Here is a 56,519-nt window from a genome sequence, read left to right on the forward strand (position 1 = left end):
CGAAGCGGTCTGGCTGCATACCGAGGCTGCGCGGATCGCTGGCCCTGCGTTGATGGCAGACGACCTTGCCGCCGCCGTTTCTGCCGCCTACGCGCGCTTCCTGTGAGCGAACCTGAAACGATTATCCGCGTAGCTGCGCGCGGCGACGGCGTGACCGCGAACGGTCGGCATGTGCCGTTTGCCGCACCGGGCGACATTGTATTGCCCGATGGTTCGGTGCAGCCGGGGCCGCATCACGCCAACCCGCCGTGCCGCCATTTCGGACGCTGCGGCGGATGCCAGTTGCAACACCTCGACGAAGAGGCGCTCGCCGATTTCGTCCGCGACCGCGTGCTTCACGCCGCGCGCGGGCAGGGTATCGAACCGCAAGTGCTCGCCCCGGTGCATCTCTCGCCGCCCCGCAGCCGCCGCAGGGCCAGCCTGTTGGCAATTAACGGCGGCGGCAAGCCGCTGATCGGGTTTCGCGAAGGTGGATCGCACAAGGTCGTCGGCCTTGCCGAATGCCATGTGCTGCACCCTGAATTGTTCGCGTTGCTTGAACCGCTCCGCACGCTGCTGACAACGCTGGGTAAACGCTACGCGGTCGAAATAGAGCTGACCCTGGCCGACCAGGGGATCGATTGCGGCTTGAAGAACTTCGCGATGGAAGGGCTCGAAGCGACCGAAGCGACGCTCGGCTTCGCGCGCGAATACGGGCTGGCGCGGCTGTCAGTCGATTTGGGCTTCGGCGCGGAGAGTGTTTGGGAACCCGAGCCGGTTACCGTGACACTGGGCGAAGTGCCAATTGCGCTGCCCTCGGGCGCATTCCTGCAGGCCACCGCCGATGGCGAAGCGGCGCTGTCCTCCGCCGCGCGCGAGTGGCTCGGCGCGTGCAGCCATGCGGCCGACTTGTTCTCCGGTCTCGGGACATTTGCATTCGGCATCGGCACGCAGGTTTCCGCGTACGAGGCCGCGCGCGACGCGCATCTGGCATGCCGCGCGGCGGCGAGCAGGGCGCGTAGGCCCGTAACGGCGATCCACCGCGACCTGTTCCGCAACCCGCTGAGGCCTGACGAACTGGCGAGCTTCGACGGCGTCCTGCTCGATCCGCCACGGGCCGGTGCGCGCGAGCAAGTGGCACAGATCGCCGCAAGCGAGGTCGGTCGTGTGGCCTACATCAGCTGCAATCCTGCGAGCTGGGCGAAGGATGCCGCGAAATTGGTCGAAGCGGGGTTCAGGCTGGCCGAACTGCGCCCCGTCGGCCAGTTCCGGTGGTCGACGCACGTCGAACTGGCCAGCCTGTTCCTGCGCTAGCCTTTGAGCGCGGCGATGATCTGTTGGTCGAGGAATTCGCGCGCGCGCGGCTCGACCCATGCGTGGGTGGCCCGATCGCAGCGGGCAATGCGCGGATCGTCGCGATCCCAGCTTTCGGCAAAGGCCTGCGCGGTGCGGTCGGAAGTCGCAAGGAGGATTTGCACCGGGCCGTCGTACTCGGCCAGACCAGCGGCCATTTCTCCCGCCAGCGTGGTAGGCGCCGACTTGGCCTTGCTCGCCTGGCGGAGCCCCTTGGCCAGTTTTCCGAGGTTCACACCGCCTGTAACAAGCCGCAATATTTCCTTGGGATCCTTGAGTTTTTCCATATAGCGCGCGCGAACCGCGGATGGGGGAGGCGTGTCGTCCGCATCATCGATGGTCCACGGATTGGAGAGGATCAGCGCATCGCACCCCGCGCCGCTTGCCAGCATCAGCGCGCTGGCCGCATCGCAATTGCCGAAGCCCACCACCCGATCGACCGTCGGGGCGATGGCCTTGAATGCCGCCAGCGCCGCTTCGATATCGCGCTTGCTGCGCCGGAAGCCGCGATTTTCGCCGCCACTGTCACCCACACCGCGCCGGTCGAAACGGAACACGGGAAAGCCCGCTGCGGCTATCCGCGCGGCCAGTGCCGCCTGCCCGCTGAATGCACCCGAGCGGACTTCGTTGCCACCGGTCACGAGCAGTAGCCCGGTGGTGCCCTTGGCTGCATCGAGCGTGCCCGCGAGCATCGAATCGACGCACTCGAAGGTCATGTGCAGCCGGGTCATTGTTCGTCACCCATGCCGATGGCGAGGATCGCCGCAAGGGCGTCGGCTTGCTCGGGATCTTCGTCGGGCTCGGCGCGCAACCACAGGCCGGGCCCGCCGAGATCGGACTGCGCGATGGCCGCGAGTTGGCTTGATGGTTCGGCCGTTTCGAGCTCGCGAAACATCGCTGCGCCGAGCTTCCACCCGGCCAGTTCGATGCCCTGTTCGCGACCGATCGCCTGCAGGTCCTCGGTTTTCTCAGGCCTTCCCGCTTCCTTCGAAGCGATTGTCCGCGCACGCAGCATCGCTCGCAACGCCTGTCTGCCGCCTGTCGGTGCCCATGCCCATCCGGGCAAATCTGCCGGAGCGAGGACCGCGCCCGCGCGCGCCGTCAGGAGATGGGTTGCTTTGAAATGCTTTGCCGCCGCTGCTGTCGCCTTGCGCCAATCGGCAACGGTCTGGCTATCGAGCTGCGCGGTGCTCTCGTTGCAACCCGGCAGGTCGGGCAGGATCGTATCGATCTCCGACATGTCGAGGCGGCGCATGACTTCGGCGGTCTGGCGGCGCAGCTTGTTCGCTTCGTCGAACCATGCGGGCAGGACCAGCAGCCGCCGCTCGCGCCCGCGATCGAACGCCATCGCCATTTCGGTGTGCTCGCTGTCGCCCTCGAGCGGGCAAGGCCAGCTGACGAGAGTGAACGGTGTCACGCTTCGCCGGCTTTGGCCTCGGCAAAGGCGAGCAGCCCGCCGTAGGTTTCGAGCATTTCGCCATCGACATCGTCGTCGTCGATCATGATATCGAGCCGGTCCTCCATCTCGGTGAGGAGGCCTGCAACAGCCATCGAATCGAGCTCGGGCAAATGGCCGAACAGGCCGCTGTCGGCGTCGAATTCGGCGACTTGGGCAGCATCGAGCCCCAGGACATCGGCAAGGATCGAACGCAGCTGCGTATCGATCGCGCTGCGAACCTGTGCCGGATTGTGCTCGTCAGACATTCAGAATTGCCCCTTAACCAAACGCGCGCCGCCCTAGCTTTGGCGGACACCCGGCGCAAGTTCGAGAACCTTTCGCTTGGCAAAGGGCAACCATGCCTTGGGCTGGGCGGGGTCGAGGCAATCGAGCATGAAGCGCGGGCGGACCGCTTCCATCCAATCCGCCTTGTAGCGGTCGTTACCGGTTCCGAAATCGATCCAGTCGACCCTGTCGAGGTCGATCGCGCGTTCAAACAATGCCGCGCTTAGCGTGGTCCCGGCGGATAGTGGCTTCATGCTTTCGAGGTGCGCCAGCTTATGAATGTAGGCGACGCCGTTTTCGACGGTCCAGAATTGGGCCGCAACCGGTTGTCCTTCGTGGCGCGCGATGCCGAGCCGGATGCGGCCTGCAGCACCTTCATCTTCGGCGAAGCGGCGCAGCAAGGCCGGATCGCCTTCCTCGGGCTTCCAGCTTTCGGCGTAGATGTCTTCATAGGCGTGCCAGGCGTCGGGATCGAACCGGTCGAGGATTTCGACCTCGACCTTCTTGGCCTTGCGCTTGAGGGTTGTCCGCATCTTGCCCGGACGAGCGGCCCAATATTCGGCAAAGCTGCGCCCGCCGACTTCGAGCACGTGGTTGTGATCGCACTGGGTCCGTGAAACGGACCACCGAGCAGCGCGGAAGGCGGTTTCGAGCCGGGTGGCCGATCCGTCTTCGTCGGGAACCGGCCATAGCGTCACGCGGTGGCTGCGCGTCTTGAGGTCGCGGGCGATTTCGGCGAGCAGGCGCTCTCCGTCAGGGCTATCGGCGGCCAGCTGGCGCCAAGTGAACGAATACCAGTTGCGCAGCGGTTCGAGCCGCCCGTTCGCCTCGGTCAGCGCGAGCGCGGCCATGTCGCTGCCATCCTGCGCCAGCGCGACAAGCGGGCGCTTCCCTGCATTGGCCAGCAACGCGAACCATTCGGGCCGGTCGAAGGGGCCCACTTGGTTTGCGCGTGTCCCTTGCAAGACGTTAACCGTGTCGTGATAGCTGGCAGCGATCACAGCGTTTGTTCCCCTTGGAGTACTCATGCCTTCTGCGCTCGATTCGCGACCCCGGCCGCTCGATCACCTCGCTGAGCGCGGTGAAGCGAATGCGTCGGCGCTGGTCTTGCGCGACCGCGTGCTTAACCATCAGGACTTAAGAACCCGTGTCGGCCAGTTGGCTGCATGGTTGCTCGAGCACGCCAGCAAGGGCGACCGGGTGGCGAGCTGGGCCGCCAAGGGCGAAGCAACCTGCCTCTTGCCGCTGGCCTGTGCGCGGGCCGGGATCGTCCACGTGCCGATCAATCCGCTGCTAAAGCGAATGCAGGTCGCGCATATCCTTTCCGACAGCGGCGCGGTGATGCTGATCGCCAACAATGCGCGGCTGAAGGGACTCGAGCATGGCGACGTTCCTTCGGGATGCGCGGTCGGTGCTGAAGAAGATCTATGGGCGCAGGTCGATGAATGCGAACCGCTCGGCCCGTCGGACCACGATCCGGAGGAATTGGCGGCGATCCTCTACACATCCGGTTCGACCGGGCGACCCAAGGGCGTGATGCTGAGCCACACCAACATGTGGCTCGGTGCGGTCAGCGTCGCGAGCTATCTCGGGATCGAACCTGACGATGTAGTGCTGGCGGTGCAGCCGCTCAGCTTCGATTACGGCCAGAACCAGCTGCTTTCGACATGGTACGCTGGAGGCAGCGTGGTGCCGCTCGATTACCTCCTTCCGCGCGACGTGACCAAGGCCTGCGCGAAGCATGGCGTGACCACGCTGGCGTGCGTACCGCCGCTGTGGGTCCAGCTGACCGAGATCGAGTGGCCCCAAGAGGCAGTCGCGTCGATGCGGCGGCTGACCAACACCGGCGGTGCCTTGACGGTCGGCCTGGTGAAGGATCTGCGCCGCATCTTCCCGGATGCGCGCCTGTTCCCGATGTACGGGCTGACCGAAGCGTTTCGTTCAACCTATCTCGATCCTTCGCTTGTCGACAGTCATCCGACATCGATCGGCAAGGCGATCCCGTTTGCGGAAATCCTTGTGATCGATGACCAGGGCAACGTTGCTGCACCGGATGAGGAAGGCGAACTGGTCCACTGTGGCCCGCTGGTCGCGCACGGTTACTGGCAGGATGCCGAACGCACCGCGGAACGCTTTAAACCAGCTCCTGCAGCCTCGACCTATGGCGGCACGGCTGTGTGGTCGGGCGACCGGGTCAGGCGCGATGCACAAGGGCTGCTCCATTTTGTCGGGCGGCGCGATTCGATGATCAAGAGCGCGGGCAACCGCATCAGTCCGCAGGAAGTCGAAGACGCGGCGATCGCGACCGGGCTGGTTGTCGAGGCGGTGGCGGTGGGTAAACCCGATCCCAAGCTCGGCCATGCGGTGTGCCTCGCGGTGCGTCCGGCGGAAGGGTATTCCGAAGAGGCGTTGAAGAAGGCGTTGGCGCAGGCATTGCCGAATTTCATGCAGCCGCGGTTCTATCGTGCTTATGATGCAATTCCACGCAACCCGAATGGCAAGCTCGATCGCAATGCCATCACGCAGGAGTTCGCCCGGTGAAGCCGCTTGGACCGATCCCTGACGGTTACACAGCGATCGATGGCGAACTGGCCGTTGGCGGTATTGCCGCGAGCGAACTCGTCGATGAAGCAGGTGGCACCCCGCTGTTCGTTTATTCGCGCGAACTGCTCGATCGCCGCATGGCCGAACTGCGCTCCGCAATGCCCGAGCGACTTGCGATCCACTACGCGGTGAAGGCGAACCCGTTCGGGCCGGTGCTCGAACATATGGCCGGGCTGGTCGACGGGTTCGACATTGCGTCGGGCGGCGAGCTGGCGATGGTAACCAAAGCCGGGATCGATCCGACGCTGGTCAGTTTTGCCGGCCCAGGCAAGCGAGACGAGGAGCTTGAAGCGGCGATCTCCGCCGGGGTAACGCTCAACTGCGAGTCCGAAAGCGAAGCGCACCGCGCAATCGCCATTGCCGAGCGCTTGGGTGTGACGCCGCGTCTGGCGATCCGGGTCAATCCCGACTTCGAACTACGCGGATCGGGCATGAAGATGGGTGGCGGTGCCAAGCCGTTCGGCCTTGACGCCGAGCGCGTTCCTGCGTTGGCAAAGGAAATCATCGCTGCCGGAGCCGACTGGCGCGGCCTGCACATCTTCACCGGCAGCCAGGCACTGGACGCTGAAGCGATTGCCGAAACGCAGGGCAACGTGCTCGACCTTGCAGCAAAGCTCGCGAAGGAAATCGGCGCTGCACTGCCCAAGCTCAACATGGGCGGCGGCCTCGGGATTCCCTATTTTGCCAACGATGTGCCGGTCGACCTTGATCTCGTGGGTGAACGTTTGGCGGCGCGTTTTGCCGAACTACCTGATTCGCTTGTGGAAACCCGACTATGTATCGAGCTTGGCCGGTTCCTTGTCGGCGAGGCGGGGGTCTATTTGTGCCGGGTAGTCGACCGTAAGGTCAGTCACGGCGAGACTTACCTGATCACCGACGGCGGACTGCATCACCAGCTCGCCGCATCGGGCAACTTCGGGACAGTCGTGCGACGAAATTACCCCGTTGCGATCGCCAGCCACTTCGATGCCGAGGGCAGCGAAGAAGTGCACGTTGTCGGGTGCCTTTGCACCCCGCTCGACCGGCTGGCCGACAAGGCGATGTTGCCCCGCGCCGAAGTGGGCGATCTGGTGGCGGTATTCTGTGCCGGTGCATACGGCGCGAGCGCGAGCCCGGCGATGTTCCTCGGGCAAGGTCCGGCGCGCGAAATCCTCGTTTAACCATTGCTTTAAGGCTGTCCCGCGTTGGGACTGCCATCAACGAGGCAACTTCTGCCTAACGGTATATTCACCAATTTCCGCGACATGACAGCTTGATACCGCAGGTGCGGGGGATCCGGGTCGCGCCCGGCCACCGCGCGCACGCCTGCGGACTGCTCAAGGATGTACATCGATGTCGAAGTCTCGAATGCCCGCAATCCTTGCCAGCTGCGCTGTCGCGTCGCTGGCCCTGGCCGGTTGTGCCACGACCAACGCAGGCCAGCTTCCACCCGCTTCGTTCGTCGCGATGCAGGAAGGGCCGGGCGAGGATTACGTGATCGGGCCGCTCGACGAATTGACGATCAATGTCTGGCGCAATCCCGAGCTCAGCGCGCAAAACATCCAGGTCCGTCCCGATGGCCGGATCACCACTCCGCTGGTCAACGACATGCCGGCGGTGGGCAAGACCCCGGCAATGCTGGCGCAGGACATTCGCCTGCAACTGTCGCAATACGTCCAGGACCCGCTGGTCAGTGTGATCGTCACGAAGTTCGCGGGCACATTCAGCCAGCAGATCCGCGTGATCGGCGCGACCGAGAAGCCGGCCAGCATTCCCTATCGCGCGAACATGACAGTGCTCGACGCGATGATCGCGGTCGGCGGCCTCAGTGAATACGCGGCGGGCAACAAGGCCAAGCTGGTCCGGTTCGACAAGCAGACCGGCAAACAGCGCGAATACAAGCTGCACCTGGGTGACCTGCTCAAGAAGGGCGACACCAAGGCCAACGTGATGCTCCAGCCGGGCGATGTGATCATCATCCCCGAAAGCATGTTCTGACGAAGGGTCGGCAAGCCAGATGAACGAAGTCTTCGAAGAACTCCGGGCAGCGGCCTACTCCGCCTGGCACCGCAAGTGGCTGGTGCTGGCGGTAGCGTGGGGCGTGTGCGTGCTGGGCTGGATGGCCGTGGCGATGGTGCCCAACAAGTACGAATCTAGCGCGCGGATCTACGTCCAGCTCGACGACGTTCTGACCGACCAGCTCAACATCGCCAACGGCGGCAAGGACCAGATTGCCCGTGTCCGGCAGACCTTGGCAAGCGCGGTGAACCTCGAAAAGGTCATTCGCGGGACAGGGCTGGGTAACGGCATCGTCTCGCAGGAGCAGATGGACCGGGCGGTCAAGTCGCTGGCTCAAGACGTCAAGATCGTTAGCCAGGAAGACAACCTGTTCACGATATCCGCCGATGTGGGCAAAGGCAGCCTGTCGGATGCCGACAACGCAAAGCTCAGTCGCGACGTCGTCCAGAAGCTGATCGACATCTTCCGCGAAGAAAATATCGCCGGCAACCGCGGCGAAGTGGCCGACACGTTGGTGTTCCTCGACCAGCAGCTCGACCAGCGCAAGAACGATCTCGATGCAGCCGAGCAGAAGCTTTCCAAGTTCGAGGCCGAACACCCTGAACTGATCGGTGGAAGCACGGCGATTTCGGGGCGCATCGCCGCCACGCAAGACCAGTTGCGCGGGGTCGACGCGGATCTCGCCGCAGCGCAGAGTTCGCTTGCCGCGATCACTGGCCAGCTCGCCTCGACGCCGCGAACTCTCGCGATCGGGGCCGACGGTAGCGGCAGCGCACTGGCACAGGCGCAAGGACAGCTTGCCGCGATGCAGGCGCGCGGCCTGACCGACAGTCATCCCGACGTGATCGCGATGAAGAAGCAGATCGCGCTGCTCCAGCGCGCGGGCGGCGGCGCTGCGGGCGGGATACCGAACCCGGCCTATTCATCGCTGGTTGCGACCAAGGCCGAGCGCGAAGCGAACGTCCAGGCGCTCTTGTCGCGAAAGGTCGCTTTGCAATCCGACCTCTCGAAGTCGCTGGCAGATCAGTCGACCGAGCCGACGGTTTCGGCCGAGGCCAACCGGATCAGCCGCGATTACGACGTGCTCAAGAAGCAATACGATAGCCTCTTGCAGGACCGCGAGGAAATGCGCCTGCGCGGCCAGGTCGAAAGCGAACGAGCGAGCTTCAAGTTCGACGTGGTCGATCCGCCTACAATGCCGCTCAAGCCCGCTTCGCCAAACCGTCCGCTGCTGCTCTTCGGCGTGCTGATCGTCGGGTTGGGCGCAGGCGTCGGTGCCGCATTCGCGCTCGGCCAGCTTCGGTCGACCTTTGCCACCGCAAACGGGCTCGAACGCGGGTTGGACCTGCCTGTGATCGGGACGATTTCCGAGAGTTTGAGCGAGGGCGCAAAGCTATTGAACGCCAAGCGGATGAAGCTCTTTTACGCCGGGAGCGGATCGCTGTTCGGCCTGTTCTTGGTGCTGCTGACGGTCGAATTCGTCCAGCGCGGCATGGTGGCGTGAGGAGATTGCGATGACCGACCAGAGCAATATCCCTGTCCCCGGTGAAGGCGAGGAAGAGCGGGCAAGCTCGTTGTTCGAGCGTGCCAGCGGTGCGTTCGGCTTTGACGCGTTCCGACCGTCCCCGGTTCCCGGCAAGCTGGCAGAACCACCGATGAAGCGCGCGCGCATGGTCAAGAAGGCCGAAGCAGCCCAGGAAGCGCCTTATGCCGCACCGGTCGAAGACAGCTTCGAAGCAGTGACGACGAATGTTCCTGCCACGGTGCCGTCGGCACCGGTAGTGATCGAAGGGCCTGCCTCGGCGGTCAAATTCGCGGGCGAGAAGCATCCGGTCGATCGCAAGCGGCTCAAGGAACGCGGCATGATCGTGCCCGACGGCAAGGTAAGTTCGCTGCTCGAGGAATTCCGCATCGTGAAGCGCCAGCTGATCGCCTCTGCCGACCAAATCGGTACTGCGCGCTCGCGCCGCATCCTGGTGTGCTCACCGCTTCCGGGCGAAGGCAAGACCTTCACGTCGGTCAACCTCGCGATCGCGATGGCGAGCGAGCGCGACGGCGAAGTGCTGCTGGTCGATGCCGATTTTGCCAAGCCGTCGGTGCTTTCGACGCTCGGCCTGCCCAAGGGACCTGGCCTTCTCGACGCACTTTCCGATCCGTCGCTCAAGGTCGAGGACCTGGTGATCGGGACTGATATTCCGGGCTTGTGGATTCTTCCCGCGGGCAATCAGACCGACGCAGACAGCGAATGGCTGGCGAGCGCCCGCACGGCCGAAGTGCTCGACCGGCTGACCGCCGGCGCGCCGCACCGAATGGTGATCTTCGACAGTCCGCCTGCGCTCGCCGCGTCACCTGCCGCCGATCTTGCCAAACACGTCGGGCAAGCACTCCTCGTCGCCCGTGCGGACCAGACCGGCCGCAGTGCGCTTGAGGATGCGGTCCAGCTGCTCGGCGCGTGCCCGGACATCAAGCTCCTGCTCAATGCTGCCACTTTCAGCCCGAGCGGTCGGCGCTTCGGGACATATTACGGGTACGAAGGGTAAGCCGATGAAACGCAACGCCCTCTATCTAGCGAGTGCGATCAGCGCAGTGGCTTTTGCCGCGCCGGCGATCGCGCAATCCGCGCCCGAAACGCGTGAACATCGCGCCGGGCCCGTGCAGATTGCGCCCTACATTGAAGCGAGCCAGGTGATCTCCAGCCAGATTTCGCCGGGCAACGAGACCGTCACTTATACGCAAGTGGCTGCCGGCGTCGATGCGACGGTTACCGGACGCAACAACGGCGGTTCGGCGTCGATCCGTTACGAACGCACCTTCGGCTACGACAATCAGGTGTCAGATAGCTCGACGCTCAGCGGCGTCGTGCGCGGTTATGGCTCGATCGTTCCGCAGGCAGTAACCTTCGAAGCGGGCGGCCTTGCCGCACGGACGCGGATCAACGGTAACGGCACTTCCTCGCTGGCCATCAGCGGGAGCAATGTCGCCGAAAGCAAGGTCTACGCGGCCTACGCTGGGCCGAACGTCCACGCCCAGCTCGGCGACGCACAGGTCAATGCCAACTATCGCCTCGGTTACGCGCGGGTCGACGCGCCGAACGCTACGCCGGTTGCGCCTGGCGCGCAGCCGACCCAGGTGTTCGAGGACAGTTGGGCGCAAAGTGCCAACCTCCATGTCGGAACCCGTCCGGGCGAACCGCTTCCGGTCGGTGTCGGCGCTGGCGTAGGCTACAACCGCGAAGATATTTCCAACCTCGACCAGCGGCTGGAGGATTTCCACACGCGCGGCGACGTGACCGTGCCGGTTTCGCCGAACGTCGCGCTGGTCGGCGGCGCAGGGTACGAGAAGGTCCAGGTGTCGAGCCGCGATGCGCTGCGCGACGCCAATGGCAACCCGGTGGTCGATTCCGCCGGCCGGTTCGTGACCGACAAAAGCGCACCACGCCAGATCGCCTACGATACCTCGGGCCTGATCTGGGACGTGGGCGTGATGTGGCGTCCGTCGCCGCGCACGTCGCTGGAAGCGCACGTCGGTCGCCGCTACGATTCGACCACTTACTACAGCAGCTTTGCGTGGGCACCGAGCCGTCGCAGCGCACTCAATATTGCCGCGTATGACGGGATCACCGGGTTCGGCGGCCAGTTGACGACTGCGCTGGCGGCGCTGCCGACCGACTTCACCGCCAATCGCAATGCGGTGACTGGTGACCTCACCGGATGCGTTGCCAGCCTCCAGGGCGGCAGCTGCCTCACCGGTGCGCTCGGTTCGATCCGTTCGGCGGTGTTCCGCGGACGCGGGATCGCCGCGACCTACGCCGAGCAGGTGGGCCGCATGAGCGCCGGCGTGGGTGCGGGCTATGATCGTCGCACCTTCATTGCTGCACCGGGGACTGTCCTGGCTGTGGCCAATGGCGTGATCGACGAGAGCTATTGGGCATCGGCTTTTGCATCGGGCCAGATCGACCGTCGGTCGAGCTTTGCAGTCAACGCGCACGTGAACTGGCTCAAGAGCGGCTTCGCCAACGGCGGCGACGCCACGATTTACGGCGCTTCCGCAGCGTACCGCCGATACCTGTTGCAAGGACTTTCGGCGAACGCCGGGGTCGCGCTCGACCGCATCGACAGCGACGTTGTCGGCGAAAGTATTAGCAACGCGGCGGCCCGCCTCGGCCTGCGCTACGATTTCTGATTCACGGGGGACGAAGAGCGATGTTCGACGACTTTTACAAGCTGACGGCGCGACCGTTCCAGCTGACGCCCGATCCGGATTTCTATTTCGAGAGTGCGACGCACCGCAAGGCGCTGTCGTATCTCGGCTACGGGATGGCTCAGGGGGAAGGCTTCATCGTCATCACCGGCGAGGTCGGCGCGGGTAAATCCACGCTGGTCGCGCACCTGATGAAGAAGATCGACCCGGCGCAGATGACCGTCGGCCAGATCGTCACCAGCAATCTCGACGGCGAGGAAATGGTCCACGTTGCTGCGCAGGCCTTCGGGATCGAGGTTGACGGCCACGACAAGGCCGCAGCGCTGGGGGCGATCGAGAATTTCCTGCATGAGGAAGCGCGCGCGGGACGTCGTTGCCTGCTGATCGTGGACGAATCGCAAAACCTCAGCGTGGAAGCGCTCGAGGAGCTGCGGATGCTGTCGAATTTCCAGCTCGGCTCGCACCCGTTGTTGCAGACGCTGCTGCTCGGCCAGCCCGAGTTCAAGCAGGTCCTCGCCCAGCACAGCGAACTCGAGCAGCTGCGCCAGCGGGTGATCGCCGCGCACCACCTCGAAGCGATGGGTGCTGCCGAAATCCAGCCGTATATCGAGCACCGTCTCGAATGCGTCGGCTGGGAAGGCAACCCGGCGTTCGATCAGCGGGTGTTCGCTGAGCTTCACGAAGCAACCGGCGGTATCCCGCGTCGGGTGAACCAGGTGATGACCCGGTTGATGCTGCTCGGCGCGGTCGAACAGCGTACCCGGATCGATTCGGCGATGCTCTCTGCGGTGCTCAAGGAAATGGAGCACGATTCGACCTTCCCCGAAGCGATGCCCAAGCCGCTGCCGAAAATCGACGTGGCGCCGACGCCCGGCCCGATCAAGCACGCGGTCTATCCCTCGGCCGCGCCCAAGCCGAGGGTCGAAGAGCTGCTGGCAACTCGCGACGGACAGATCGCCCAGCTGCAGCAGGCGATTGCAGAACTTAGCGACGCGCGGACCAACGGTCCGAGCATCCCGACCGATTGGTTCGACCGGGTGGCAGAGCTCGAGCGCCGCATTTCCGAGCAGGACAAGGCAGTGCGCGAAGTGCTGTCGATGCTGATCGAATGGTTCGAGGAAGAGATGGAGCGCAAGGCGGCGTGACGCAAATGGGATCCATGGCCCGGCTGACGATCCCCCGCCGGCGCATAGCCAACGGGCTGTCGGTCGATGTCGAGGATTGGTTCCAGGTCGGTGCGTTCGAGAACGTGATCGAACGCGATTCGTGGGAGGCACTGCCCAACCGCGTGTCCGACAACGTCTTGCGCATCCTTGACCTGTTTGCCGAGGCCAACGTTAAGGCGACGTTCTTCACGCTTGGATGGGTGGCGCGTCGCAATGCCGGATTGATGCGCCGGATCGTCAATGCGGGCCACGAGATGGCGAGCCACGGATGGGATCACGCACGCGTCTTCACTCTGGGTCCGAAGGCATTCGCGGAAGATCTCGAACGCGCGCGGATGACGCTGGAAGATGCGACCGGGGTGCAGGTGATCGGTTACCGCGCGCCGAGCTTCTCGATCGACCAGCGTACGCCGTGGGCGTACGATGTTCTGGCCGAACAGGGCTACGCCTACTCCTCGTCGGTCGCGCCGATCGTCCACGATCATTACGGCTGGCGTAACGCTCCGCGTTTTGCCTTCCAGCCGCTGGCGCATAGCCCATTGATCGAGATCCCGGTGACCACCGCTATCCTTGGCGGGAAGCGGGTCGCTGCCGGTGGCGGCGGGTTCTTCCGCGTACTCCCATATGCGTTCAGCCGCTGGGCGATCCGGCAGGTCAATCGGGCCGAGCGACGCCCTGCCGTATTCTATTTCCACCCGTGGGAGATCGATCCCGACCAGCCTCGGGTGCCCGATGCGCCGCTGCGCTCGCGTTTCCGCCACTACACAAACCTCGACAAGATGGCCGGCAAGCTGACCGAACTCATCCATGACTTCGACTGGTGCCGGATGGATCAGGTCGCCCATCGCGAAGCGATCCGCGCCGAGCGGCTCGCGGCGTGAACGCGCCGTTTCCCCTGTGCCGCGAAGCGCTGTCGCTGGTCGATCTCGCCGATCCCGGTGAGGTAGGCCGGATCGAAGCCTTCGTGGCGGAAATGGGCGGTAGCCTGTTTCATCGTCCCGCATGGATTCGCGCGGTGGAGCAGGGCACCGGGCAACGCGCGCACGGCATTGTGGCCGAACGAGGCGGCGCGATCACCGGCTGGCTGCCGCTGACCGAAGTGCATTCTCTCTTGTTTCCTCGGGCGCTGGTCTCGAGCGGGTTTGGAGTTGGCGGCGGACCGCTCGCAGCAAATGAATTGACCAAGCTTCGGCTGTGCGAAGCTGCAGCCGAACTGGCGCAGCGCCTGGCGTGTGCTTCTGTCGAACTCAGGAGCGGCACCGCGCCTGATGACTGGATCGTGCGCTCCGACAGCCACGCCAATTTCAGCGGCGAGCTGGTCGATGACGACGATGCCCAACTGCTCGCAATCCCGCGAAAGCAGCGTGCGGAAGTGCGCAAGGGCCTGCAGCACGATTTCGGCGTAAGTGTCGGCGGCGATCGCTATCATCGCTCAGCGCAATACGCACTCTACGCGGAAAGCGTCCGCAACCTAGGTACGCCGGTGTTCCCCAGGTCGCTGTTCGACGCGATGCTCGATGCATTCGGCGACGATGCCGACATCCTGCTGGTGAGCGACCACGGCGCGCCGCAAGCTGCCGTGCTGACCTTCTATCATTGCGGCGTTGCGATGCCCTATTGGGGCGGCGGCAACTGGCTTGCCCGCGCAACCCGCGCCAACGAACGGATGTATTACGAGCTGATGCTCCATGCGCGCCGCAAGGGCTGCTCCCGGTTCGACTTCGGTCGCTCGAAGCTCGGCAGCGGTGCGTTCGCCTACAAGAAAAACTGGGGCTTCGAGCCCGAGCCGCTGGCCTATGCGACTTGGACCGCGCCCGATCTGCAGGCGCGGGACGTCGACCCCACCAGCGATGCCTATTCGGCGAAGATCGCGCTGTGGAAGAAGCTTCCGCTGGCCATTTCGAACCGGATCGGACCGGTTATTGCGCGCGGGCTTGCCTGATGGGCGAGACGCTCTTCCTTGCCCATCGCATCCCGTTCCCGCCCGACCGGGGGGACAAGATTCGTTCGCATCATTTGCTGAAAGGATTGGCAGCGATTGGACCGGTCCATGTCGGCACGCTGGGAGAGACCGAGGCCGATTTTGCCGCCGAACCGGCGCTGGCGGAAATTGCGGCCAGCTATTGCCTTGCGCAGCGCCAGTTGAACCTGCCGTTTGCCGGGCTCAAGGCGCTGGCGCGCAACGTGCCGGTCAGCCTCGCTGCTTTCGACAGCCCGACGCTGGGCGATTGGGTCAGCCACACACTCGCTACCCGACCGATAGATTGCGTGTTCGTGTTCTCGGGGCAGATGGGCCAGTATGTCCCGGCAGACTACTCGGGCCGCCTGATCGTCGACCTGTGCGATGTCGATAGCGCCAAGTTTGCCGCCTACGCTGCTGGCGGTAATGGCCCCCGCGCATGGATCGATGCGCGCGAAGCGCGGCTGCTGGCCGAAGAGGAGCGCAAGCTGGCGCACCGGGCCGATGCAACCCTGTTGATTACCGATGAGGAAGCGCAATTGCTTCGCCGTCGCATCGGCGCGACACCGGCCAATGTCCTGACCCTGCCAAACGGGATTGATACCGCGCTCTACGATCCGCTGGCCGTTGTGCCGCATCCGGCGCTGGTCGACGGGCCGGGGCCACACATCGTGTTCACCGGTCAGATGGACTACCAGCCCAACGTTGCTGCGGCTCTGCGAACGATCGATCGGCTCCTCCCGTCGATCCGTCGTGAGTTGCCCGGGGCGACATTCCATGTCGTGGGCCGTGCTCCTGTGGCCGAACTGGTCGAGCGGGATGGCGATCAAGGGGTCCGGGTCTGGGGCGAAGTGCCCGACGTTCGCCCGTTCCTCGCTGCTGCCGACCTCGTTGTCGCGCCGCTGGCGATCGCGCGCGGGGTACAGAACAAGGTGCTCGAAGCGATGGCGATGGCCCGCCCGGTGCTGGTCACGCCTGAGGCTGCGACCGGCATAGACACAACAGACGGCGAACACTTGGCAGTTGAAAGCGACGATGCGGCATTGGCTTCGCGCGCCTGTGCAATCCTGCAGGACGGCCCGCGCGCATTGGCGATGGGGGCCGCAGCGCGCCGCTTCGTTGTCGAACAAAAGGGCTGGGATACCGCGCTGGCACAGTTGCCCGAACTGGTAGGCCGTTCCGCAACGGAACCGACCCGTGATGCCGCCTGAGGCCATCTTTCGCCGGATGCCGCGCGTCGGACTTCCCGATATCGCGCAAGCGTGGCGCACGCCGCTGGCCAACCTTTTGCTCGCGTGGCTGGCGCTGATCGCGCTCACCGCGCGCGACTGGGCCGCGATGGCGCACCAGTGGTGGAACATCTCGACCTACAACCATGTGCTGTTCGTACCGCCGATCATCGTGTGGGTGGTGTGGCAGCGAAAGGGCGACCTGGCGAAGCTCACGCCCGGCGCGTGGTGGCCGGGCCTTTTTGCGCTCGGCGGTGCGCTGTTCGGTTGGTTGATCGGCACGCTCGCCGGTTTCGATATCGTGAGCCAGCTGGGTGCGGTGCTGGCGCTGATTGCCGCAGCGCTGACAATCCTCGGACCGCGTGCGTCTATGGGGCTGGCATTCCCACTCGCCTACATGGTGTTCCTCGTCCCGTTCGGTGACGAGCTGATCCCGACGCTGCAGATGGTCACCGCCAAGGTAGTGATCTGGCTGGTCCACCTCACCGGGATGCAGGCGCAAATCGAAGGTGTGTTCATCGATACGCCCGCCGGATTGTTCGAAGTCGCCGAAGCATGCTCGGGGGTCATGTTCCTCATTGCAATGCTCGCGCTGGCAGTTCTGGTAGCGAATACCTGTTTCGTGTCGTGGAAGCGGCGGGCCGGGTTCATCGCGGTCGCGCTGGTCTTGCCGATTGTCGCAAACGGCGTGCGCGCGTGGGGAACGATTGCGATTGCCCAGTGGCAGGGCATCGAATTTGCCGCCGGGTTCGATCATATCTTCTACGGATGGATCTTCTTCGCCGTGATCGTCGCCGCGCTGCTGGGCGGCGCGTGGCGCTGGTTCGACCGCGAACCCGACGATCCTGGGATCGACGCTGGAAAGATCAACGCCTCGGTGTTGCTGGGTAAGCTCGCTCTTCTGCGTATCGACCGCCGGGTGGCAGTGATCGCCGTGTTCGCGCTCGCGCTCGGCTTTGGGGGGTGGGCGCTGGCTTCGGAGCGGGGCAAGGCTTCCCTTCCGGCTTCACTGCCTGCTCCGGTCGCAGTCGGCTGGCAACAGGTGCAGGGCGAGCGGCCTGACTGGGCTCCGCGCGCCGCTGGTGCCGATCGGCGTGTGCAAGCCCACTATCACGACGTCCGAGGGCGCGGGGTCGACGTGTCGCTGGCGGTTTACGCCGAACAAGGGCCTGACCACGATGCCGCGGCCGAGGGCGAAGGCGCCTTGCCGCCCGACACCGACTGGCGTTGGCTCGAACCGGGCGCTTCGTCACCTGGCTGGAAGGCGGAATGGCTGTACAACAAGGGTGTGCGCCGATTGGCGCGGACGACCTATCGCATCGGCGATCTCTCGACCGGGAGCGCCCTGCGTTTCAAGCTGGCGACGATGATCGACAGGCTGTTGTTGCGAGACCGACCGGCGATGGTTCTGATCGTATCGGCGGAAGGTCCCGAGGCGAATTCCACGCTTGACGATTTTGACACCGCCCTCGGCAATTCCGCGCAAGTGATGGACCGCGCAGCGGGCCTCAGGTAAGCGCCGCATCATGTGCGGGATCGCGGGTATCTTCCATTGCGGCACACCCAAGCCGGTCGATCCGGCGCGGGTAGAGCGGATGTGCGATGCGTTGGTCCATCGCGGCCCCGATGGCAGCGGCGTGTGGACCGCACCGGGCGTCGGACTGGGCCATCGGCGGCTCTCGATCATCGACCTCGAAGGCTCCCCGCAGCCGATGCTTTCGGCAGACGGGCGCGCGGTGATCGTTTTCAACGGCGAAATCTACAATTACCGCGAATTGCGCCGCGAGCTCGCAGCGAGCGGAGCAGTCTTCCGCACCGATGGCGACACCGAAGTGATCCTCGCCGCATACCAGAAATGGGGCGTCGATTGCCTTTCGCGCCTCAACGGCATGTTCGCCTTCGCGCTTTACGATCTTGGCCGGCACGCGCTGTTCCTCGCGCGCGACCGCTTCGGCGTGAAGCCGCTGTTCACTGCAATGCTGAGCGATGGCAGCCTCGCGTTCGCGTCGGAGCTCAAGGGGCTGCTGGCGCACCCGCTGCTGCGCCGCAAGGTCGATCCGCTGGCGATCGAGGACTACCTTGCGTGGGGCTATGTGCCCGATCACCGTTCGATGCTGCAAGGTGTCGAGAAGCTTCCTGCCGGGCACTACCGGGTGTTGCGCCACGACGCACCGCCTGACCCGCCGGTGCAGTGGTGGGATATCTCGTTCGCAGACCGCGCACGGGGCAAGGCAGCAGATCTCGAGGCGGAATTGCTGTTCCACTTGCGCGAAGCGGTTTCGAGCCGGATGGTGGCCGACGTTCCGCTGGGAGCGTTCCTGTCCGGAGGGGTGGATAGCTCGAGCGTCGTCGCGCTGATGGCCGAAACCAGCGCTTCTCCGGTGCAGACCTGCTCGATCGGTTTCGATGTCGCCGCGCTCGACGAAACTTCTTATGCCAGGACGATTGCCGAGCGCTTCGCGACCGACCATCGCGAGCGGATCGTCGATCCAGATGATTTCGCTGCCATCGGAACGCTCGCGGCAATGTTCGACGAGCCGTTCGCCGATGCTTCGGCGTTGCCGACCTGGCGCGTGTGCCAGCTGGCGCGCGAGACTGTCACTGTCGCGTTGTCGGGCGATGGGGCGGACGAAGCGTTTGCCGGCTACCGCCGCCAGATGTTCCAGGCCCGCGAAGAGCAGGCGCGGATGGTGCTTCCCCAAAGCTTGCGTAGGCCGGTCTTCGGATTGCTCGGGCGGCTTTGGCCCAAGGCGGACTGGGCTCCGCGACCCCTGCGCGCGAAGACGACCTTCCAGTCGCTCGCCGCAAGCGGGGAAGAGGGCTACGCACGCGCGCTTTCGGTGATCCCGGCAGATTTGCGGCATACGCTTTATTCAGCCGACTTGCGCCGTGAGTTGGGCGAATACCGCGCCGAGCAGCCGCTGATCGATCTCATGCGGCGGGCTCCGGCCCAAACAGGACTCGACCGGGCGCAATATGCAGACCTCAAGTTCTGGTTACCCGGAGATATCCTGACCAAGGTCGACCGCACGAGCATGGCTGTGAGCCTCGAGGCGCGTGAGCCGCTGCTCGATCACCGGTTGGTCGAATTTGCCGCGCGCCTGCCGCAGGCGCTGCGGATCAGGGGCGGGCAGGGCAAGTGGCTGCTCAAGCACTCGATGGAGCGCTACCTGCCGAGCGAAGTGCTCTATCGGCCCAAACAGGGCTTTGTGACTCCCATCGCGCAGTGGCTGCGCGGGCCGCTTGCGGCGGAGGCAAGGGCGATCGGGCGCAGCGCCGCGCTTGCGCGCACCGGATGGTTCGACGGCGACCGGATAGCCGACCTTGCAGAAGCGCATATCGGCGGTCGAAGCGATCACGGGAGGGTTCTGTGGCAGCTTCTCATGCTGGACAAATCGCTGGAAAAGCTCGGGTTAGGCTGTTGAAACCCTGTGGATAACCTCAATCGGCGCGGTGTTACCCGAAAGCCACTTTTTCGCAGGGCGGCCTAAATACCTCTTAACAGGGAATTGTTTTTTATAGTTAATAATTCGTTTGCGTAATTTCCTCCGGTTCGCTTACACTGCTTGCGATCGCAAGGCTTTGGACCTTTCGCGAGGGGGACGCATGGACAGTTACGAGGACAGGGTCGGGCGGGTCGATTCCGCCTTTCCACTGACAGGTAACCAGGGCGAATATCTCGCCGACCCCAGTTCAGAATGCGCGGTTCCCGAAGGGCTCCTGCGGCTCAAGGAACTCGAATGCCTTTATCAGGCCGAAAGCGAGACCTTGTGGACTTACATGGCCCCGGTCGGCCGCCCCAGCTTCACGTCCCCGATGCTCGGCGATTTCGAGAACTGGCAGAAATACATCAGCCAGGATTTCGGCCCCGGCAAGGTGCCGCTCAAGTTCCTCGTGCTCGGCAGCCGATCGCCGGGCGTGTTCTGTTTCGGCGGTGACTTGGCGCTGTTCCAGCGCCTGATCCGCGACGAGGACCGCGACGGGTTGGTGCGATACGGGCACCGCTGTTGCGCAATCCTCCATCGCAACCTCCACGCACTCGAAATCCCGATGCTGACTATTGGGCTCGTCGAAGGCGCGGCGCTCGGCGGCGGGTTCGAGGCGCTGCTCAGTTTCGACTATATCATCGCCGATCGTGATGCGACCTTCGGCTTGCCCGAAGTGCTATTTGGCCTGTTTCCGGGGATGGGCGCACACGCGTTGCTTTCGCGCAAGCTTGGTACCGCGATGGCGGAACGGATTATCCAGTCGAACGAGACTTATTCCGCCCAGCAGATGTACGAACTTGGCATTGTTCATCATTTGGCCGAACCGGGCGAAGGACTTGCTGCCGCGCAGGAATTTATCAAGCGCTCGACGCGCCGCCATGCCGGGCTGGTCGCCGAGCGCAAGGCGATGCGGATGGCATCACCGCTTGCACTCGACGAACTCAATCGCATCACCGAGCTGTGGGCCGATGCGGCCCTGCAACTGCGCGAGCAGGACCTGAAGGTGATGAACCGCTTGGCGGCCGCGCAAACGCGGCTCGCGCAGGCGGCCTGATCGCTAGAGCGTATCGACAAGCACCAGTTCAGCGCCGTCGATCGCTTCGACTTCGATCTCGTTTTCGCCTGTAATCGCCGCTCCGTCGCGAGCCGACAACAGTGCGCCGTTTACTCGCACGTTGCCATCCACCGGCACGAGGTACTGATGGCGAGCGGGATCGGCGGTGTAGGTCGCGGTCTGGCCCGCCTCGAGCGTCGCAGCCATGACCTTGGCGTCCGCCCTAATCGGTAGGGCATCGTCGACATCGGGTGCGCCGCTTGCCAGCACGACCCATTCGCCGCTTCGGTCATGGCGTGGAAACGCGCGCGTGCCCCAGCTCGGTTGCTCGCCTGCGCGGTCGGGCAAGATCCACAGCTGGAACAGCGTCGTATCCTCGTCTTCGAGGTTGTATTCTGCGTGGGTAATTCCGGTCCCGGCACTCATCACCTGCACGTCGCCAGCGACGGTGCGGCCCTCGTTCCCGAGCGAATCCCGGTGCGAGATTGCGCCCGAGTGGACGAATGTGACGATTTCCATGTTGCTATGAGGGTGCGGCGGGAAGCCGCTCTTGGCGGCGATCCGGTCGTCGTTCCATACGCGCAGCCGCCCCCAGCCCATGCGATCGGGGTCGTGGTAGTCGGAAAACGAAAAGTGGTAACAGGTATCGAGCCACCCGTGATTGCGATGCGCAAGGGCAGCATGAGGCCTGATATCGATCATGTCGGTAATCCACCTCGGCGGGGCTATCTGTCCGCCGGAATGCCAGCGATGTGGTAGCGGTGGTTCAGCGTTTCAAGCCGAGGTCAGTCGCTGCCCACTGCGACGTAGCGCCGCTCGCCGCTTTCCGGATGGAACCAGACTTCCAGCCATTGGCCGGTTTCTTCGTCGCGGAACTTCTCTCCCGTGCGTTGCCACCCCGGTCCGGGGCGGGGATCGGAACGGCCCCGGCGGTAGCGTTGCTCGAACACCAGGCCAATCAACAGCAGGCATCCCAAAACGATCAGTGCAGTCCCGCTTCCCAACGGCCGCAGCAACAACCCGCCGACCACCATCAGTCCGGCAAACCCCAAACCGACGTTGCGGGCTGTGGGGCTCATGCGCGTGCGAGTCGTACGGCGGTGCCGTAGGCGACCACTTCGTTCATCGACTGGCCGATTTCGCCCGAATCGAAACGCATCATCACCACGGCATCGGCACCCATCGCGGTCGCGTTCTGCACCAGGCGGTCGATCGCGTGGCGTCGCGTATCTTCGACCAGCGAAGTGTATTCGTGGATTTCGCCGCCGACGATGGAGCGCAGCCCGGCCATTACATTGCCACCAAGCCCGCGGCTGCGAACGACAACGCCAAATACCTGGCCGAGACATTCGGTCGTGCGGAATCCCGGAACGGCTTCGGTTGTGGTAACGATCATCGATGCGCTCCAATGCTTGTTTGGGAGCGAATTTCTGCGCCGATTGCGGAGCTTTGTCAAAGCCGCCCGGTATCGCCCCGCTCAGGCCTTTCCGTGTCCATGCGCGAGGTATTCCGCGCTCTGCATTTCCTCCAACCGGCTGACAGTGCGCTGGAACTCGAAGCTCCCGGTGCCCTTGGGGTAGAGCTCCGCGGGCTCTGCGGCCGCGGCAGCAAACAGGATCACGTTATTTTCGTAGAGCGCATCGGCCAGCTTGGTGAAGCGTAGCGCCTGGTCGCGGTTGTCCGGTCCGATCACCGGGATGCCGACCACGATTACGGTGTGGTAGGCGTGGGCAATCGCGAGGTAATCCGCCGCTCCTCGGTTTTCTCCGCACAACCGCTTGAAGCTGAACACCGCGACGCCCTTGAAGCTCTTGGGCACGTGCAGCGATCGCCCCCCGCCGAGGTCGAGCTCGGCGCTGGGCACGTGGGCGGCATCTTCGGGCTTGTAGTCGGTCAGGCGGAAAAACGCTTCACGCACTTGTGCGGTTGCCGCCTCGCCCAGCGGCGTGTGCCAGGTGTCGATCCCGCCGAGGCGATCGAGACGGTAGTCGACCGGGCCATCGAGTTCGATCACGTCCATTTCGGCCTCGACAAGGTCGATGAAGGGCAGGAACAGCGAGCGGTTGAGTCCGTCCTTGTAAAGATCGCGGGGAGGGCGGTTACTGGTGGTGACGACCGTGACCCCTTCGTCGCGGATCAGCGCGGTGAACAGTCGGCTCATGATCGCGGCATCGGCGGTGTTGGTGACGACCATTTCGTCGAACGCAAGGCAGCGAATGTCACGCGCCAGGGCGGCAGCGACCGGAGCGATCGGATCGCCAATCTCCTTCGCCCGCTCGGCCCGGATCATCCCGTCGACTTCGAGCATGAAGGCGTGAAAATGGACCCGGCGCTTGGCTTCGATCGCCAGCGTTTCGACGAACAGGTCCATCAGCATCGACTTGCCCCGGCCTACGCCGCCCCACATGTAGAGCCCGCGGATCGGGTTTGCCTTCTTGCCGAACAATCTCCCGACCAGGCCGCCGCCGTCAGGAGAGCCGGACTCGAGCCTGGTCTGCAGCGATTGGAGCGCTTCGGCTGCTGCACGCTGGTCGGGGTCGGGGCGCAATTCCGCAGCAGCGATCAGCGCCTCGTAGCGCGCAATCAGGCCGCTCATCTTGCGGAGCGCGGCTTCATTTTGCGAACGATGCCCGAGAACGAGGCAACCGCATCATCCTCTTGCACGACATCGCCGCGAACGAACACCAGACTGCCGGTTTCGCGCACGATCTCGCACACCGCATCGAGCGGCCGCTTTGGGTCTCCGCCTCCGACGAATTGGGTCGACAACTCGATCGTCACCGAAGGTCCGGCGTTGCCCGTTCCGATCGTATGCATCGTGGTGAACAGCGAAATGTCGATCAGCGAAAGCGTCACTGCGCCGTGGATGATCCCCTGCAGGTTCTCATGTCGCCGCTCGGGAAACATTCGCAACCGGCTGCGCCCGTCGTCGTCTACCCGGGTGATGAGCTTGCCCATCACCGCACCGTTGAAGATCGTCGGGTCTTTCAGGTTCCAGTGCCGCCAGCCCGGGTTTTCCGGATCGGGACTGTGATCGAATACGTCGTCGCGATGGGACACAGGCGTCAGATTTGCCGTTCGGCCTGCATTTTCTTGATTTCGGCAATCGCCCGGGCAGGGGAGAGGCCTTTCGGGCAAACGTTCGAGCAGTTCATGATCGTGTGGCAACGATAGAGGCGGAACGGATCCTCGAGATCGTCGAGCCGTTCGCCAGTCATCTCGTCGCGGCTGTCGGCCAGCCAGCGATACGCCTGGAGGAGAATCGCCGGGCCGAGGAACTTGTCCGCATTCCACCAATAGCTGGGGCAGCTGGTCGAGCAGCAGGCACACAGGATGCATTCGTAGAGCCCGTCGAGCTTGTCGCGCTGCTCGGGGCTTTGCAGCCGTTCCTTGCCGCTCGGGGTCGGGCTGACGGTCTGCAGCCACGGGCGGATCGAGGCATATTGGGCGTAGAAGTGAGTGAAATCGGGCACCAGGTCCTTCACCACTTCCATGTGCGGCAACGGAGTGATGCGGATTTCACCCTTGAGGTCTTCGATCGCGGTGGTGCAGGCGAGCCCGTTGCGCCCGTTGAGGTTCATCGCGCATGACCCGCAAATCCCCTCGCGACACGAACGGCGGAAGGTCAGCGTCGGATCGATCTCGTTCTTGATCTTGAGCAGTGCGTCGAGAACCATCGGCCCGCAGTTGTCGAGGTCGATCTCGAACGTATCGTAGCGCGGATTGTCGCCACTATCGGGGTCGTAGCGGTAAACTTTGAACTTCTTGACCCTGCTTGCCCCCTCGGCGGTGTGCTTGTGGCCCTTGCCGGAAATCTTCGAATTCTTGGGGAGGGTGAAGGTCGCCATCGCTTCCGATCCTGCTGCTTGCTTGCGGGGCCTATCTATAGGGTTCTGCGCCAAGGGCAAGCGGCGAGCCGCCGCCGTCGCTCCCAAAGCCTTGACAGGAGCCGCAAGCGAACATCATTCTCCCGCTGTCGGGCAAGCAGGGGGTGAGGGCTGCCGATGTCGATGCGCGAATTCTACGAGAAGCACATTCTTTCGCGGTTGATTACGTGTGCTTGCGCGCAACCGGGGATCATGGACTTGCGCGAACAAGTCGTTCCGCTGGCTGACGGCGACGTGCTGGAAATCGGTTGCGGCGGCGGGCTCAACCAGAAGTTCTACGATCACAGCAAGATCACCCGGTTTGCCGGGATTGATCCGAATCCGGCGCTCCTCGAGGGCGCACGGTCGAGGGTGAAGGCGCAAGGTTGGGATGCGCTGATCCGCGAAGGGGTGGGTGAAGCGATACCGTTTCCCGATTCATCATTCGATACAGTGGTTTGCACTTATACCCTATGCTCGGTCAACGATCAGGCACAGGTCATTTCGGAGATGCGCCGCGTGCTCAAGCCGGGCGGCAAACTGCTGTTTCTCGAACATGGTTCGGCACCCGATCCGGGGCCGCGCAAGTGGCAAGCGCGGATCGAACCGATCTGGCGGCCGATGATGGGCAACTGTCACCTGACGCGCCAGGTCGGCGCCGCCTTGCGTGGGGGCGGGCTGTCGGTCGAGCCGCTTGGTCAAGGCTACCTCGAGCGCGCGCCAAAATTCGCCGGGTGGATGGAATGGGGTGTGGCGCGAAAGTCGGGCGCTTGACGTCGCGCTGTCGCGACTGAGCGACAATGCAAAAGGCCCCGAACCTCGCGGGGAGGTCCGGGGCCTGATCTTTTGCCGGTTGGCGTCGGGCTATTCTCCGAACGTGCGTTGCCACCAGCCGCGCCGCGTCGCGCCGTCCGCTTCCTCGGGCGTAGCTGCTTCGGGGGCAGTTTCCGCCTTCTCGGCAATGTCGCCATCCTGGTCATTGGCGGCAGCTTCTTCCGCCTTTGGCTCGGCCTTCTTGCGGCGGGTCCGCTTGGGCTTGGCCGGTGCGGCTTCCTCAGTTTCGGCGTCAGGCTCAGGCGCGGCTGCGTCGGCCTTTTTGCGACGGGGCTTGCGCTTGGGCTTTTCCGCCGGAGCCACGTCCGTGTCTTCGGTTGATTCAGCGGCGGCTTCGGTCGTTTCAGCGGCGGCTTGTTCAACGTCGGCCTTGGGCTCCGCCTTCTTGCGGCGGGGCTTGCGCTTGGGTTTTTCCGTAGCCTCCGGCTCGACAGGCTCCGAGTTGGCGCTTTCCGTCGGCTCTTCTTCAGGCTGGTCTGTGGATTCGGGAGCGCTGTCGTCACCCTCGGTTTCGGGTGTCGCTTCGTCTGCGCCCTGGCCCTCTTCGCGACCGCCACGTCCACGGCGGCGACGGCCGCCACGGCGGCGGCGTTTCTTCGGTCGATCCTCATCGTCGCCGACTGACTGGTCGGCATCAGCATCCGAGCTGTCTTCGTCCGCTTCGTCCGAGGCGTCGTCGGAGGTTTGCGCATCGCCTTCGGAGCCTGCGCGTTTGCGACCGCGTCCACCACGGCGACGCCGGCGCTTCTTACGCGGACGATCGTCCTCGTCGGTCTCGTCGTCAGCGTCGAGTTCGTCGTCTTCGATGACAGTCGAATCGTCTTCCTCTTCGTCGACAATCGGTTCGAATTGCGGCGCTGCAGACGGGCGCGGGCCCGAGCTGCCCACACGCATCTTTGCGCCTTCGTCTTCACCCTCTGGAATGACTTCGACCGATACCCCGTAGCGGGCTTCGATCTCGGCGAGGTCCGCACGTTTGGCGTTGAGCAGGTAGATTGCTGCTTCGGTCGAGGCATAAAGGCTTATGATCGTGCCCTTGCCCTTGGCCGCCTCGTCCTCGATCAGGCGGAGTGCCGAGAGGCCCGCGCTCGACGCGGTGCGGACCAGGCCGGTCCCGTCACAGTGCGGGCATTCGCGGGTTGTCGCCTCGAGTACGCCGGTGCGTAGGCGCTGGCGGCTCATCTCCATCAGGCCGAAACCCGATATACGGCCAACCTGGATACGCGCCCGGTCATTCTTGAGCGCTTCCTTCATTGCGCGCTCGACCTTGCGGATGTTTCCGCTGCGCTCCATGTCGATGAAGTCAATCACCACCAAGCCAGCCATGTCGCGCAAGCGCAGCTGACGGGCGATTTCCTTGGCCGCTTCGAGGTTGGTCGACAGCGCGGTCGCTTCGATGCCGTGTTCCTTGGTCGAGCGACCTGAGTTGATGTCGATCGAAACCAGCGCTTCGGTCGGGTTGATCACCAGGTAGCCACCGCTCTTGAGCTGCACTTCCGGCTCGTACATCGCCCGCAGCTGGTCTTCCGCGCCGTAGCGCTGGAATAGCGGGACCGGGTCCGAATAAGCCTTCACCCGCCGTGCGTGGCTGGGCATCAGCAGCTTCATGAACTCCTTGGCGGAGCGATAGCCTTCCTCGCCCTCGACCACGACTTCCTCGATCTCGCGGTTATAGATGTCGCGGATTGCGCGCTTGATGAGGTCCGAATCCGAATGGATCATCTTCGGCGCGGAACTGGAGAGCGTCTTTTCTCGGATCTCATCCCACAGGCGGGCGAGGTAGTCGAAGTCGCGCTTGATCTCGGTCTTGGTCCGGCTGAGACCGGCCGTCCGCACGATCAGCCCCATCGTTTTGGGTAGCGAGAGGTCTGAAACGATCGTTTTCAAGCGCTTGCGGTCGCTTGCCGAGTTGATCTTGCGCGAAATGCCGCCGCCATGGCTCGAATTGGGCATCAGCACGCAATAACGGCCCGCGAGGCTGAGATAGGTCGTCAGCGCGGCGCCCTTGTTGCCACGTTCTTCCTTCACGACCTGGACAAGAAGCACCTGGCGGCGCTGGATGACGTCCTGGATCTTGTAGCGACGGCGAAGCGCAAGGCGTTTGGCGCGCACTTCGTCGACTTCCTTGGCACGGGCGCGCTTCGCACCGTTCCCGCGACCCTGCCGTCGGCCGCGTCCACGGCCGCGACCACGCGAGGAGGTTTCTTCGTCTTCGTCATCGCCATTGTCTTCGTCGTCGTCCGACTCGTCCGACTCGTCGTCGCCCTGGAGTTGGCCTTCCTCGATCGTCGCGACGTCGTCCTTTTCGGAGGTGTCGATTTCTTCGACTCCGTCCTCGGCGATTTCCTCGACCAGCGATTCGCCGGTTTCATCGTCGGCGTCGTATTCGTCGCCGGGAGCATTGCCTTCTTCTTCATCCTGCGCGCGCAGGGCGGCTTCTTCCTCTGCGGCGGCGGCTTCTTCGGCAAGCAGGCGCTCGCGGTCTTCTTTGGGGATCTGGTAGTAGTCAGGGTGGATTTCGCTGAATGCGAGGAACCCGTGCCGATTGCCGCCGAAATCGACGAATGCCGCCTGCAGCGATGGTTCTACCCGAGTGACCTTGGCAAGGTAGATATTGCCCTTGATCTGTTTGTGATCGGACGATTCGAAATCAAATTCTTCGATCCGATTGCCATTGAGCACCGCCACCCGGGTTTCTTCCGGATGGCGCGCGTCGATTAGCATGCGCGTTGCCATTATGAATTCTCCGAACGCGACCGGGCGGGGCATGGCAGACTTGCCATGCGCGGCTGCGGATGCGCGTTGTTGTGGGATCGCCGCTGGGGACAATTCGTCCGGCGGCGGATACGAAACCGGTCACGTGCCGCGTGGCAGCGCGCCGGAATGATGTGTCTGCAATGTCTGATCTGCACGATTGGTGTGCGGCCCGGCCCGCGGCCATCGCGCCGTCGCCCGAGGGCGATATCGGCGAATGCGGGGAAGGCATAATCATCTACTGCGTCAACCTGGTTGGTTACCGGACAATGTGCCCGATGGTAGGCCCGGACCTGCAATTCGCCAGCAGCCTGAATCTCCATCCAAAGCCTGCTGCGCGGATCGCGTGGTCCGATCGCGCAAACTGCTAGCATCGAGGGATTAACGGAGCAACCATATTGCGCTCGCACGCACGATGCCCTTTATCGGACCAACGATGTCGCTCCGCGTTCAGCTGTGGATGATCTTCCTGGCCCCCGTCGTGCTGATGGCGGGGCTCTATGCGTTCGGTCTTACGCTTCCGGTTCCGGCGCTGGGCCGCGGCTACGTTGTAAGGCTTGTGCTGCCGCCGCCCGGGGAGCCGGCCGACTTGCCCAAGGTCTACGGACCGAGCGACAAATCGCGTCCGCTGGTGGTGATCGATGCCGGACATGGCGGGTTCGATCCCGGTGCGACCGGTGGGGGCATCGAGGAAAAGGCGATCACGCTCGGGCTCGCCAAGGCGCTGCGCGACGAACTTGTGCGTGAAGGCGGAATCCGGGTGGCACTGACCCGCAGCGACGACCGGTTTCTCGTGCTCGAAGAGCGTTTCGCGATCGCCCGTGCGCTCGGCGCGCAACTGTTCCTGTCGATCCACGCGGATAGCGCCGGCAACCTCGACAATGTTTCGGGCGCGAGCATCTACACGCTGTCAAACAAAGCCTCTAGCGAGGCCGCGGCCCGGTTCGCGACGCGTGAAAACAGTGCCGACGTGGTAAACGGCGTGCCGCTAACCGGCCAGCAGGACGGGGTCAGCACGATCCTGGTCGAGCTGGCGCAGCGCCAGACCCAGGCCGACAGCAACGAGTTTGCAAACCTGATCCTGCGCGAAGGCAAGGGAATCCTGAAATTCCATTCGCAACCCAAACGATCGGCGGCGCTGGCGGTCCTGCGGTCGCCAGATGTTCCTTCGGTGCTCTACGAAGCCGGGTTCGTCACTAACCCGCAGGACGCTCACGAGCTGCTTTCGAACGAAGGGCGAGAACGCTTTGCGAAAGTCATGGCAAAGGCGATCCGGATCTATTTCGCGCGTCAGTCCGGGGAGGCGGGATGATTGGTTCTGGCATAGCCGGAACCAGATGCTAAGACCCACACGAAATGGCCGAAACCTCGACCCTCGAGCACATCCGATACCGTATCCGCCGCGACGCACAGGGCGTTGCCGCCTGGTTCATGCGCAACTGGCGCGAGCGCCGCCTGTTTCGCTGGCTCAGCGTTTTGGCCGGGGCAGGGCTTCTCGCCTTTCTGGCCATGTGGATCGCGCTGACTCGCAATCTGCCCGACGCAAGTTCGCTGCTCGACTACCAGCCTCCGCTGCCGACCGTAGTGCGCGGGATCGACGGGCAGATCGTTCATTCGTATGCCCGCGAGCGACGCGTCCAGCTGCAGTATTCGGACTTCCCGCCCAAGCTGATCGAAGCGTTCATCTCCGCCGAAGACAAGACGTTCTTCACCCATGGCGGGGTCGATATCACCGGCACGCTGGGGGCGGTGATCGACTACCTTAATCCGTTTCGCACCAAGCGCTCGGTCGGGGGGTCGACGATTACCCAGCAGGTCGCCAAGAACATCCTGCTGGGCGATGAATATTCTGTCACTCGCAAGCTGAAGGAAATGATCCTCGCGCGCCGGATCGAAGGCGCGTTGACGAAAGAACAGATCCTTACGCTGTACCTCAACGAAATCCCGCTGGGTCGGCGAAGCTTCGGCGTGCAGGCTGCGTCGCGGGCTTACTTCGACAAGGATGTGGGCGACCTCAATCTCGACCAGATGGCCTTCCTTGCTATCCTGCCTAAGGCGCCCGAACGCTATGGTAGGGCGAAGTTTCGCGACATGGCCGTGGCCCGCAGAAACTTCGTGCTCGACCAGATGCAGCGAAACGGTTTCATCACCGCCGAACAGGCCAGTAAAGCGGAAGCCGCGCCGATCAATCTAGCGACCACGACCACCAACCTGGACAAGGTCGATGCCGGCTACTTTTTCGAAGAAGTGCGCAAGCAACTGATCGCCAAGTTCGGCGAGACGGCAGCAGATGGGAAGAACAGCGTCTATGCTGGAGGGCTTTGGGTGCGTACCTCGCTCGATCCGGAATTGCAGACGGCTGCCCGAAGCGCCCTGCGCAACGGTATCCTGCGATACAGTGCTGGGAAAGCCTGGCCCGGAGCGCTCGCTAAGATTGACCTGTCAAAGGGTGACTGGCGATCGCAGCTGGCGTCATCGCCTCTGGGCATCGACTATCAAAACTGGCGGATAGGCGTCGTCACCGCGCGAAGCGGATCGCAAGGCACGATCGGATTCTCCGATGGCTCGACTGGGCCGCTTACCGGGATGCCCGATGCACTAAAGGCGGGAGATGTCATCGCGGTGCAGCCGTCCGGTGGAGCATTTGCCGTGCGCACGATTCCGTCGGTTTCTGGTGGTTTCCTTGTCGAGCAACCGCACACGGGCCGGATTCTTGCGATGCAAGGAGGTTTCGACTCACGCCTGTCGAACTTCAACCGCGCAACGCAGGCCTATCGCCAGCCTGGCTCGACCATCAAGCCGTTCGTGTACGCTGCCGCGCTCGACGACGGGATGACGCCCGCAAGCGAAGTGCCCGACCAGCCGTTCTGCTACTATCAAGGCGCGGCCCTGGGCGAGAAATGCTTCAAGAACTTCGGCGGGGAAGGCGGTGGAGGCATCCACACGATGCGCTGGGGTCTCGAGCAAAGCCGCAACCTGATGACCGTGCACATCGCGATGGATATCGGGATGCCCAACGTCGTGGACATGATCAAGCGGATGGGCATCGGCGACTACAAGCCCTATCCGGCGTTTGCGCTCGGTGCGGGCGATACGACCGTGCAAAAGATGGTCAACGCCTACACGGCGCTCGCCAATTTCGGCGTCCAGCACGAAGCGTCGGTGATCGATTTCGTGCAGGATCGCAACGGCAAGGTCATCTGGCGGGCGGACAAGCGCGATTGCAGCGGCTGTAACATGCCTGAGTGGGACGGCAAGCCGATGCCGCGCATCGCCGATGGCGGAAAGCAAGTGCTCGATCCGCGTACTGCCTACCAGGTGATCCACATGCTCGAAGGGGTCGTCCAGCGAGGTACAGCCGTGCGCTTGCGCTCGCTAGGACTGCCGCTGTTCGGCAAGACCGGGACGACGAGCGGGCCGACCAATGCGTGGTTCGTCGGCGGAAGCCCCGATATCATTGCCGGGATGTATATCGGTTACGACCGACCTCGGAACCTCGGCGGTTGGGTGCAGGGCGGCAACACCGCGGCACCGATGATGCTCGATTTCGTCAATGCCACGCGAGATCGCTGGCCCGACGAGCCGTTTATCGCTCCGCAGGGCATCCACATGGTCCGGATCGACCGCCAGAGCGGCAAGCGGGTGTTCGACGGCTGGCCGACCGAGGATCCGCTCGCGCCGATAATCTGGGAGGCGTTCAAGCCCGATACCGAGCCGCCGCGGGTAACCCGGCAAGACGAGATCGCCGCCAAGCGGGCAGAGATACTCGACCTGATCCGTCGGGGAACCGAGGCCGAGCAAAACGGCGGGCAAAACGCTGATCAAGGAGGCAAGAAAGGCAACTTTGCAGAAGAGCAGGGCGGCCTGTATTAGGCGTACGGACCGCAAGCTTCGTCCAGCAGAAGGATCGCAGACGATGAACAGAATCGTATTTGCCGCATTAGCGGGTGTCGCGCTTGCTGCCAGCCCGGCGAGAGCCGAGCTGCCAGTCGGAGCCTCGGCGCCGACGTTCGCTACGCAAGCGGCGCTTGGCGGCAAAGCCTTTGCCTTCAACCTCAAGGCTGCGCTCGCGAAGGGGCCGGTCGTGCTTTATTTCTTCCCTAAGGCGTTCACTCCCGGGTGCACGCTGGAAGCGCACGCATTTGCCGAAGCAACGCCCGAATTCGAAAAACTGGGGGCGACGATCATCGGGTTGTCGAACGACAATCTCGATGAGCTCAAGAAGTTCTCGGTGCTCGAGTGTCGCAACAAGTTCCCTGTCGGTGCTGCGACCCCTGCGATCGACGATGCCTACGATGTTCACTTGGTGAGGGACGGCAAGGACACTGGTCTTACCAGCCGCACCAGCTATGTGATCGACCAGTCAGGCAAGATCGTGCTTGTTCATTCCGACATGGACTACAAGGATCACGTCAAGCTCACGCTGGCTGCGGTGAAAAAGCTCGCGCAGGAACACCACTGAATCGATACCATCGGGGCGGCGCGCGCGCTGCTCTTTCGCAGATCGCCCGTCTCGTCTAGGCGGGCGACACATCGTGCTGGAGTAAAATGACCATGCGTGCCGAAGGGCAGGCCAATATCGACCGTATCGAAGCCGCGCTCGCGCTGGTGCGCCAGTCGCTCGACTGGGATCGCGCCGTTCGCAGGCTCGAGGAGCTGAACGCGCGCGTCCAGGATCCGACGCTGTGGGACAATCCCAAGGAAGCCCAGGCAATCGGCCGCGAACAGAAGCAACTCGAAACCGCAATCGGCACAGTCAACGAGATTTCGCAAGAGATGGCCGACGCGATCGAATTCGTCGAAATGGGCGAGGCCGAGGGCGAGGGCGACATTGTTGCCGATGGCCTTGCGAGCCTGCAGAAGCTGGCTGACCGGGCGGACGCGGACAAGGTCCAGGCGCTGCTTTCGGGTGAGGCCGACGCCAACGATACCTACCTCGAAATCCACGCCGGCGCTGGCGGCACAGAGAGCCAGGACTGGGCCGAAATGCTGCTGCGGATGTATGCCCGCTGGGCGGAGCGCAAGGGCTTCAAGGTCGAGACGGTCGAATACCAGGCGGGCGATGCCGCCGGGATCAAGTCCGCCACTCTGCTGCTGAAGGGCGAGAACGCCTACGGCTACGCCAAGACCGAGAGCGGCGTGCACCGGCTCGTGCGGATCAGCCCGTACGACAGTTCGGCGCGGCGGCACACCTCGTTCAGCTCGGTGTGGGTCTATCCGGTGATCGACGACGACATTGAAATCGAGATCAACGAAAGCGACCTCAAGATCGATACCTATCGCGCGAGCGGAGCGGGCGGGCAGCACGTCAATACCACCGATTCGGCGGTGCGCATTACCCACCAGCCGACCGGGATCGTCGTCGCCAGCCAAAACGACCGCAGCCAGCACAAGAACCGCGCCACCGCGATGTCGATGCTCAAGGCACGGCTGTTCGAGCGTGAAATGGCCGAACGAGAAGCTGCAGCGAGTGGGGAATACCAGGAAAAGAGCGACATCGGCTGGGGCCACCAGATCCGCAGTTATGTGCTACAGCCATACCAGCAGGTGAAAGACCTGCGCACTGGCGTGGTCTCGACCTCGCCTGACGACGTGCTCGACGGGGCACTCGATCCGTTCATCTCGGCGGCGCTGGCGCAGCGGGTGACCGGCGAGAAGGTCGAGGTCGAGGACGTCGAATGATTCGCATGCGCGCCCTCCCGGCTTGCGCATTGGCCTTGGCGATGATGATCGGCGCTTGCCAGCAGGCCAGCCAGGACAACACCCGCTCGCCCGAAGCGCGCGATTTCCCACGCGCCAATCGGCCGGTTTCCGCTCTTTCCGGCAGCCAGTATTCGAGCGAGGTCCAGCGTGATAGCGTGGGTGAAGCGCGGCGGGTCATGGCGCTGGCGGAGATCAGGCCCGGGATGACAGTGGCCGATATCGGTGCAGGCGAAGGGTATTACACGGTTCGGCTGGCTGGAAAGGTGGGCAGGAAGGGCCGGGTGCTTGCCGAGGATATCGACCGCGCCGCTCTGGAGCGCCTCGGCCAGCGGATCGAGCGCGAGCGGCTCGACAATGTCTCGGTCAAGCTCGGAACCGAGGATGATCCGAAACTCCCCGAGCACAGCTTCGACCGGATATTCATGGTTCACATGTTCCACGAAGTGAAGGAACCATACGCGTTCCTTTGGCACTTGTGGCCCGCGCTCAAGCCGGACGGCCTGGTGATCGTGGTCGATGTCGACCGGCCAAGCGGACAGCACGGCATCGATCCGCTGCTGCTCGCATGCGAATTCGAGCGCGTCGGCTTCAAGCTCGACACCTTCAAGGACGCGCCCGAACTGGCGGGGTACTATGCACAGTTCAAACGAGCCGCTACGAGGCCTGAACCCAAACAAATCAAGCCCTGCAGCCGCGATCAGTCCGCAGGTGCCCAAGAGTCGCACTAGATCGGGAACGGAAGAAGTAATTCGATGGCATTCAAGGGGTTGAAACCCGTCCAGTATGGCGGCCGTGAAGTCTGGCCGCTGATCGAAGGGGGCAAGGGCGTTTCAGCCACCAACCACGCGAGTTCGGGAGCGTGGGCCGCCGCTGGCGGAATCGGTACCGTCAGCGCCGTGAATGCGGACAGCTACGACGAAGACGGCAACCCGATTCCGCAAGTTTATCCGCAAGCGACGCGCAAGGAACGCTTCGATCAGCTCGTCCGCTATGCGATCGATGGCGCAACCGAGCAGGTAAAGCGCGCGCACGAGATCGCAGGCGGCAAGGGTGCGATCAATATCAACGTGCTGTGGGAAATGGGCGGTGCCCAGCAAGTGCTCGAAGGGGTGCTGGAAAACTGCCCTGGCCTGATCACCGGCGTCACGTGCGGGGCGGGAATGCCCTACAAGCTGGCCGAGATCGCCGCGAAGCATAACGTCTATTACCTTCCGATCATCAGCTCCGCACGGGCGTTCCGCGCGCTGTGGAAACGCAGCTATTCCAAGGTTCCGGACCTGATGGCAGCGGTCGTCTATGAAGATCCCTGGCTGGCAGGCGGTCACAACGGCCTTTCGAACGCCGAAGACCCGCGAAAGCCCGAAGACCCATATCCGCGCGTGAAGGCACTGCGCGAAACGATGCGCGCAGAAGGCGTTTCGGAAGATACTGCGATCGTCATGGCGGGAGGCGTATGGTTCCTGCGTGAATGGGAAAACTGGATCGACAACCCCGAGCTCGGCCAGATCATGTTCCAGTTCGGCACCCGTCCCCTGCTGACCGAGGAAAGCCCGATCCCGCAAGTGTGGAAGGAGATGCTCCGCACGGTGGAGCCAGGCGACGTGCTGCTCCACAAGTTCAGCCCGACCGGGTTTTATTCGAGCGCGGTCAAGACCCCGTTCCTTTACGATCTGATGCACCGCAGCGAGCGGCAGATACCAATTTTCAAGCGCGATGAGGAAGACGGCACGATCCCGTTAACGGACCACGGCAAGGCGAAGTATTTCTACGTCCACCCCGGTGACCAGCGCAAGGCACAGGCGTGGATGCACGAAGGCTTTACCGAGCCACTCAAGACGCCCGACGATACCGTGGTATTCACGACGCCCGAACAGGCCGAGCAGATCCGTGCCGACCAGCAGGGATGCATGGGCTGCCTGTCACACTGCCAGTTCTCGAGCTGGAAGGACCACGACAACAACACCACCGGTCGGCTGGCCGATCCGCGTAGCTTCTGCATCCAGAAGACCTTGCAGGACATCGCCCACGGCGGCGATCCGGACGAGAACCTCGCCTTTGCGGGCCATGCGGCATACCGCTTCAAGCAGGACCCGTTCTATTCGAACAACTTCACCCCGACAGTGAAGCAACTCGTCGAACGGATCCTGACTGGCGACTGATCTCAATTTGCCAAAGCGGCGGCCGAATTGGCTGCGCTAAGCACGGCGCGCACGCTGGCGGTGGCGATATCCTCGTCGATGCCGCAGCCCCAGATCGTCCGCCCCGCGCTGTCGGTGCATTCGAGATAGGCCGCAGCGCGCGCGTCGGTTCCGGTACGCAATGCGTGTTCGGTGTAGTCGACGACCTCGAGGTCGACCCCGAACGCCTCCTTGAGCGTCGACAGGACCGACGAGATCAGGCCGTTTCCGCGCCCCGACACCGAGCGGAGCTGCCCATCGACCTCGATCGTCCCGGCGAATACACGCGTACCGTCTGCTGCCTTGCCTTCTTCGTAGTCGACCAGCTGGAAGTGCTTGGGGCGGACCTGAACGTGGTAGGCCTTGCGGAAAGCGTCCCAGATGTCGCTGGCGTTGAGTTCGCGGCCCAGTTCGTCGGCCATGCGTTGGACATGTTTCGAGAAGTCCGCCTGCATCTTCTTGGGCAGTTTGAGGCCCTGGTCCTGCTCGAGCACCCACGCGAAGCCGCCTTTGCCGGACTGGCTGTTGACCCGGATGACGGCTTCGTAATTACGACCGAGGTCTGCCGGATCGATCGGCAGGTATGGAACCCGCCATTGTTCGTCGTTCTGCTTGTCGTGAGCCTCGAATCCCTTCTTGATCGCGTCCTGGTGGCTGCCCGAAAAGGCGGTGAACACCAGCTCGCCGCCGTAAGGATGACGCTCGTGGACCGGGATCTGGTTGCAGTATTCGACGGTCTCGATGATCCGATCGATGTCTGAGAAATCGATCTTTGGATCAATGCCTTGCGTGTACATGTTGAGAGCAACTGTCACCAGGCAGCAGTTGCCGGTGCGCTCGCCGTTTCCGAACAGGCAGCCTTCGACGCGGTCGGCACCTGCCATCAGGCCCAGTTCCGCAGCAGCGACGCCGGTGCCACGGTCGTTGTGCGTGTGGAGGCTGACAATCACGCTTTCGCGATTGGGAATGTGGCGGCAGAAATACTCGATCTGGTCGGCGTAGATGTTGGGCGTCGCCGCTTCGACCGTCGCGGGCAGATTGAAGATGATCGGATGATCGGGAGTGGGCCGGAGCACGTCCATCACTGCGCTGCACACCTCGACGCTGAAATCGAGCTCGGAGGTAGAGAAGGTTTCCGGACTGTATTCGAAATGCCAGTCGGTATCAGGGCGCTTGGCGGCTTCGTCGCGCAGGACCTTCGCGCCGTGGACTGCGATATCGCGCACTTCGTCGCGGCTCATCCGGAATACGATGTCGCGCCAGGCCGGACTCACTGCATTGTAAAGGTGGACGATTGCCTGCTTCGCTCCTTCGAGGCTCTCGAAGCTGGTGCGGATCAGGTCTTCGCGGCTTTGCGTGAGCACCTGCACCGTTACGTCATCGGGAATGCGGCCCGAACGCACGAGCTCGGAGATAAAGTCGAATTCGGTTGCGCCCGCGCTCGGGAAACCGACCTCAATCTCCTTCACGCCGATTTCCACCAGTAGGTCGAAAAAGCGGTTCTTCTTCACCGCGTCCATCGGGTCGACAATCGCCTGATTGCCATCGCGCAAGTCGGTGCTGAGCCAGCGTGGCGGAGTCGTGATCGCGCGGCCCGGCCATTGGCGGTCGGGCAAATCGATTTGCGGGAAGGGCCGATACTTGGCCGAAGGGTCTTTCAACATGAGATTGCGTTTTGCCTTGTCGTCTCGCGCACGGACCTCTTGGTCGCGCGCATCCTGTTCAGATCATTTCGTTTTGTCAGCCCTTAGGCGGTCTGCCCTGCGCTGGACGCAGGCGAAGGTTCGCGCCTAAGGGCGCGTAAGTCGAAGCAGGTTTAGGCGCGCGAAAACGCTCATGCGGTCTCTATGCGGCGCATTGCCGCGCGAGGCAACGGCAAATTTGGTCCTTCGGTAGAGGTGGCCCGAAGCTCTTCGAAGGGTTTCCAAGTGCGGAGCTTGCCACTAGGAGAGCGCCCGGTCACACAGTCCGAGTGATGGGGACGTCATTTGCCGAAACATGATTGGCTGATCGTCGGTGCCGGGTATGTCGGTGCGACGTTGGCGGAACGCATTGCTAGCCAGCTGGGCCAGAAGGTGCTGCTGATCGATCGGCGCAACCACATCGGCGGCAACGCCCATGACGTGCGGCAGGAAGATGGCTCGCTGCTGCATCTCTATGGCCCGCACATCTTTCACACCAACAGCAAGGCGATCTGGGACTATCTCAGCCAGTTCACCGAGTGGCGGCCGTATTTCCACCACGTGCTCGCGCACATCGACGGGCACTACGTGCCGCTGCCGTTCAACATCAACACGATCGAGGCGCTGTTTCCGCACGGTCTCGCCCAGCGGGCGATCGACGCGCTGGTGGACCGGGTCGGTTTCGGCAAGCGGGTGCCGATCCTCAAACTGCGCGAGACCGACGATCCGGTGCTGCGCGACCTGGCCGACTTCGTCTACGACAAGGTGTTCCTCAACTACACCAGGAAGCAGTGGGACCTCTCGCCCGAACAGCTCAACCCCGAGGTGACCGCGCGCGTTCCGATCCTGATCAGCCGCGACAACCGCTATTTCCAGGACGTCTACCAGGCGATGCCGGTCGATGGGTACACCGCGATGTTCGAGCGGATGCTCGACCACCCGTTGATCACTGTGGAGCTCGAGGCGGACTACTTCGCCTTGCCGGAAAGCGTGCGTTCGACCCGCACGATCTTCACCGGCCCGATCGATGAGTTCTTCGGTCACGAGCATGGGGCGCTGCCCTATCGCAGCCTGCGCTTTGACGTGCGACGCGGGAACCAGGGCGTTGCGCAGCGCGCCGCGACAATCAATTATCCCAACGAGTTCGATTTTACCCGGATCACCGAACAGAGCTATCTCGCACCGCCGACCCGGCAGAGCGATGCCAGCATCCAGATCTACGAATATCCGCAAGCCTACACGCCGGGCGAGAACGAACCGTATTACCCGATCCCGACCGAGACTAATCGCAAGCTGCTCAAGAAGTACCAGGATCTCGCCGACAGGGACGACAGCGGCACGTTGTTCGCCGGACGACTGGCCGACTACAGTTACTACAACATGGACCAAGCCTGCGGACGGGCGCTGGCGCTGTTCAACAAGGTAATCGCGGGAGAGAAGGGATGAGCGACGCAGCAACGGGTGGCGTGCGCTGGTCGATCGTCATGCCCTATTACAACGAGAAGGACTTTCTCGGCGCGACGCTGGACTCGCTCGGCCAGCAGGAATTCCGCGACTTCAAGCTGATCCTCGTCGATAACAATTCGACAGACGGTTCGGGCGACATCGCTCGCGAAGTCATGGCGAAGTATCCCGATATCGAGACGATCCACCTGCTCCAGACGGTGCAAGGTGCGGTCCCGGCGATCGAGATGGGGATCGATCACGTCGAGACAGAATTCCTGGCGACGTGCGATGCCGATACCTATTACCCGCCGCACTACATGGCGGTCGCCGCCCGGCTTCTAGCGAATGCCAAGCCCGGCATCGTCGCGGCGATGGCGATGGACCTTTACGGCAATCCGCATAGCCTCGCGAACCGGCGGCGGATGGCGCTGCGGGTGCTGGAGAGCAAGGTGTTCCGCAAGCAGGCGCACACCGGCGGCTACGGGTTCTGCTTCCGCACCGACGTGTTCCGCAAGGCGGGCGGCTATTCGCTCAAGCTGTGGCCTTATGTGCTCAACGATCACGAGGTGATGCAGCGGGTCTTCAAGCTCGGCGACGCGATCTATGCGCGCGATTTCTGGTGCCAGCCGTCGGACCGTCGCAGCGGCAAGCAATGGACGCTGTTCGAGCGGCTGCTCTATTTCGCTACCCCGTTCCACATGAAGGACTGGTTCTTCTACGATTTCCTCGGGCCGAGGTTCGAAGAGCGGCGCCAGTCGATCCTCAAGTTGCGCGAGCGCGAGTGGGAGAAGGACGACAAGAAGGGCTGAGCCAGGGATTTCCCTTTGCCAATAGCAAGACGGCCCCGACTCGCGTCGGGGCCGTTTCGATTCCGGCGGTGGAGTGGGCGCTAGTTCTTTTCCTTGTCGACCAGCTTGTTCGCCCCGATCCACGGCATCATCGCGCGCAGGCGAGCGCCGGTCTGTTCGATTGGGTGCGCTTCAGCAGCCTTGCGAGCAGCCTTGAGTTCGGGCTGGCCGGCGCGATTGTCGAGCACGAAGTTCTTCACGAACCGGCCCGAAGTGATATCGGCCAGCACGCGCTTCATCTCCGCTTTCGTCTCGTCGGTGATGATCCGCGGGCCGGTGGTGATGTCGCCGTATTCGGCGGTGTTCGAGATCGAATAGCGCATGTTGGCGATGCCGCCTTCATACAGCAGGTCGACGATCAGCTTGGTCTCGTGCAGGCACTCGAAATAGGCCATTTCCGGCGCATAGCCGGCCTCGACCAGCGTCTCGAAACCTGCCTGGATCAGGTGAGTGATGCCGCCGCACAGCACCGCCTGCTCGCCGAACAGGTCGGTTTCGCACTCTTCCTTGAAGTTGGTTTCGATGATGCCCGAACGGCCGCCACCGACGCCGCTGGCGTAGGCGAGCGCGACGTCGTGGGCGTTGCCGGTCGCATCCTGGTGGACCGCGATCAGGCACGGCACGCCGCCACCCTTCTGGTATTCGCTGCGCACGGTGTGGCCGGGGCCTTTCGGCGCGATCATGATCACGTCGATGTCGGCGGGCGGCTCGATCAGGCCGAAGTGGATGTTGAGCCCGTGCGCGAAGGCGATCGCGCTGCCGGGGCGCATGTGGCCCTTGATATCGTTGTCCCAGATCGCTGCCTGGTGCTCGTCAGGGGCGAGGATCATCAGCACGTCGGCCCACTCTGCGGCCTCGGTATTGGTCAATACCTTGAAGCCCGCGCCCTCGGCCTTCTTGCGGGTGGACGAACCTTCGCGAAGGGCAATGGCGACTTCCTTGACCCCGCTGTCGCGCAGGTTCTGCGCGTGTGCGTGGCCCTGGCTGCCATAGCCGACGATCGCGATTTTCTTGTCGGTGACCAGATTCAGGTCGGCGTCGGCGTCGTAATAGACTTTCATTTCGGTTTCCTCGTCACTCCCGGCGCTCGCCCGGGGCAGTCGTGTCCAGTGTTGTTATGCTCGGTCGGTTAGGCCGCTCGCCACCGGCGAGCGACGGAATTTTTCTTCGGGTGGCTCAAGCTCCCCCGGTGCCGCGCATCATGCCGACGATCCCGGTGCGGCCGACTTCGACCAGCCCGAGTTCGCGCATCAGGCCGATGAAGCTGTCGACCTTGTCGGGCGGGCCGGTGATTTCGAAGATGAAGCTCTCGGTAGTCGTGTCGACCGGTCGGGCGCGAAAGATATCGGCGAGGCGCAGCGCCTCGACCCGCTTTTCGCCTGTCCCGGAGACCTTCACCAGCGCCAGTTCGCGCTCGACGTGGGCGCCGGCCTCGGTCAGGTCGACGACCTTGTGCACCGGAACCAGCCGCTCGAGCTGGGCGTGAATCTGGTCTATCACCGGCGGCGGGCCATTGGTGACGATAGTGATCCGGCTGACCGCATGGTCTTCCGAGATATCGGCCACCGTCAGGCTGTCGATGTTGTAGCCGCGCGCGGTGAACAGCCCCGCGATCTTGGCGAGGATGCCTGCTTCGTTGTCGACGGTGATCGCGAGCACGTGTCGCTCGCCCTGGTCGGTTTTGATTTTCATTTGGCCTTCCCGGGAAGGTCTACGACGATTGAGTGGGTCGGGATCGGCATAACCACCAATCCGAATGCGATCAGCAGACTGACTAGACCCCAAGCGAAGTTCTTGCGTCGGAGGTCCCGGACGCCGAGTACAGCGAGCCAAACGGCTCCGGCGAGCGGAGCGGCAATGAGTAGCCAACCCATCACACCAGCGCCTTCGCTTCGTCGTTCATCGTGCCCGCAACGCGGTCGCCGTAGAGCAGCATCTCGGTGTGCGCCGCGCCGCTGGGGATCATCGGGAAACAGTTGGCTTCCTTCGAGACCAGGCAGTCGACGATTACCGGCCCGTCGTGGTCGAGCATCGCCTGGATGCCTGCGTCGAGACCCGCTTCGTCCTCGATGCGGATACCCTTCCAGCCATAGGCCTCAGCGAGCCGCACGAAGTCGGGCAGGCTGTCCGAATACGAGTTCGAATAGCGCGATTCGTAGGTCAGTTCCTGCCACTGGCGGACCATGCCCATGTATTCGTTGTTGAGGATGAACACCTTCACCGGCAGGCGGTACTGGCTCGCAGTGCCGAGTTCCTGGATGTTCATCTGGATGCTCGCTTCGCCGGCGATGTCGATCACCAGCTTGCCCGGGTTGCCGAGCTGCGCACCGATCGCCGCCGGAAGGCCATAACCCATCGTGCCGAGCCCGCCGCTGGTCAGCCAGCGGTTGGGCCCGAAGAAGCCGAAGTACTGAGCGGCCCACATCTGGTGCTGGCCGACTTCGGTGGTGATCACAGGGTCAGCATCCTTGGTCAGCGCGAACAGCCGCTCGATCGCCTTCTGCGGCATGATCTCCGCTTTGCTTTCGGGGTAGGCGAGGCTTTCGCGCGCGCGCCAGCCGGTAATGCGCGCCTTCCATTCGCCGAGATCCTTCGCCCGGCGGCCACCCCAGGCCGAGACCATCTGTTCCAGTACCGCGGCGCAATCGCCGAGGATCGGCAGGTCGACCGGCACGGTCTTGTTGATGCTCGCGCGGTCGATATCGATGTGGATCTTCTTCGAATCCGGGCTGAACGCATCGAGCCGACCGGTCACCCGATCGTCGAACCGCGCGCCGATGCAGACCATCACGTCGCACATGTTCATCGCCATGTTGGCTTCGTAGGTGCCGTGCATGCCGAGCATCCCGAGCCAGTCGGGGTGGTCTGCCGGAAATGCGCCGAGGCCCATCAGCGTGCTGGTGAGCGGGGCACCGGTCAGGTCCTGCAGCTGGCGCAGTAGCTCGCTCGCGCGCGGGCCGGAATTGATCACGCCGCCGCCGGTATAGAACACCGGGCGTTCGGCATTGGCGATCAGCTCGACCGCATCGATAATCTCATCGGGCGCGGCAACCGAAGGTGGGTTGTAGCGCGAGGAATTGGGCTTCGTGTCGTCCTGCGCGGCCCACGAGGCGAGCGCGACCTGCACGTCCTTGGGAATGTCGATCAGCACCGGCCCCGGGCGGCCAGTAGTGGCGATGCGGAACGCTTCCTCGATCGTCGCGCGCAGCTTCGCCGGGTCCTTCACCAGGTAGTTGTGCTTGGTGCAGTGGCGGGTGATGCCAATGGTATCGGCTTCCTGGAACGCGTCGGTGCCGATCAGCGGTGTGGCGACCTGACCGGTGATGACCACCAGCGGGATCGAATCCATGAACGCATCTGCGATGCCGGTCACCGCGTTGGTCGCGCCGGGGCCGGAGGTAACGAGCACAACACCGGGCTTGCCGGTCGAGCGGGCATAACCTTCGGCAGCGTGCGCCGCGCCCGCTTCGTGCCGCACGAGGATGTGGCGGATGCGCTTGTCGCTGAACAGTTCGTCGTAGATCGGCAGCACCGCGCCGCCGGGATAGCCGAACACGAATTCGACTCCCTGCTGCACGAGGCTTTCGACAAGGATGCTGGCGCCGCTGCGCTCTTCCACTTCAACTCTTCCTTCCGGCCGGGGCTGGTTGGCCCCTAGGCGCGTTACTCCAAAAAATCGACCCGGTGCGTTGGGGGGCGCACCGGGTCTCCTCTCAATTCGAGTCGAGTGCGCCCTACGGGTCACTAAATGTCATGTCAAGCCATAATTTAGAAATAAAGTTTCAAAATTATCTCCAAGATCGGAATTTTCAGCTTGGAGGCGCGGCCATGACGTCGGGCACTGGTGGCGAAACCAGGTGAACTGGCGTTTGGCGTAGTTCCGCGTCGCCTGTTGCCCCGCAGCGATTGCGTCGTCGCGCTGCAGGTCACCGCGAAGCATGGCAGCGATCTCCGGTACGCCGATTGCGCTCATCACCGGAAGGGCCGGGTCGAGATCGCGGGTGAGCAGACGCTCCACCTCCTCGATTGCTCCACCGTCCATCATCGCCACGAACCGGCGGTCGCATCGATCGTAGAGCCACATGCGCTCGGCTGTCAGGATTGCCGGGGCGAGGGCGATAACGCTGGCAATCCCGCCTTCCTTGCGGGCTTGCCAATGGGCGAGGGGGAGTCCGGTCGAGCGCACGACTTCCAGCGCCCGGGCAATCCGCGTGGTGTCGTTGGGAGAGACTTGCGCTGCGCGTTCGGGATCCACGCTCTCGAGCGCTGCATAGGCTTGCGCTACCGGCAGGGCGCGAACCTCCTTGCGCACGGCGGGCTCGATTGGCGGGATCGGCGCAATCCCGTCGAGCAAGGTGCGAATGTAAAGTCCGGTCCCACCGACCAGGATTGGCAGTGCGTCGAGGGAATGCGCCCCTGTAATTTCGGCCTTGGCCGCGGCGGCCCAATCGGCGGACGAACACGCCTCCGCACCGTCCCAAGTGCCGAACAGGCGATGCGGGACTCCAGCCATCTCGGCCTCGCTCGGCCGTGCGCTCAGCACCGCAAGGTCGGCATAGACTTGCGCACTGTCGGCATTGATCACCACCGAGTGCAATCCACGGCTTTCGCGCAGTTTTGCCAATCGCACTGCCAGATCGCTCTTGCCGCTCGCTGTCGGCCCTGCAATGAGCGCGACCGGCGGCCCCGATCCGAACGTCCGCGGAGAATTTCCAATGCTCATCGCTCGTCTGATAGCAGACCCGCAAGGGCTTGAAACACGTCTCGACGCCGCCAGCGCCGCGATCGAGGGCGAAGGGATGCGCATTGCGGCAGCCGTCATGCTCGATTTCTGCGGCGACGTGCTCCAACTTGCCCTACCGACAGGCGAACCGAAGGTGCTGCGCCGGGTGCTCGACGAGCATTTCGCTCCGGCGGACATGCTGGTCTCGCAGGTCGACCTGCGGGTGCCCGACGTATTCGTGTCGGACATGGATTCGACGATGATCGGGCAGGAATGCATCGACGAATTGGCCGACTATGCCGGGATCAAGCCGCAGATCGCCGCAATCACCGAACGCGCGATGCAGGGGGAACTCGACTTCGAGAGCGCGCTGCGCGAACGGGTCGGCTTGCTCGAAGGGCTCGGAGAAAGCGCGATCCAGCAATGTCTCGACGAACGCATTCGGCCCAATTCCGGCGCGCGCGTGCTGGTCGAAACGCTCAAGAACCACGGGTGCCGCACGGTTCTGGTGACCGGCGGGTTCCATCACTTCGCCGATCCGGTGGCCGAGGCGATCGGCTTCGAGCGCGTGGTCGGCAATCGGCTCGAGGTCGAGGGCGGAAAGTTGACCGGCAAGCTGGTCGGCGCGATCACCGACAGCTCGGTGAAGGAACGGGTCCTACGTGAAGAGCTGGCAGCGCTGGGAAGCGAAGCGCTGAGTATGGCCGCCGGCGATGGCGCCAACGACATTCCCATGTTGAAGGCTGCGACCTGGGGCATCGCCTATCGCGCCAAACCCAAGGCGCGGGCGGCGTCCAACGGCACGATCGATCGCGGCGACCTCACTGCAATCCTCGACCTGCTCGGCATTCCGCGCGACGAATGGGTGGGATCGGTCGACGACTGACCTTTTCAGTTGCCGATTGAAACGCTATATTGACAATTCTGTCAGTAAGGCTGTTCCCACGATGACCGAACACACGACTGTTTCCAACGCCGTTGCCGCGTCTCTCTGCGCGCCGGATGGCACGCTGTTCTGCGATCCCGCGCGCGAGATGCCCAAGCGCGATGTGCGCAAGGCGCTTCACCACTTCCGCGAGCTGATCAAGGACAAGGAAGACACCGCGCAGGTCTTCAAGATCTATGACGCGCTGCCTTCGAAGCACTTTCGTCCGCGCGCGCAGTCACTGACGCTGAGCGAGCGCGGCGAAGCGCTGCGGGCATCCGAACCGTTCCTGCCATCGATCCTCGACGATCACGACGCCTTGCGGAAGCTGCCCAAGGGCAGTGTTGCCCATGCGTACGTCGATTTCATGGAGAGCGAAGGGCTGACCGCAGCTGGCCTGGTCGAGGAGTCCGAGAAGTCCGGCCGTCCGCGTTATGGCGACCTCATGGAATGGTACGGCTTTCGCCAGCGCGACACGCACGACTTGCTACACGTGTTGACGGGTTATGGCCGCGATGCACTCGGCGAGCAGTGCGTGCTGCTGTTCACCCACGGCCAGAGCCCGGCACCGGGACACTTGCTGCTCGGCTATGCGGGGGCGGCCAACATCAAGAAGACGGTGAAAAGCAAGGCTCCGGTATTCCGTGCCGTCCGCGAGGCGCACCGTATCGGGAAGGCTTGCCCGCCGATTGCCGAGATGTCGATCCGCGAACTGCTCGCGATGGACCTTGCCGACGTGCGCAAGCGTTTCGGTATTGCGGAGCACAAGTGGTACAAGAAGTGCCACGAGGTCTGGCGGAGCGAAGGGATCGATCCCTACGATCTGATGGCCAAGAATATGCCCGCCGAAGGTGAGGCGGCGCTCGCGGCCTAAAGCCAGCTGGCGATCTGCTCGAGCGGTTTCTTCCGCAGCGCGTGCTCGGTCACGGTCGCGTCGGGGGCAGGGTGCCCGGCGACGATAATCATCAGCGGTTTTTCGTGCGCCGGACGGCCACAAATCTCGCGCAGGAAGCCCATCGGGCTTGGTGTGTGCGTCAGCGTCGCGAGGCCTGCCTCGTGTAGCGTCGCCAGCAGCATGCCGCAGGCGAGCCCGACGCTTTCGGTCACGTAGTAGTTCGTCGCCTCTCCGTCTTCCTCGATCCCGCCCTTTCGCTGCGCGAAGCAGACGATCAACCACGGCGCGGTCTCAAGGAACGGCTTGTCATGATCGGTGCCGAGAGGGGCGAGCGCGTCGAGCCATTCCTGGCTTGCCCGGTGAGCGTAGAAATCGCGCTCCTCCGCCTCGGCGGCCAGCCGGATTTCGCGCTTCGCCTCGGGCGACGATACCGCGACGAAATGCCACGGCTGGTGGTTCGCGCCGCTGGGCGCAGTACCGGCTGCCCGGATGGCGCTTTCGATCACCTCGCGCGGCACCGGATCGGCGGTGAATGCGCGACACGTGCGTCGCGTGGCAAGTCGCTCATATGCGGCGCGAGCGCGTGCGACGCGCTCTTCGTTGGGAAATGCGGGCAGGGCCGGGAACGGTTGCTCGGTAGTCATGGTGCCGGTTGTGCCAGCAACATGCGCGACTAGCCACCCATCCAGCCGGCAAAGAAGCTCTGGTGCGCTGTGCGCAATTCATCGAGCGTGACCTTGGCGATGGTCGTCTGGTCGTCCGGGCCGATGCGGACTACGTCGCCGCCGGTCCAGCCGATGAAGCAGCAGCCTACCCCGGCATCCTCCGCCATCTTCTCGACGACGTGCGAATCGTGTGGTTCGGTCACGAGATAGCGACCCTGGTTTTCGGCAAACACCGACCAGGCGTGATGGATCTTCTCGCTGTCGACGTAGTCCTCGAACGCGCCGGTGACGAGGTGCGCACCATGCCCGCCCGCGAGCGCCATTTCGGCCACTGCGACCAGGATACCGCCGTCGGACACATCGTGAACCGCAGTCACGATTTGGTCGGCAATCAGCTGGCGGACGAATTCGCCGTGCAGGCGCTCCTTGGCGAGATCGACCTTGGGCGGTTCGCCTGCCGACATCCCGTGGCAGATGTCGAGCCACGCCGATTGCCCGATGTGCGGAATGCATTTGGGGTCGGCACCAAGCAGCATGATTTTCTGCGCGCCATCCTTAAATGCCATGCTCGCGAGAGTGGCATAGTCGTCGATCAATCCGACGCCGCCAATCGCCGGGGTCGGCAGGATCGCCGAGCCGCCGCCGGTCGCCTTGCTTTCGTTGTAAAGGCTGACGTTGCCGCTGACGATCGGGAAGTCGAGCGCACGGCACGCCTCGCCCATGCCTTCGAGTGCATGGACGAATTGCGCCATGATCTCGGGCCGCTGCGGGTTGGCGAAATTGAGGCAATTGGTCACTGCCAGTGGGCGCGCACCCACCGCGGAGAGGTTGCGATAGGCTTCGGCAATCGCCTGCTTCCCGCCTTCATAAGGGTCCGCGTAAACGTAGCGCGGGGTGCAATCGGTGGTGATCGCCAGAGCCTTCCTGGTGCCGTGGACCCTGACTACGCCGGCATCGCCGCCGGTCTGCAGCGTGTCTGCGCCGACCTGGCTATCGTACTGTTCGGCGATCCATCCGCGCGAGGCGAGGGCGGGGCTGGCCATCATCTTGAGCAGGTCTGCCCCGATATCGGCGCTCTTGGGCCGGTCGGACAGCGGTTTGACATTGGCCCATGCCTTGTAGTCGGCCTTCGAGAGGCAGGGGCGGTCGTATTCGGGTGCGTCTGCCGCAAGCGGGCCGAGCGGGATATCGCACACCACCTCGCCGCCGAATTCGAGCACCATGTGCTGCGTGTCGGTCACTTCGCCAATGACCGCGAAGTCGAGCTCCCACTTGCGGAAGATCTCGGCGGCCATCTCTTCCTTGCCGGGCTTCAAAACCATGAGCATCCGCTCCTGGCTCTCGCTCAGCATCATTTCGTAGGGCGTCATGCCCTCTTCACGGCACGGCACCTTGTCCATGTCGAGCCGGATGCCCGCCTTGCCGTTGGTCGCCATCTCGACGCTCGAGCTGGTGAGGCCCGCTGCGCCCATGTCCTGGATCGCGACGATCGCGTCGGTCGCCATCAGTTCCAGGCAGGCTTCGATCAGCAGCTTCTCGGTAAACGGGTCGCCGACTTGCACGGTCGGGCGTTTTTCCTCCGCATCCTCGGCGAAATCGGCGCTTGCCATCGTTGCGCCGTGGATCCCGTCGCGCCCGGTCTTCGAACCGACGTAAACGATCGGATTGCCGACGCCTGTTGCGGCCGAGTAGAATATCTTGTCGGCATCGGCGACGCCCACGGTCATCGCGTTGACAAGAATGTTGCCGTCGTAAGCCGGGTGGAAATTCGTCTCGCCACATACCGTCGGCACGCCCACGCAGTTGCCGTAGCCACCGATACCCGCGACTACGCCCTGCACCAGATGCTTCATCTTGGGATGCTCGGGCCTCCCGAATCGCAGCGCGTTGGCATTCGCGACTGGTCGTGCGCCCATCGTAAACACGTCGCGCAGGATTCCGCCGACGCCGGTTGCCGCACCCTGGTAGGGCTCGATGTAGCTCGGGTGGTTGTGGCTCTCCATCTTGAAGATCGCCGCCTGCCCGTCACCGATATCGATTACGCCCGCGTTCTCGCCCGGCCCGCAAATCACCCACGGGGCCTCGGTAGGCAGTTTCTTGAGGTGCAAGCGGCTCGACTTGTAGCTGCAGTGCTCGGACCACATGACCGAGAAGATGCCCAGTTCGACAAGATTGGGCTCGCGCCCCAGTGCATGAAGCACGCGCTCGTATTCTTCGGGGCTGAGGCCGTGGGCCTCGACGACGTCCGGTGTGATTTCGGCCATGCCCGCGCCCTTAGCGAGCGCGGACGGGAGTCGCTAGCCCAACCTTCAGCGATGCCGGCGGGTTGTCCCCACCCACCATGCCAGCGCGGTCGCGACGGCGTATCCGACCAACCCCAGTACCGCCATCGGTGCCACCGCCGCGCCCGCTTCGGGCGGCGGTCCGAACCAGTTGAACGCTTGCATCGCCAGCATCACGAGCCCGAGAATGACGAGCGGAAGCGGGGGGCCGTCGGTCCGTCGCGCGTTCCACCACATCGCGCCGTAGGTGAGGCCAAGCTCGAGCGGCATTTCGATCCACGGGTAGTTCCATAAGCCGAACCCAAACATCGGCGGGGCCCCGTCGATAGTGAGGTCAGGACGGTGGACCAGCAGGTCGAGCAGCCAGTGCGACAGCACAACCATTGCCGCGATCAGTGCGGCAAACCGGTCGCGCGTGAATACCCAGACAATCGCGCCAAAGGCGCCAGCAAAGATGCAGGATCCGATCAAGCTGTGGGTAAATCGCATGTCATACAAGTCCATCGGGTTCATCGCTGTGATCCCGGGAACGAACCGCATGTGCTCGATGCCGAGCAGCACAAAGATAAAGAATGCCCAGTCGACCAACTGTGCAGCAACGAACAGCGTGCCCAGCTTGGGAGACCTGTCGCTGGCGGCACGAGCGGCAAAGGCGGCGGACCAGTGGCCGATGAACATCAGTGCATTCTCCTTACGACCCAAGTGGTTATCGTTGCTGAAAGGGCTGTGGCGAACGAGCCCCAAGCGATGTCTATTATTGTCACGGAAGTAGCCCAGACCTTCATGGTGGCCTGGTTGGTCAGATCGTAAGTACCGTAAGCAATTGCCCCGAGAATGGCTCCATTTATGGCGGCATGCCCGATGCCTCGCGACATGCCCGCTTGCACCGCAAACCAGACGACTGCAGCAACATAGGCAAGATAAAACAGGGCTGCGGGAGCGAGCCGGAACTCATCTGCGAGAATCGAACCGAGGACTGGCCGGTAGAGGTTCGGTCCAGACCAGCTGAGCCACATGGCGTCGATCATGCCGAAGATCAGAAAGCATGTTGCGTAAGCGACGATCCATTTCATTCGGTTTCCTCCACCTCTCGCAGCTTGACCCGGTGGCGGCGGACGGTCAATGCATGCAGTCGAAATGGCAGAGGATGTTTCCGATATTTCGCAGATGACTTTCGAGGCGGCGCTTGGCGCGCTTGAAGACGTCGTGCGCCGGCTTGAAAGCGGCGATGTTCCGCTTGATGCGTCGATCGACCTCTATGAGCGGGGCGAGGCCCTTCGGAAGCATTGCCAGGCGCGCCTCGATGCAGCGCAAGCGCGGATCGAGAAGATTGTTGCCGGCCCAGACGGGTCCATCTCCGGAACCGCCCCGTTCGACGCCGATGGCTGACCAGCAACCTGAGGCAGATCTGCAACTGGCCGAAGCGTTCGCGCGGATCCAGGCCGATGTCGATGCACGGTTTGATGCGTTCCTGCCGATCCCCGACGATTCGCGCGCCCGGCTGGTTGAAGCGATGCGCTATGCCGTGATCGGTGGCGGCAAGCGCGTGCGACCACTGCTCACGGTGACGACGGCTGCGCTCTATAACGTCGACCGCGATCTGGCCGAACGCGCGGGCTGCGCGGTCGAAGCGATCCACGCCTATTCGCTTATCCACGACGATCTTCCATGCATGGACGACGACGATCTGCGCCACGGCAAGCCGACCGTGCACAAGGCGTTCGATGTCGCGACCGCTGTGCTGGCGGGCGATGCGCTCCACGCGCTGGCGTTTGAAATCCTGTCGATGCCCGAAACCAGCGGCGATCCCTACGTTCGCGCCGAGCTGATCGAAACGCTCGCCTCGGCCAGCGGTTTCGGCGGGATGGCTGGCGGCCAGATGATGGATATCATGGCAGAGGGTGCCGATTACGATCTCCACACGATCACCCGCCTCCAGCAACTCAAGACCGGTGCGCTGCTCGGCGCGGCAGTAGAGATGGGGGCGATCCTCGGGCGCGTACCGCGCGACCAGCGCGGGCATTTGCACAATTTCGCGCGTGATATTGGCCTTGCGTTCCAGATCGCCGACGATCTGCTCGACGTCGAAGGTGACGAAGCGTCCACGGGAAAGGCACTGCGCAAGGACCAAGGTGCAGGCAAGGCCACCTTCGTATCGCTGATGGGGGTGGAGCAGGCCCGGGACCAGGCAAAGGCTCTTGTCGAGCAGGCCATCGGTCACTTGGCGATTTACGGCTCCGAAGCCGACCTGTTGCGCGCATTGGCGCGGTTTATCGTATATAGGGACCGTTAATGGCAGATCGCATTGGCATCTATCCGGGCACTTTCGACCCGATCACGCTGGGCCACGCAGACATCATCCGGCGCGGCAGCAAGCTGGTCGACAAGCTTATCATCGGGGTCACGACCAATCCCAGCAAGAACCCGATGTTCTCTCCGGAAGAGCGGATGGCGATGGTCGAACGCGAAGTTGCCTCGCTCGGGCTCGAAAACGTCGAAGTCGTCGGTTTCAATGCGCTCTTGATGCACTGGGCGGAGAAGATGGGGGCTAGCGTGATCGTGCGCGGTCTGCGCGCAGTCGCCGATTTCGAGTACGAATACCAGATGGCCGGGATGAACCAGCAGCTCAACGAGAACATCGAGACGGTGTTCCTGATGGCCGACGTTTCGCTCCAGCCGATCGCGTCGAAACTGGTCAAGGAAATCGCCATGTTCGGCGGAGAAATCGCACCGTTCGTGAGTTCGCAGGTGCGCGAGGATGTGAAATCGCGTGTCGCCAAGTTGGGGCGCCGCGGCGACCTGTGAACGTCATTCATTGATCCGACAGTCCGCGCCCGCTAGGGCCAGCGTCAATTATCTATAGGCTTACGGAAAACCGATGCTCAAACGCCTGATTGCCGCCTGTGCGCTTGCCGTGCTGGCCCTTACTTCCTCGGTCGCGCTCGCGCAGGACAAGGCCGATGCCGCACCGGAAAAGCCCAAGGTCTATCCGCCGGTCGATTTCAACATGAAGGACGATCCGGAGAACATCCTCCTGCTCGACCTGTCGAACGGCAAGCGGGTCGCGATCCGCCTGATGCCGAGCTGGGCGCCCAATGCGGTCGAGCGGATCAAGACGCTTACCCGCCAGGGGTTCTACGATGGCGTGATCTTCCACCGCGTGATCGACGGGTTCATGGCGCAGACCGGGGATCCGACCGGCACCGGCAGGGGCGGGTCCAAGCTTCCCGACCTGAAGGCCGAATTCAACCCGATGCCGCATTTGCGCGGTTCGGTCTCGATGGCGCGCGCGAGCGACCCCGATAGCGCCAACAGCCAGTTCTTCATTATGTTCTACCCGCGCTTCAGCCTCGACAAGAAGTACACCAACTTCGGTCGGGTGATTTCGGGGATGGACGGGGTCGACGCGATCCACCGTGGCGAGCCGCCCGCAGACCCGACTTACATCGTCCAGGCATCGATCGCGGCCGATAACAAGCCGCAGAAGTTTGCTCCGCCGCCCAAACCGGCGAACGACGACGGCCCGGTTACCGCCGACATGCTGAACGCACCGCAAAAGGATGCTTCGGCGCAGCAGTGACCTTTCCATCGCGCCGCGCTGCGCCTAGGGGCGCGTGCCATGCGCGTTGACCTGTTCGATTTCGAGCTTCCCCAGGACCTGATCGCCCTGCGTCCGGCGCGGCCGCGCGACTCTGCGCGCATGCTGGTGGTCGAAGGGCAGGACGCCCCGCTTTCCGATCGCATCGTGCGCGACCTGCCGTCATTCCTGCGCTCGGGCGATGTGCTGGTCTTCAATGATACCCGGGTGATCCCCGCGCAGCTTGAAGGCCGGCGTGGCGAAGCGCGGATCGGAGCGACCCTGCACAAGCGGATCGATTTGCGGCGCTGGCAGGCATTCATTCGCAATGCCAAGCGCTTGCACCATGGCGACGCTATCGAGTTTCAGGCGGGTGTTTCGGCCATCGCCGAGATGCATCATGAAGATGGCAGCTGGACCCTTGCATTCGCTGGCGAGGAACCGGTCGAAGTGCTGCTCGAGCGCGCAGGGCGGATGCCGCTGCCGCCCTACATCGCTGGCAAACGTGCCACCGACGAGGCGGACAAGAGCGACTACCAGACGATGTTTGCGCGCGAGGATGGCGCGGTAGCAGCCCCGACGGCGGCACTCCACTTCACGCCCGAGCTGACTGCAGCGCTCGATGCTGCCGGGATCGGGCGCGAAACCCTGACACTGCATGTCGGTGCGGGCACATTCCTTCCGGTCAAGGCGGACGATACCGACGATCACCGGATGCACGCGGAGTGGGGCCGGATCGAACCCGAGGTAGCCGAACGGCTCAACGCTGCTCGCCGGGGCGGGGGACGACTGATAGCAGTCGGGACGACTTCGCTGCGCCTGCTCGAAAGTGCAGCCGATGAAGATGGAACGATCCGTCCATTCGCGGGCGATACCGCGATCTTCATCACACCGGGCTATCGCTTCAAGGCGATCGACGGACTGATGACCAATTTCCACCTGCCGCGCTCCACGCTGATGATGCTGGTCAGCGCCCTGATGGGCCGTGAGCGGATGATGGCGGCGTATGCATATGCCATTGGCGAGGGGTATCGCTTTTACAGCTACGGCGATTCTTCCTTGTTGCTGCCATGAGCTTGCATTCCGGTGGCGAAATGCCACCTTTCGCCGCGATGGAAACGATTCTCGATATCAAGGGCCTGACCAAGGTCTATCCGGGTGGACTGCGAGCGCTCGACGGGGTCGACCTGTCGATCCGCAAGGGTGAGATTTTCGCGCTGCTCGGCCCCAATGGCGCGGGCAAGACGACCCTGATCGGCGCGGTCTGCGGGCTGGTGCGGATCACTGACGGCACGATCCACGCATTCGGTGAGAACCTGGCGACGCACTGGCGCGGTACGCGTGGTCGGATCGGGCTGGTGCCCCAAGAAATCGCGACCGATATGTTCGAGACCGTGTGGCGCGCAGTCTCCTATTCGCGCGGGCTGTTCGGGCTGGCTCCCGATCGGGGGCGGATCGAGGAGATCCTGCGCTCGCTGGCCATGTGGGACAAGAAAGACGAACAGATCCGTGCGCTTTCCGGGGGGATGAAGCGGCGCGTGCTGATCGCCAAGGCGCTGGCGCACGAGCCCGATCTCCTGTTCCTCGACGAGCCCACCGCTGGCGTCGATGTCGAGCTGCGCAAGGGCATGTGGGCGATCATCGACGAGATGCGCGCGCGCGGCGTGACGATCATCCTTACCACCCACTACATCGAAGAAGCCGAAATGATGGCTGACCGGGTCGGGATCATCAATCGCGGGCGGCTGCTGATGGTGGACGAGAAGGAGTCGATGATGGCGCGGCTTGGCCGGACCGAAGCGCACATTGCGCTTGCCGCCCGGCTCGATGAGATTCCTGCTACCATCGCCAGCTTGCCGGTCGAGCTGGCAGCGGACGGGATGGAGCTTTGCTATCGCGGCGGCGACGGGACCGGGCGCGGCAAGGCCGAAGTCGCCGGACTGGTCAAGGCTCTGACCCGCGCGGGGATCGACTACACCGGGATCGAGACGCGCGAGAGCAGCCTTGAAGACATCTTCGTGTCGCTGCTGGGTGAGGAGGCCTGATCCGATGAACTGGCGTTCCACCTGGTCGATCTACACCCGCGAGCTGATCCGTTTTTTGCGTACCGCTTTCCAGTCGGTACTCGCACCGGTGCTCACGACCTCGCTCTACTTCATCGTGTTCGGGGCGGCGATCGGGCACCGGATGCCGGACCTCGGCGGGGTGAGCTACGGCGCATTCATCATTCCCGGCCTGATGATGCTGACCTTGCTTGGCGAGACCACCAGCAATTCGAGCTTCGGCATCTATATGCCGCGCTTTACCGGGACGATCTACGAACTGCTCAGTGCGCCGGTTGGCGTGGCCGAGACGCTGGTGGGTTTCGTTGGTGCTGCTGCAACCAAGAGCCTGATCCTTGCGGCGATCATTCTCGCAACCGCGCGGCTGTTCGTCGATTATTCGATCGCTCATCCGATTCTCGCTGTGATCTACATCGTGCTGGTGGCCGCAAGCTTCAGCCTGTTCGGCTTTATCCTCGGGATCTGGGCGGACAATTTCGAGAAGCTCGGGATCATCCCGATGTTGTTCCTCACTCCGCTGACGTTCCTTGGCGGGACGTTCTATTCCATCGACATGCTTCCCGAACCGTGGAAGACCATCGCGCTGTTCAACCCGATCGTCTACCTGGTGAGCGGGCTGCGCTGGACCTTTTACGGCCAATCCGACGTGTCGATCGTTACCTCGCTCGGCCTGACCATCGCTTTCCTGGCAGCCTGCGTCGGTGTGATTGCGGTGATTTTCCGAACGGGGTGGCGGCTGCGAAGCTGAACCGCTAACCGGGCGGAGTCATGGGGATTCGCCACACATTTGCCTTGTCGCTGGCTACCGGCTTGTTGACGATAGCCGTGCCGGCCCAAGCGGAGCTGCCCGATCCGGTTCGTGCGATGATCGCCGCTGCGATTTCGACCGGCAACAAGGACAAGGTTGCCGCTGTCATCGAGGCCGCCAAGGCCACCAATCCTGACGACATCGCAGAAATCGACGCGCTCAATCAGGCGTTCCTCGATGACCAGGCAAAGCTGGCGACGCGGAAGAAGGAAGAGGAAACCGAAGCGATCCGGCATGCCGGAATGTTCGAACGCTGGACTGGCAAAGGCGAACTCGGTGCATTCCGCTCCACCGGCAATGGAGACGATTCCGGTATCAGCGCGTCGCTCACGCTCAAGCGCACTGGGATCAAGTGGAACCACAAGATCAAGGCCAGCGCGGACTACCAGCGGTCGAACGGAATTACTTCGCGCGAACGCCTGTTTGCGTCCTACGAGCCCAACTACGTGATCAACAAACACGTTTTCATCTATGGTCTTGGGCAGTTCGAGCGCGACCGTATCCAGGGATATTCGGG

The 56,519-nt window shown here is 63.4% G+C and carries 54 protein-coding genes (2 of these 54 only partly in view); 34 read left to right on the top strand and 20 right to left on the bottom strand.

Annotated features, from left to right (window positions below; all coding sequences use genetic code 11):
• Together CJO11_RS00540 and CJO11_RS00545 are read left to right on the top strand one after the other, a co-directional pair.
• A protein-coding gene (locus CJO11_RS00540) for an NAD(P)H-hydrate dehydratase (RefSeq protein ID WP_095010953.1) crosses the window boundary here: on the top strand, positions 1-106 show its 3' end. Its footprint begins 1,292 nt before the window's first position; 106 of the gene's 1,398 nt are visible here — the last part of the coding sequence; the start codon falls outside the window, past its left edge; it ends in the stop codon at positions 104-106.
• On the top strand, positions 103-1,293 hold the full coding sequence (locus tag CJO11_RS00545) for a class I SAM-dependent RNA methyltransferase (protein WP_095010954.1): 1,191 nt from the start codon (positions 103-105) through the stop codon (positions 1,291-1,293). Before CJO11_RS00540 ends, CJO11_RS00545 begins: the two co-directional genes overlap by 4 nt.
• Here the strand turns inward: CJO11_RS00545 and CJO11_RS00550 are convergent.
• Genes CJO11_RS00550 through CJO11_RS00565 form a run of 4 tightly spaced genes read right to left on the bottom strand, consistent with a single transcriptional unit; the run spans position 1,290 to position 3,996 of the window.
• Complete coding sequence (locus CJO11_RS00550; RefSeq protein ID WP_095010955.1) at positions 1,290-2,063, bottom strand: hydrolase 1, exosortase A system-associated; 774 nt, start codon at positions 2,061-2,063, stop codon at positions 1,290-1,292. The genes CJO11_RS00545 and CJO11_RS00550 overlap by 4 nt on opposite strands.
• Positions 2,060-2,749: an alpha/beta hydrolase family protein gene (locus CJO11_RS00555; protein ID WP_338064646.1), complete on the bottom strand. Its 690-nt coding sequence runs from the start codon at positions 2,747-2,749 to the stop codon at positions 2,060-2,062. The genes CJO11_RS00550 and CJO11_RS00555 overlap by 4 nt, the downstream gene beginning before the upstream one ends.
• Entirely contained in the window at positions 2,746-3,036 is a 291-nt protein-coding gene (locus CJO11_RS00560; RefSeq protein WP_095010956.1) for a phosphopantetheine-binding protein, read from the bottom strand. The genes CJO11_RS00555 and CJO11_RS00560 overlap by 4 nt, the downstream gene beginning before the upstream one ends.
• A 33-nt stretch (positions 3,037-3,069) precedes the next feature.
• Positions 3,070-3,996: a GNAT family N-acetyltransferase gene (locus CJO11_RS00565; RefSeq protein ID WP_240504507.1), complete on the bottom strand. Its 927-nt coding sequence runs from the start codon at positions 3,994-3,996 to the stop codon at positions 3,070-3,072.
• Between the two features lie 85 nt (positions 3,997-4,081).
• Between CJO11_RS00565 and CJO11_RS00570 the strand changes: the two genes are divergently transcribed.
• The 13 genes from CJO11_RS00570 to CJO11_RS00630 all read left to right on the top strand — a co-directional run bounded on the left by CJO11_RS00570 (position 4,082) and on the right by CJO11_RS00630 (position 20,754).
• Positions 4,082-5,596 (top strand): acyl-CoA ligase (AMP-forming), exosortase A system-associated, encoded by a 1,515-nt coding sequence (locus CJO11_RS00570; protein WP_095010958.1) that lies wholly within the window; start codon positions 4,082-4,084, stop codon positions 5,594-5,596.
• Entirely contained in the window at positions 5,593-6,819 is a 1,227-nt protein-coding gene (locus CJO11_RS00575) for a pyridoxal-dependent decarboxylase, exosortase A system-associated (RefSeq protein ID WP_095010959.1), read from the top strand. Before CJO11_RS00570 ends, CJO11_RS00575 begins: the two co-directional genes overlap by 4 nt.
• 172 nt (positions 6,820-6,991) lie before the next feature.
• A complete protein-coding gene (locus CJO11_RS00580; protein WP_095010960.1) occupies positions 6,992-7,636 on the top strand; it encodes an XrtA/PEP-CTERM system exopolysaccharide export protein in 645 nt (214 codons plus the stop codon).
• Between the two features lie 19 nt (positions 7,637-7,655).
• Positions 7,656-9,161, top strand: a complete 1,506-nt coding sequence (locus tag CJO11_RS00585) for an XrtA system polysaccharide chain length determinant (RefSeq protein ID WP_095010961.1) — start codon at positions 7,656-7,658, stop codon at positions 9,159-9,161.
• Between the two features lie 10 nt (positions 9,162-9,171).
• Positions 9,172-10,197: a P-loop NTPase family protein gene (locus CJO11_RS00590; RefSeq protein ID WP_095010962.1), complete on the top strand. Its 1,026-nt coding sequence runs from the start codon at positions 9,172-9,174 to the stop codon at positions 10,195-10,197.
• 4 nt (positions 10,198-10,201) lie between these two features.
• Entirely contained in the window at positions 10,202-11,839 is a 1,638-nt protein-coding gene (locus CJO11_RS00595; protein WP_095010963.1) for a preprotein translocase subunit YajC, read from the top strand.
• Between the two features lie 20 nt (positions 11,840-11,859).
• Entirely contained in the window at positions 11,860-13,002 is a 1,143-nt protein-coding gene (locus CJO11_RS00600; RefSeq protein WP_095010964.1) for an XrtA/PEP-CTERM system-associated ATPase, read from the top strand.
• A 5-nt stretch (positions 13,003-13,007) separates the two neighbouring features.
• Positions 13,008-13,904 (top strand): XrtA system polysaccharide deacetylase, encoded by an 897-nt coding sequence (locus CJO11_RS00605; protein ID WP_240504508.1) that lies wholly within the window; start codon positions 13,008-13,010, stop codon positions 13,902-13,904.
• A complete protein-coding gene (locus tag CJO11_RS00610; protein ID WP_095010965.1) occupies positions 13,901-14,965 on the top strand; it encodes a FemAB family XrtA/PEP-CTERM system-associated protein in 1,065 nt (354 codons plus the stop codon). Before CJO11_RS00605 ends, CJO11_RS00610 begins: the two co-directional genes overlap by 4 nt.
• Positions 14,965-16,194, top strand: a complete 1,230-nt coding sequence (locus CJO11_RS00615) for a TIGR03087 family PEP-CTERM/XrtA system glycosyltransferase (protein ID WP_095010966.1) — start codon at positions 14,965-14,967, stop codon at positions 16,192-16,194. Before CJO11_RS00610 ends, CJO11_RS00615 begins: the two co-directional genes overlap by 1 nt.
• Positions 16,184-17,728 carry an exosortase A gene (xrtA, locus tag CJO11_RS00620; RefSeq protein WP_095010967.1) on the top strand — a complete coding sequence of 515 codons (1,545 nt, stop codon included), beginning with the start codon at positions 16,184-16,186 and terminating at the stop codon, positions 17,726-17,728. The genes CJO11_RS00615 and xrtA overlap by 11 nt, the downstream gene beginning before the upstream one ends.
• Positions 17,729-17,738: 10 nt before the next feature.
• Positions 17,739-19,637 carry an XrtA/PEP-CTERM system amidotransferase gene (locus CJO11_RS00625; protein ID WP_095010968.1) on the top strand — a complete coding sequence of 633 codons (1,899 nt, stop codon included), beginning with the start codon at positions 17,739-17,741 and terminating at the stop codon, positions 19,635-19,637.
• A 181-nt stretch (positions 19,638-19,818) separates the two neighbouring features.
• A complete protein-coding gene (locus CJO11_RS00630; protein ID WP_095010969.1) occupies positions 19,819-20,754 on the top strand; it encodes a crotonase/enoyl-CoA hydratase family protein in 936 nt (311 codons plus the stop codon).
• 3 nt (positions 20,755-20,757) lie between these two features.
• Here CJO11_RS00630 and CJO11_RS00635 read toward each other — a convergent pair whose 3' ends face one another.
• From CJO11_RS00635 to CJO11_RS00660, 6 genes are all read right to left on the bottom strand, one after another.
• Complete coding sequence (locus CJO11_RS00635) at positions 20,758-21,456, bottom strand: pirin family protein (protein ID WP_095010970.1); 699 nt, start codon at positions 21,454-21,456, stop codon at positions 20,758-20,760.
• An 83-nt stretch (positions 21,457-21,539) separates the two neighbouring features.
• Positions 21,540-21,833 carry a hypothetical protein gene (locus CJO11_RS00640; RefSeq protein WP_095010971.1) on the bottom strand — a complete coding sequence of 98 codons (294 nt, stop codon included), beginning with the start codon at positions 21,831-21,833 and terminating at the stop codon, positions 21,540-21,542.
• Positions 21,830-22,150 carry a heavy metal-binding domain-containing protein gene (locus tag CJO11_RS00645; RefSeq protein ID WP_095010972.1) on the bottom strand — a complete coding sequence of 107 codons (321 nt, stop codon included), beginning with the start codon at positions 22,148-22,150 and terminating at the stop codon, positions 21,830-21,832. The genes CJO11_RS00640 and CJO11_RS00645 overlap by 4 nt, the downstream gene beginning before the upstream one ends.
• An 81-nt stretch (positions 22,151-22,231) precedes the next feature.
• A complete protein-coding gene (zapE, locus tag CJO11_RS00650) occupies positions 22,232-23,350 on the bottom strand; it encodes a cell division protein ZapE (protein ID WP_095010973.1) in 1,119 nt (372 codons plus the stop codon).
• The gene (locus CJO11_RS00655; RefSeq protein WP_095010974.1) at positions 23,347-23,814 is read right to left on the bottom strand and encodes a PaaI family thioesterase; all 468 of its coding nucleotides are present in this window, start codon (positions 23,812-23,814) and stop codon (positions 23,347-23,349) included. The genes zapE and CJO11_RS00655 overlap by 4 nt, the downstream gene beginning before the upstream one ends.
• Positions 23,815-23,819: 5 nt before the next feature.
• Positions 23,820-24,602 (bottom strand): succinate dehydrogenase iron-sulfur subunit, encoded by a 783-nt coding sequence (locus CJO11_RS00660; RefSeq protein ID WP_095010975.1) that lies wholly within the window; start codon positions 24,600-24,602, stop codon positions 23,820-23,822.
• Positions 24,603-24,758: 156 nt separating this feature from the next.
• Between CJO11_RS00660 and CJO11_RS00665 the strand changes: the two genes are divergently transcribed.
• Positions 24,759-25,394: a class I SAM-dependent methyltransferase gene (locus tag CJO11_RS00665; protein ID WP_095010976.1), complete on the top strand. Its 636-nt coding sequence runs from the start codon at positions 24,759-24,761 to the stop codon at positions 25,392-25,394.
• Between the two features lie 90 nt (positions 25,395-25,484).
• On the opposite strand, the gene CJO11_RS00670 is transcribed toward CJO11_RS00665, so the two are convergent.
• Positions 25,485-28,190, bottom strand: a complete 2,706-nt coding sequence (locus tag CJO11_RS00670; protein ID WP_095013131.1) for an Rne/Rng family ribonuclease — start codon at positions 28,188-28,190, stop codon at positions 25,485-25,487.
• 454 nt (positions 28,191-28,644) lie between these two features.
• Here CJO11_RS00670 and CJO11_RS00680 point away from each other — a divergent pair, with 454 nt between their 5' ends.
• From CJO11_RS00680 to CJO11_RS00705, 6 genes are all read left to right on the top strand, one after another.
• Positions 28,645-29,520, top strand: coding sequence for an N-acetylmuramoyl-L-alanine amidase family protein (locus CJO11_RS00680; RefSeq protein WP_095010978.1), 876 nt, complete (start codon positions 28,645-28,647; stop codon positions 29,518-29,520).
• Between the two features lie 44 nt (positions 29,521-29,564).
• Entirely contained in the window at positions 29,565-32,081 is a 2,517-nt protein-coding gene (locus CJO11_RS00685) for a penicillin-binding protein 1A (protein ID WP_095010979.1), read from the top strand.
• A 43-nt stretch (positions 32,082-32,124) separates the two neighbouring features.
• On the top strand, positions 32,125-32,670 hold the full coding sequence (locus CJO11_RS00690) for a peroxiredoxin (RefSeq protein ID WP_095010980.1): 546 nt from the start codon (positions 32,125-32,127) through the stop codon (positions 32,668-32,670).
• A gap of 92 nt (positions 32,671-32,762) precedes the next feature.
• On the top strand, positions 32,763-33,890 hold the full coding sequence (gene prfB, locus CJO11_RS00695; RefSeq protein WP_095013132.1) for a peptide chain release factor 2: 1,128 nt from the start codon (positions 32,763-32,765) through the stop codon (positions 33,888-33,890).
• Positions 33,887-34,639, top strand: a complete 753-nt coding sequence (locus tag CJO11_RS00700) for a class I SAM-dependent methyltransferase (RefSeq protein WP_095010981.1) — start codon at positions 33,887-33,889, stop codon at positions 34,637-34,639. Before prfB ends, CJO11_RS00700 begins: the two co-directional genes overlap by 4 nt.
• Before the next feature lie 24 nt (positions 34,640-34,663).
• Complete coding sequence (locus tag CJO11_RS00705; protein WP_095010982.1) at positions 34,664-36,070, top strand: NAD(P)H-dependent flavin oxidoreductase; 1,407 nt, start codon at positions 34,664-34,666, stop codon at positions 36,068-36,070.
• A 2-nt stretch (positions 36,071-36,072) separates the two neighbouring features.
• Here the strand turns inward: CJO11_RS00705 and leuA are convergent, their stop codons facing one another.
• Complete coding sequence (gene leuA / locus CJO11_RS00710; protein WP_095010983.1) at positions 36,073-37,752, bottom strand: 2-isopropylmalate synthase; 1,680 nt, start codon at positions 37,750-37,752, stop codon at positions 36,073-36,075.
• Positions 37,753-38,076: 324 nt separating this feature from the next.
• On the opposite strand from leuA, the gene glf reads away from it, so the two are divergent.
• Together glf and CJO11_RS00720 are read left to right on the top strand one after the other, a co-directional pair.
• Positions 38,077-39,216, top strand: a complete 1,140-nt coding sequence (glf, locus tag CJO11_RS00715; RefSeq protein WP_095010984.1) for a UDP-galactopyranose mutase — start codon at positions 38,077-38,079, stop codon at positions 39,214-39,216.
• A complete protein-coding gene (locus tag CJO11_RS00720; RefSeq protein ID WP_095010985.1) occupies positions 39,213-40,025 on the top strand; it encodes a glycosyltransferase family 2 protein in 813 nt (270 codons plus the stop codon). The genes glf and CJO11_RS00720 overlap by 4 nt, the downstream gene beginning before the upstream one ends.
• Positions 40,026-40,105: 80 nt before the next feature.
• Here CJO11_RS00720 and ilvC read toward each other — a convergent pair whose 3' ends face one another.
• The 4 genes from ilvC to miaA all read right to left on the bottom strand — a co-directional run bounded on the left by ilvC (position 40,106) and on the right by miaA (position 44,787).
• Positions 40,106-41,125: a ketol-acid reductoisomerase gene (ilvC, locus tag CJO11_RS00725; RefSeq protein WP_095010986.1), complete on the bottom strand. Its 1,020-nt coding sequence runs from the start codon at positions 41,123-41,125 to the stop codon at positions 40,106-40,108.
• A 115-nt stretch (positions 41,126-41,240) separates the two neighbouring features.
• Entirely contained in the window at positions 41,241-41,756 is a 516-nt protein-coding gene (ilvN, locus tag CJO11_RS00730) for an acetolactate synthase small subunit (RefSeq protein ID WP_095010987.1), read from the bottom strand.
• 181 nt (positions 41,757-41,937) lie between these two features.
• Positions 41,938-43,683 carry a biosynthetic-type acetolactate synthase large subunit gene (ilvB, locus tag CJO11_RS00740; protein ID WP_095010989.1) on the bottom strand — a complete coding sequence of 582 codons (1,746 nt, stop codon included), beginning with the start codon at positions 43,681-43,683 and terminating at the stop codon, positions 41,938-41,940.
• 132 nt (positions 43,684-43,815) lie between these two features.
• Positions 43,816-44,787 (bottom strand): tRNA (adenosine(37)-N6)-dimethylallyltransferase MiaA, encoded by a 972-nt coding sequence (gene miaA, locus CJO11_RS00745; RefSeq protein ID WP_095010990.1) that lies wholly within the window; start codon positions 44,785-44,787, stop codon positions 43,816-43,818.
• Between miaA and serB the strand changes: the two genes are divergently transcribed.
• Positions 44,780-45,673, top strand: a complete 894-nt coding sequence (serB, locus tag CJO11_RS00750; RefSeq protein WP_095010991.1) for a phosphoserine phosphatase SerB — start codon at positions 44,780-44,782, stop codon at positions 45,671-45,673. The genes miaA and serB overlap by 8 nt on opposite strands.
• 61 nt (positions 45,674-45,734) lie before the next feature.
• On the top strand, positions 45,735-46,586 hold the full coding sequence (locus CJO11_RS00755) for a Coq4 family protein (RefSeq protein WP_095010992.1): 852 nt from the start codon (positions 45,735-45,737) through the stop codon (positions 46,584-46,586).
• On the opposite strand, the gene CJO11_RS00760 is transcribed toward CJO11_RS00755, so the two are convergent.
• Genes CJO11_RS00760 through CJO11_RS00775 form a run of 4 tightly spaced genes read right to left on the bottom strand, consistent with a single transcriptional unit; the run spans position 46,583 to position 50,627 of the window.
• Positions 46,583-47,251, bottom strand: coding sequence for a nitroreductase family protein (locus CJO11_RS00760; RefSeq protein ID WP_095010993.1), 669 nt, complete (start codon positions 47,249-47,251; stop codon positions 46,583-46,585). The two genes, CJO11_RS00755 and CJO11_RS00760, sit on opposite strands and share 4 nt — an antisense overlap.
• Positions 47,252-47,280: 29 nt before the next feature.
• The gene (purL, locus tag CJO11_RS00765) at positions 47,281-49,536 is read right to left on the bottom strand and encodes a phosphoribosylformylglycinamidine synthase subunit PurL (protein WP_095010994.1); all 2,256 of its coding nucleotides are present in this window, start codon (positions 49,534-49,536) and stop codon (positions 47,281-47,283) included.
• Between the two features lie 45 nt (positions 49,537-49,581).
• Positions 49,582-50,232, bottom strand: a complete 651-nt coding sequence (locus CJO11_RS00770) for a hypothetical protein (RefSeq protein ID WP_095010995.1) — start codon at positions 50,230-50,232, stop codon at positions 49,582-49,584.
• On the bottom strand, positions 50,232-50,627 hold the full coding sequence (locus tag CJO11_RS00775; protein ID WP_095010996.1) for a DUF2177 family protein: 396 nt from the start codon (positions 50,625-50,627) through the stop codon (positions 50,232-50,234). The genes CJO11_RS00770 and CJO11_RS00775 overlap by 1 nt, the downstream gene beginning before the upstream one ends.
• Before the next feature lie 49 nt (positions 50,628-50,676).
• On the opposite strand from CJO11_RS00775, the gene CJO11_RS00780 reads away from it, so the two are divergent.
• The 8 genes from CJO11_RS00780 to CJO11_RS00815 all read left to right on the top strand — a co-directional run.
• Positions 50,677-50,943 carry an exodeoxyribonuclease VII small subunit gene (locus CJO11_RS00780; protein ID WP_240504509.1) on the top strand — a complete coding sequence of 89 codons (267 nt, stop codon included), beginning with the start codon at positions 50,677-50,679 and terminating at the stop codon, positions 50,941-50,943.
• Positions 50,936-51,847 carry a polyprenyl synthetase family protein gene (locus tag CJO11_RS00785; protein ID WP_095010997.1) on the top strand — a complete coding sequence of 304 codons (912 nt, stop codon included), beginning with the start codon at positions 50,936-50,938 and terminating at the stop codon, positions 51,845-51,847. The genes CJO11_RS00780 and CJO11_RS00785 overlap by 8 nt, the downstream gene beginning before the upstream one ends.
• Positions 51,847-52,359 (top strand): pantetheine-phosphate adenylyltransferase, encoded by a 513-nt coding sequence (coaD, locus tag CJO11_RS00790; protein WP_095010998.1) that lies wholly within the window; start codon positions 51,847-51,849, stop codon positions 52,357-52,359. The genes CJO11_RS00785 and coaD overlap by 1 nt, the downstream gene beginning before the upstream one ends.
• A gap of 73 nt (positions 52,360-52,432) precedes the next feature.
• A complete protein-coding gene (locus CJO11_RS00795) occupies positions 52,433-53,134 on the top strand; it encodes a peptidylprolyl isomerase (protein WP_095010999.1) in 702 nt (233 codons plus the stop codon).
• Positions 53,135-53,173: 39 nt separating this feature from the next.
• Positions 53,174-54,205, top strand: a complete 1,032-nt coding sequence (gene queA, locus CJO11_RS00800) for a tRNA preQ1(34) S-adenosylmethionine ribosyltransferase-isomerase QueA (protein ID WP_095011000.1) — start codon at positions 53,174-53,176, stop codon at positions 54,203-54,205.
• Positions 54,206-54,243: 38 nt separating this feature from the next.
• Complete coding sequence (locus CJO11_RS00805; protein WP_095013134.1) at positions 54,244-55,176, top strand: ABC transporter ATP-binding protein; 933 nt, start codon at positions 54,244-54,246, stop codon at positions 55,174-55,176.
• Between the two features lie 4 nt (positions 55,177-55,180).
• Positions 55,181-55,942 carry an ABC transporter permease gene (locus CJO11_RS00810; RefSeq protein WP_095011001.1) on the top strand — a complete coding sequence of 254 codons (762 nt, stop codon included), beginning with the start codon at positions 55,181-55,183 and terminating at the stop codon, positions 55,940-55,942.
• 77 nt (positions 55,943-56,019) lie between these two features.
• Positions 56,020-56,519 carry the 5' portion of a DUF481 domain-containing protein gene (locus CJO11_RS00815; protein ID WP_240504510.1) on the top strand. Its footprint extends 400 nt past the window's final position, so the window shows 500 of its 900 coding nt (coding positions 1-500); the start codon lies at positions 56,020-56,022; the stop codon falls past the right edge of the window.

The organism is Tsuneonella mangrovi (assembly GCF_002269345.1).
GTDB classification, from domain to species: Bacteria; Pseudomonadota; Alphaproteobacteria; order Sphingomonadales; family Sphingomonadaceae; genus Tsuneonella; species Tsuneonella mangrovi.

What these genes read in the sequence shown, in the direction of transcription:
- CJO11_RS00720 (WP_095010985.1), top strand. Translation starts at nt 39,213, where the DNA reads ATGAGCGACGCAGCAACGGGTGGCGTGCGCTGGTCGATCGTCATGCCC.
- CJO11_RS00795 (WP_095010999.1), top strand. Translation starts at nt 52,433, where the DNA reads ATGCTCAAACGCCTGATTGCCGCCTGTGCGCTTGCCGTGCTGGCCCTT.
- CJO11_RS00645 (WP_095010972.1), bottom strand. Translation starts at nt 22,150, where the DNA reads ATGATCGTTACCACAACCGAAGCCGTTCCGGGATTCCGCACGACCGAA.
- CJO11_RS00590 (WP_095010962.1), top strand. Translation starts at nt 9,172, where the DNA reads ATGACCGACCAGAGCAATATCCCTGTCCCCGGTGAAGGCGAGGAAGAG.
- CJO11_RS00570 (WP_095010958.1), top strand. Translation starts at nt 4,082, where the DNA reads ATGCCTTCTGCGCTCGATTCGCGACCCCGGCCGCTCGATCACCTCGCT.
- CJO11_RS00600 (WP_095010964.1), top strand. Translation starts at nt 11,860, where the DNA reads ATGTTCGACGACTTTTACAAGCTGACGGCGCGACCGTTCCAGCTGACG.
- CJO11_RS00785 (WP_095010997.1), top strand. Translation starts at nt 50,936, where the DNA reads ATGGCTGACCAGCAACCTGAGGCAGATCTGCAACTGGCCGAAGCGTTC.
- CJO11_RS00550 (WP_095010955.1), bottom strand. Translation starts at nt 2,063, where the DNA reads ATGACCCGGCTGCACATGACCTTCGAGTGCGTCGATTCGATGCTCGCG.
- serB (WP_095010991.1), top strand. Translation starts at nt 44,780, where the DNA reads ATGCTCATCGCTCGTCTGATAGCAGACCCGCAAGGGCTTGAAACACGT.
- CJO11_RS00605 (WP_240504508.1), top strand. Translation starts at nt 13,008, where the DNA reads ATGGGATCCATGGCCCGGCTGACGATCCCCCGCCGGCGCATAGCCAAC.
- CJO11_RS00770 (WP_095010995.1), bottom strand. Translation starts at nt 50,232, where the DNA reads ATGTTCATCGGCCACTGGTCCGCCGCCTTTGCCGCTCGTGCCGCCAGC.
- zapE (WP_095010973.1), bottom strand. Translation starts at nt 23,350, where the DNA reads ATGAGCGGCCTGATTGCGCGCTACGAGGCGCTGATCGCTGCTGCGGAA.
- CJO11_RS00775 (WP_095010996.1), bottom strand. Translation starts at nt 50,627, where the DNA reads ATGAAATGGATCGTCGCTTACGCAACATGCTTTCTGATCTTCGGCATG.
- CJO11_RS00755 (WP_095010992.1), top strand. Translation starts at nt 45,735, where the DNA reads ATGACCGAACACACGACTGTTTCCAACGCCGTTGCCGCGTCTCTCTGC.
- leuA (WP_095010983.1), bottom strand. Translation starts at nt 37,752, where the DNA reads ATGTTGAAAGACCCTTCGGCCAAGTATCGGCCCTTCCCGCAAATCGAT.
- CJO11_RS00805 (WP_095013134.1), top strand. Translation starts at nt 54,244, where the DNA reads ATGGAAACGATTCTCGATATCAAGGGCCTGACCAAGGTCTATCCGGGT.
- xrtA (WP_095010967.1), top strand. Translation starts at nt 16,184, where the DNA reads ATGCCGCCTGAGGCCATCTTTCGCCGGATGCCGCGCGTCGGACTTCCC.
- CJO11_RS00700 (WP_095010981.1), top strand. Translation starts at nt 33,887, where the DNA reads ATGATTCGCATGCGCGCCCTCCCGGCTTGCGCATTGGCCTTGGCGATG.
- CJO11_RS00635 (WP_095010970.1), bottom strand. Translation starts at nt 21,456, where the DNA reads ATGATCGATATCAGGCCTCATGCTGCCCTTGCGCATCGCAATCACGGG.
- CJO11_RS00615 (WP_095010966.1), top strand. Translation starts at nt 14,965, where the DNA reads ATGGGCGAGACGCTCTTCCTTGCCCATCGCATCCCGTTCCCGCCCGAC.
- prfB (WP_095013132.1), top strand. Translation starts at nt 32,763, where the DNA reads ATGCGTGCCGAAGGGCAGGCCAATATCGACCGTATCGAAGCCGCGCTC.
- queA (WP_095011000.1), top strand. Translation starts at nt 53,174, where the DNA reads ATGCGCGTTGACCTGTTCGATTTCGAGCTTCCCCAGGACCTGATCGCC.
- CJO11_RS00595 (WP_095010963.1), top strand. Translation starts at nt 10,202, where the DNA reads ATGAAACGCAACGCCCTCTATCTAGCGAGTGCGATCAGCGCAGTGGCT.
- CJO11_RS00680 (WP_095010978.1), top strand. Translation starts at nt 28,645, where the DNA reads ATGTCGCTCCGCGTTCAGCTGTGGATGATCTTCCTGGCCCCCGTCGTG.
- CJO11_RS00685 (WP_095010979.1), top strand. Translation starts at nt 29,565, where the DNA reads ATGGCCGAAACCTCGACCCTCGAGCACATCCGATACCGTATCCGCCGC.
- CJO11_RS00780 (WP_240504509.1), top strand. Translation starts at nt 50,677, where the DNA reads ATGCATGCAGTCGAAATGGCAGAGGATGTTTCCGATATTTCGCAGATG.
- ilvN (WP_095010987.1), bottom strand. Translation starts at nt 41,756, where the DNA reads ATGAAAATCAAAACCGACCAGGGCGAGCGACACGTGCTCGCGATCACC.
- CJO11_RS00690 (WP_095010980.1), top strand. Translation starts at nt 32,125, where the DNA reads ATGAACAGAATCGTATTTGCCGCATTAGCGGGTGTCGCGCTTGCTGCC.
- coaD (WP_095010998.1), top strand. Translation starts at nt 51,847, where the DNA reads ATGGCAGATCGCATTGGCATCTATCCGGGCACTTTCGACCCGATCACG.
- CJO11_RS00810 (WP_095011001.1), top strand. Translation starts at nt 55,181, where the DNA reads ATGAACTGGCGTTCCACCTGGTCGATCTACACCCGCGAGCTGATCCGT.
- CJO11_RS00670 (WP_095013131.1), bottom strand. Translation starts at nt 28,190, where the DNA reads ATGGCAACGCGCATGCTAATCGACGCGCGCCATCCGGAAGAAACCCGG.
- CJO11_RS00660 (WP_095010975.1), bottom strand. Translation starts at nt 24,602, where the DNA reads ATGGCGACCTTCACCCTCCCCAAGAATTCGAAGATTTCCGGCAAGGGC.
- CJO11_RS00665 (WP_095010976.1), top strand. Translation starts at nt 24,759, where the DNA reads ATGTCGATGCGCGAATTCTACGAGAAGCACATTCTTTCGCGGTTGATT.
- CJO11_RS00580 (WP_095010960.1), top strand. Translation starts at nt 6,992, where the DNA reads ATGTCGAAGTCTCGAATGCCCGCAATCCTTGCCAGCTGCGCTGTCGCG.
- CJO11_RS00705 (WP_095010982.1), top strand. Translation starts at nt 34,664, where the DNA reads ATGGCATTCAAGGGGTTGAAACCCGTCCAGTATGGCGGCCGTGAAGTC.
- miaA (WP_095010990.1), bottom strand. Translation starts at nt 44,787, where the DNA reads ATGAGCATTGGAAATTCTCCGCGGACGTTCGGATCGGGGCCGCCGGTC.
- CJO11_RS00625 (WP_095010968.1), top strand. Translation starts at nt 17,739, where the DNA reads ATGTGCGGGATCGCGGGTATCTTCCATTGCGGCACACCCAAGCCGGTC.
- CJO11_RS00640 (WP_095010971.1), bottom strand. Translation starts at nt 21,833, where the DNA reads ATGAGCCCCACAGCCCGCAACGTCGGTTTGGGGTTTGCCGGACTGATG.
- purL (WP_095010994.1), bottom strand. Translation starts at nt 49,536, where the DNA reads ATGGCCGAAATCACACCGGACGTCGTCGAGGCCCACGGCCTCAGCCCC.
- CJO11_RS00630 (WP_095010969.1), top strand. Translation starts at nt 19,819, where the DNA reads ATGGACAGTTACGAGGACAGGGTCGGGCGGGTCGATTCCGCCTTTCCA.
- CJO11_RS00560 (WP_095010956.1), bottom strand. Translation starts at nt 3,036, where the DNA reads ATGTCTGACGAGCACAATCCGGCACAGGTTCGCAGCGCGATCGATACG.
- CJO11_RS00585 (WP_095010961.1), top strand. Translation starts at nt 7,656, where the DNA reads ATGAACGAAGTCTTCGAAGAACTCCGGGCAGCGGCCTACTCCGCCTGG.
- ilvC (WP_095010986.1), bottom strand. Translation starts at nt 41,125, where the DNA reads ATGAAAGTCTATTACGACGCCGACGCCGACCTGAATCTGGTCACCGAC.
- CJO11_RS00760 (WP_095010993.1), bottom strand. Translation starts at nt 47,251, where the DNA reads ATGACTACCGAGCAACCGTTCCCGGCCCTGCCCGCATTTCCCAACGAA.